Origin of the sequence: Xanthomonas sp. NCPPB 3582 (assembly GCF_041475735.2) — a bacterium.
In the GTDB taxonomy this organism is placed as follows: domain Bacteria; phylum Pseudomonadota; class Gammaproteobacteria; order Xanthomonadales; family Xanthomonadaceae; genus Xanthomonas; species Xanthomonas codiaei.
In genome coordinates, this window is record NZ_CM192968.1 from 4,566,711 (window position 1) to 4,624,381 (window position 57,671).

The following is a 57,671-nucleotide window of genomic DNA, read 5'->3' on the forward strand; positions in this document are numbered from 1 at the left end:
GCGGTGGGCCCAGACTATGCTCGTCCCGATGCTCCCCTGCCCGAGCACTATCTCGGGCAGGCCGCCGTGGCTGAACGCCAGGCCAGCACGCAGGCCGACCTGGACAGCTGGTGGGTCGGCTTCAACGACCCGGACCTGAGCCGCTACGTCACCGCCGCGCTGGCGCAGAACCTGGACCTGGCCCAGGCCAGCGCGCGGGTGACCCAGGCACGCGCCGGGCTGAGCGCCGCCACTGCCGCCTTGCTGCCTTCCGGCAACATCAACGGCAGTGCCACGCGCGCCTATCAGTCGCTGGAGACGCCGCAGGGCCAGGTGCTGAACAGCATCCCCAGCTTCGAGCGCTATGCCAGCATCTACGAAGCAAACCTTGGCGCCAGCTGGGAGCTGGACCTGTTCGGCGGCCTGCGCCGCGGGCGCCAGGCCGCATTGGCCGACTACCAGGCAACCGACGCCGGTGCGGCGGCCACCCGTCTGGCGGTGGCCGCGCAGACCGCCGACATCTACATCAGCATCCGCGGCCTGCAGGCGCGGCTGGACGTGGCGCAGCGTCAGGTCGCCACCCAGCAGGGGCTGGTGTCGATGGTGACGCTGTTGCACGGCAAGGGCCTGGCGGCCGAACTGCAACTGCAGCAGGCCCAGGGCGCGCTGGGCCAGGCGCAGGCCACGGTGCCGGGTCTGGAAGCCGGCCTGGTCGCGGCGATGAACGCGCTGGACGTGATGCTGGGCGCGGTGCCCGGCACCCACCGCGCCGAGCTGGCAGCCAGCAAACCCATCCCGGCGGCGCCGCAGATCGCCGACAGCGGCGCGCCGGCCGACCTGCTGCGCCGCCGTCCCGACTTGATCGTGGCCGAACGCCGGCTGGCCGCGGCCAACGCACGCATCGGCGTGGCGGTGTCCGAGTACTACCCCAAATTGTCGCTGAGCGGGTTGCTCGGCAGTGCCACCGCCATCTCCGGCGCCAATCTGTTCACCGGCGACGCCGCGCAGGCGTCCGGCGTGCTGGGACTGCGCTGGCGGCTCTTCGATTTCGGCCGCATCAACGCGCAGATCGCCCAGGCCAAGGGCCAGGAGGCCGAACAGTTGGCTGCGTACCGCTTGGCTGTCCTGCGCGCTACCGAAGATGTGGAAAACGCCTTCACCGCACTGGTCAAACGCGAGCAGCAAGCCGCAGTGCTGTCGCAGGCCGTGGATGCGCTGGGCAAGGCGCGCGGCGCCTCGGCACTGGCCTATGAAAAAGGCACGGTCAGCCTGATCGAAGTGCTCACTGCCGACGACAGCCTGCTGCGCGCCTCCGACTCGCAGGTGCAGGCACGCACGGATGCAGCGCGCAGTGCGGTGGCTACGTTCAGGGCCCTGGGTGGTGGTTGGCAGACTGGCGGCGGTGAAGGGGTGGCGGTGCAGTAATAGCAGTAGCAGTAGCCGCTAACGTCATGACCTACAACGCCGACGATTGCCAGCGTTCGTGCAGATGATGCTTGCATGCTTCTGTATCTGCTCGCCAGACGCCATGCGTGGCTGCGCCCCGTACCCTCACCCCAACCCCTCTCCCGCAGGAGAGGGGCTACGGCTATGCGCACTCCTCACGCACAGTGAAGAGATATCCCTTATCCCGCCGGGACATTGTCCTCCTTTATGGAGGAGAAGCTGCCCCGCAGGGGCGGATGAGGGTGCGGGCGAAGCCTCGATCGCCTGCGTAATTTGTCGTTCTGTTTGAGCGACGCCACACACTTTGGTACGACATCGCAAGTCCGCACGCGTCAGCGTCTGGCGACCAGCGAACTCAGAGCGGCTAACCGAGCGTAGCGAGCAGTCATCAGGTGCGTATGGAAGGCTCACTGCGAACCGCAGTGTCCGAGTGGCCATGCCGAGCACCGGCATGACCCGCATCACAGCTGCGTAGTCGTGTCGTTAGCCGCCCTTGGCTCGCCGCTTGCTGAGCCCCGCTCAATCAGCGTGGAAACGAATGCCCTGATTGATCTTGCATTGATACGCCAGCATCGGGCCGCGTTGTTGCAGCGCTGGCAGGTCGTACATGTAGGTGGTGAACCGCACACTGCCGTCCGGGCGCAGCTGGTACCGCATGAACTGCTGGATCGGCTTGCCGTCGTTGGCCACGGTGAAGTGCGAGCCGGAGAATGCGGCCGTGCCGTCCTCGGTGATGCGGTAGGCATCGATATGGCGGCCGCCGCGGGTCTGGCTGGCAGGCGTGCCTTGTTCGGGCGTGCAGAGACTGAGATTGGTGGTCAGGCTGACGTCGTAACCGGCGTCGAGTGCGGCAATGACGTCGGCGCGCGAATTGAGCGATTCGCTGGCCATGGCCGGTAGGGCACAGGCACACAGCGCGGAAGCAACGATGGCGGAAGCAAGACGGGGCATGGCGAACTCCAGGCAGACGAGGGAATCGAGCGCCCTGGACATCGGTGAGTCCAGGGCCTACACCATGACCCGGTCCTGCCCAACACCGTGCGCTGCACTACGCATCGCGCTGCATGTTTGCGTTGTTCGGCAACGCGCGTGCACGGGCGCACAGTTCTGACCATGCCTGCATGCGCAGATCCGTTCTGCACTTGCCCGGGATGGCCTGCGCGCAGTGCCACCGCCCCCGTCACGCCGTACGAGACCGGCGAAGACCTGCCGGACGAGACCACGATCATCACGCTGCAGACCTGGATCGACACGAACCGCGAGCAGGCTTGCCCAAGCCCGCCAGCAGCCCGCCGCCCTGCCAGGTGGAACGCCGCCGCGCTTGGCCGTGCACAGCCAAGCGCAGCCCGCCTGCCCCGTGATCGCCGGATGGCAGCGCAGGCACCCGATCAGCAAGCGGACAGCCCCTTGCGGCTCATCTGCGCGAACCAGGCATGAGGGTCAAACACGGGCTGCCTATAACCGGCCGTTGACCTCGCGCGGCACCTGTTCGGGTTCCGGCTGTAACGCCGGAGTGGCGCCCAGCAGCAGTCGGTCGGCCAGTGCGCGCGTGGCCACGCGCAGCTCGGGAACGGCGGTGATTTCCCAATAACGCCCGCGCAACAGCGGCCCCACGCAGTACAGCCCCGGCACGATCTGCCCGGTACCATCGCGCACGCGCAGTTGCGCATCGGTGTCCACGCCCAGCCCGAGCGGGTCGGCACGCAACAGGCCTGCTTCGCGCATGCCGGCGATCAATGGGTCGCTGGTCCGGTCGATATCGGTATCCAGGCCGGTGGCGCGAACAACCGCGTCGAACCGCAGCGTCTGCGCATCGGCCGCGCCGCGCGCGCGGATCACCGCTTCCACGCCATCGGGAACCCAGCGCGCACGCAGCAGCCGCGCGGCCACCACCTGCAGCTGGCCGCCGGCCTGCAAGTGCGCCAGTTGCTCCGCCGCGCCCGGCGCCACCCGATGCCGCGCCACTTCCCAGTACGGCCGCAGATGGCGCAGGAAGCGCGCACGCTGCGACAGTTGCAGGCGTTGCCACAGCGGCTGCAGATGCGGGCGCAGCGCATCCACCACGCGCCGCCAGTCGTCCACCACCGCGCTGAGCTGGCGCACACCGCGCAACAGGCCGCGCAGGTCGGCATCCTTGAGCGCGCGTTGCAGGTGCGGCGGCAACTCGAGCGGCGCGCCGGGCTGGCGCAGATGCGCCTGCGGCGCGAGCCCGCGCCGCGAGATCGCCAGCAGCCGTCCCTTGTGCCCGCGTGCGTGCAGGGTCAGCGCCACATCGACCATGGTCAGGCCCGCGCCGACGATCAGCACATCGTCATCCGGCGACAGCCGCGCCAGCGCATCGCCCTGCCACGGCCAGCCGATATAGCGCGGATGCACGCTCAAGCGCGGGCCGATGCCGGCCAGCGCCTGCGGCTGCAGCCCACCCACCGCCAGCACCACGCGGTCGCTGTGGAAGGCATCGCCATTGGCCAGGAACACGCGGAAGCCCTTGCGCATCCGCTCCACTGCCACTGCCTCCTGCGACAACCGCACGATGGAGGCCTGCGCGCCGCTTACCGCCGCATCCAGTTCGCTGCGCAGATAGTCGCCATAGGCCAGCCGCGGCAGGAATTCCAACCGCCCGCTATCGCCCAGGTGCAAGGACTCGGCGAACGCAGCCGGCGCCTGGGCATCGATGCCCAGATCCTTGGCACGCACGTTGAGCAGGTGCTCCGGCCGCGCGGCACCGTAGGCGATGCCGCTGCCGAAGGTGTCGGCCACGCCGACCAGCGTGATGCGCACCTGTGCGTCGGCCGTCTGCGCCAGTGCACGGACCAGCGCGGTGCCGCAGAAACCGGCCCCGATGACGGTGATATGGGTTTCCATGTGCAACTCCCCACTGAATGACCCGCACGTTGTGCCCGCAGCAGGCCGCCAGTGTGTAAACGTTTGGTTAGCGACGAGCAGCCAGAAAGGCATGAGCTGATCGCCAGCGGTGATGAGGCTTGCCGGACAAGCGGCGCTCGGCGCAGATGGCAGCGAAATGACAGCGGCCGCCACCGCATTCGACATCGCCAATCGGAGATATGGACAGCGGGTAGGCCCGCTGCTGCGCAAGGCTGCCTGCGTCCGTGCTGCCCAACGCGTGCGGGCGATGCGCCTGAAGCGCCAGGGGCCGACGCCGCGGATCTTCGCCAGCCCAGACCAGCGACGCCTATGCAGCGGTGCCGGTCGGCGGCTGCGACGGATTCCGCATCGCTCACCGCATGGAGCGGCATCGCATTTTCGCGATACCGCGTTGGGTGCCGATCTACCCGCACGGTTCAACCGAGGCGAGTCGTGCAGTGCCAGCTGTTCGATAATGCGCAGATGTGTTCTCAGGTCTCTGTCATGTCCGACTCCGCATCGCTTCCGCAACGTGTCCTGATCGCCGGAGGCAGCCGCGGCATTGGCCTGGCGATCGCCGACGCCTTCGTGCGCAATGGCGCGCAGGTGTCGATCTGCGCGCGTAACCCCGACGGCCTGGCACAGGCGGCGCAGACGCTGGCGGCGCGCGGTACGCCGGTGCACACCCTGCCCTGCGACCTGGCCGACGCAGCACAGATCGAGCACTACGTGCAGGCCGCCGCGCAGGCATTGGGCGGCCTGGATGTGGTCGTCAACAATGCCTCCGGCTACGGTCACGGCACCGACGATGCCAGCTGGCAGGCCGGCCTGGAGATCGACCTGATGGCGGCCGTGCGCTGCAACCGCGCGGCCTTGCCGCATCTGCGCCGCAGCGCGGATGCGGTGATCCTCAACATCAGCTCGATCAACGCGCAGCGCCCGACGCCGCGCGCGATTGCCTACTCCACCGCCAAGGCCGCGCTGAATTACTACACCACCACCCTGGCCGCCGAGCTGGCGCGCGAACGCATCCGCGTCAATGCCATCGCACCGGGGTCGATCGAGTTTCCCGACGGGCTATGGGACCAGCGCAGGCGCGAAGAGCCGGAACTGTACGCACGCATCCGCGACAGCATTCCGTTCGGCGGTTTCGGGCAGGTGCAGCACATCGCTGACGCCGCATTGTTCCTGGCCTCGCCGCAGGCGCGCTGGATCACCGGGCAGGTGCTGGCGGTGGATGGCGGGCAGTCGCTGGGGGTGTGAGCAGCTGCCTCACCAGCGAAGGCGCCACTGCACACGCATTCGTAGGAGCGCGCCAGAGCGCGACGAGGCTTTACGAGTGAAGCCTCGTCGCGCTCTGGCGCGCTCCTACCAAGACACCCAGGCTTGCATCTCTCGCCCTGCGAACACGCGCAGGGAGCTGGTCAGCCAACCAGTTCCGCCGCCTCCACGCTGTGCTCGCCGCGCGCCGGTGCCAACGCTGCGCTTACCATCGCCGCGGCAATGCGCTCGGCCGGGTTGATGCGGAACCGGCGCGGCAGGATCGGGCCCAGTGCGCCCAGTACGAGGCTGCCGAGCTGTTCGCCGGTGCGGCGCTCCTCGCGTTTGCCGCCGATCAGGCCCGGGCGTACGAAGGTGAGCGACGGAAAGCCGACCTCGCGCAGATCGCGTTCCAGCTCGCCCTTGACCCGGTTGTAGAAGATGCGCGAGCGCGCGTCGGCGCCGGCCGCCGAGTTCAGTACGAACACCGAGGTGCCCCGCGCGCAGGCGGCGCGCGCCAGCGCCATCGGGTAGTCGTGATCGATGCGATAGAAGGCCTCGCGCGAGCCGGCCTGTTTCATGGTGCTGCCCAGCGCGCAGATGGCCGCTTCCATGCGCGGCGCGGTCCAGCTGGACAGGCGTTCGAAGTCGATCACCTGATTGCGCAGCTTGGGATGGATCTGGGTCAGCGGCCGGCGCGTCACCGCCACCACGCCGGTGCAACGCGCATCGGCCAGCAACTGCTGCAACACCTGCCTGCCGACCAACCCGGTGGCTCCTGCCAGCAATACGTCCATCAGGCCATCCTCGCCATCAGCGCGCCCCTTCGGAGACGATGCGCGCACTGCTGGCAATGCGGTCGCGTTCCACCGCCAGCAGCGTCAACGAATGCGCCGGCGCCTTCCACTCGCTGCCGCCAGCGACCACGCGTCCGCCGTGGCGCGCGGTGTCGACCAGCACGCGCCAGTGTTCGTCGTGCATCGCCGGCAGAATGAACGACACGTTGGTGGATGCGGCATTGATCAGCATCAGCAAGGTGACGTTGGCGGCGATCTCGCGCAAGCCAGTGGTCGGCGAGCGGCCATCCAGGCGCAGCATCAGCGCGCGCGCCTCCGGGTCGTGCCAGGCGGCTTCGTCCATCTCCACGCCATTGGGCGCCAGCCAGGTGAGATCCTTCAGGCCCAGCGCTTCGTCGAACTTGCCGTCGAAAAAGCGCGCGCGATGCAGCAGCGGATAGCGCTGACGGATACGGATCAGCCGCCGCACGAACGCGGCCTGGTCGGCGGCGGCGGCCTTGGTGGCAGCGGTCCAGTCGATCCAGGTCAGCGCGTTGTCCTGGCAATAGGCGTTGTTGTTGCCGTTCTGGCTGTGGCCGAATTCATCGCCGGCCAGCAGCATCGGCGTGCCCTGCGACAGCAGCAAGGTGGCCAGCAGGTTACGCATCTGCTGGCGGCGCAGCTGCTTGATCGCCGGGTCGTTGGTATCGCCTTCCACCCCGTAATTGGCGGAAATATTGTGGTCGCTGCCGTCGCGGCCGTCCTCGCCGTTGGCCATGTTGTGCTTGCCTTCGTAACTCACCAGATCGCGCAGGGTGAAGCCATCGTGCGCGGTGACGAAGTTGACCGAGGCAGTGGGGCGGCGGCCGCTGTGATTGAACAGGTCGGCCGAGCCGGTGAGGCGGGTGGCCAGTTCGGCCAGCTGGCCGGCATCGCCGCGCCAGAAGGCGCGCACGTTGTCGCGAAACTTGTCGTTCCACTCCACCCAGCCGGGCGGGAAATTGCCCACCTGATAGCCGCCGGGTCCGATGTCCCACGGCTCGGCGATCAACTTGGTCTGGCTCAGCACCGGGTCCTGCCGCACCGCATCCAGGAAGCTGCCCGACGGATCGAAGCCGTAGCGCTCGCGCCCGAGAATGCTGGCCAGATCGAAACGGAAGCCATCCACGTGCATTTCCTGCACCCAGTAGCGCAGCGAATCCATCACCATGCGCAGCGCGCCGACGTTGGTCAGGTCGAAGGTGTTGCCGGTGCCGGTGTCGTTGATATAGAACCGGCGGTCGTCGGCCAGGCGGTAATAGCTGGCGTTGTCGATCCCCTTGAACGACAGCGTGGGCCCGAGTTCGTTGCCTTCGGCGGTGTGGTTGTAGACCACGTCCAGCAGCACTTCCAGCCCGGCGTGGTGCAGCCGCGCCACCATCTGCTTGAATTCGGCCACCGTGCGCGTGGACATGTAGCGCCCTTGCGGGGCGAAAAAGCCCAGCGTGTTGTAGCCCCAGTAGTTGCGCAGGCCTTTTTCCAGCAGATATTGATCGTCGACGAAGGCATGCACCGGCAATAACTCCACCGCGGTGACGCCCAGGGAGCTGATGTGGTCGATCAACTCGTCGGTCTTCAGCGCCGAGAACGTACCGCGATTTTCCGGCGGTACCGCCGGGTGCAGCATGCTCAGGCCACGCACGTGCGCCTCGTAGATCACCGTGCGGTTCCACGGCGTCTGCGGCGGGCGGTCCTGGCCCCAGGTGAAGGCCGGGTCGATCACCGCGGACTTGGGCATGAACGCGGCGCTGTCGCGCCGGTCGAAGCTCAGGTCCTTGTCGCGATGGCCGATGATGTAGCCGAACAGATGCGGCGCCCATTTGAGTTCGCCGACGATCTGCTTGGCATACGGGTCCAGCAGCAATTTGTTGTGGTTGAAGCGGTGGCCGGCATCCGGCGCATAGGGGCCATGCACGCGGTAGCCGTACAGCTGGCCGGGGCGCGCGTCGGGCAGGTAGCCGTGCCAGACCTCGTCGGTGTATTCGGGCAGTGCGATGCGTTCCTGCTCGCGGCCGCGCTCGTCGAACAGGCACAGCTCCACCCGCGTGGCGTTGCGCGAGTACAGCGCAAAGTTGACGCCCAGGCCATCCCAGGTGGCGCCTAGCGGGTTGGGACGGCCTTCGCGGATGCGCGAGCGCTGGGTGAACTTGCGAGTGGCCATCGATAACTCCTTGCTGCGGTGAACTCGGATACGGGAATCAGCACTGCGGGTCTATGGGCCTACGCCGGTGGAGGCGCACGCCGATCCTGCGTCAGGCACGTCGAAACGGTGACAGAGGCAGCGTTACTGACGTGCAGTGATCGGCGTGACCGCGTGCTCGGCGGCCTGCTCGGCCGCGCGCTCTTCGGCGGCCACCAGCCGCTCGGCCATCGCCCAATGGCGGTCCGCATGCCCGTCGGGACGGCCTTCGGCCTCCCAGATCTCCTGTGCCAACTGGCGAAGCCGTGCCTGCCGTTCCATGTCATTCATTGCGTGCGTTTCTCTCAGGGGTCTGGGGATGACGGGGTCGACAACACTGCCACCGGCGCACGTGCAAACAGCGTCGACAACGGCACGCGACCGCGCTGGGGCTGCAGCATGCTGCCGTCGAGCACATTGCGGTAGGACGCTTCCGGCAAGGCCAATGCCGCCGGCCCCCAACTGGCCGGCGGCACCAGCAGCGGGAGGTCTCCATCGCCCGACGCACCGGCGCCCAGCCGGGTCACCGCCACCACCAGCGACTGGCCGCGGTAGTGACGACGGAAGGCCAGCACCTGCGCATCGCCGCTGACGGCAACCTGCAAGGCTTGATAGTCGCCCTTCGCAAACAGCGCCGGATGTTCGCGGCGCAGTTGCAGCAGCACCGCAGTCAGGCGGGCCTTGACCGCGCCATCGCGCCAGTTACGCAGCAGCGTGGTCCAGTCGCGCGCCTGGTCCAGCCACTGCTGGCGTTGCGCATAGTCCACCGGGCGGCGGTTGTCCGGATCCACCAACGACAGGTCCCAGCCTTCGGTGCCCTGGTACAGATCGGGCACGCCCGGCACGGTCAGGCGCAAGGTGGTTTGCACCAGCGCATTGCGCGCACCGGCCGCGGCGATGCGGTTGCTGGCGCGCAGCAACGCGCGCCGCAGCGGCAATCCGGCGCGGCTGCACAGCACCTGCTCCACGGTGGCCTGCACCGCCTGTTCGTAGGCGGCCGAGCCATCGGTCCAGCTGGTATGCAGCTTGGCTTCGCGCACCGCCTTGAGCAGCCACTGCGCCACGCGCTCGGCAAAGGCGGCCAGCGGCTCGGCTTGGTCGGCGCCCAGTCCGATCGGCCAGGCCGCCACAAGGGTCTGCCACAGCATCTGCTGATCGCCACCAGCCAGGGCCGGCGCATCCAGCGTTTCGGCCAAGGCATCGAACTGGGTACTTTGCTCGATCCACCAGCGCGGTTGTTCGGACAGCACGGCCAGCCGCATGCGCAGGTCTTCGCCGCGCTTGTGATCGTGCGTGGCAGTGGCCAGCAGCGCGCGCGGATAATGCCTGGCGCGCTCGAGGTTCTGCGCGTGGAACTGCGCCGCCTCATTGGCGAAGTGGGTCGGGTGGCTGCCCACCTCGTTGCGCGACAGCAGCACGCCATGCCGATAGAACGCGGTGTCTTCCACCGCCTTGGCATTGAGCGGCGCGGAGAGCTGTTCGACGCGGCGGCGCAGGATGCGCCGCAAGGCGATCTGCGCGCGATCGGCGCCGGTATCGTCCAGCAGCCAGCGCTCGATGGCGTTCACTGCCGCCACGATCGATTCGGGCATGCCCTCGCGTGCACGCGCGGCGGTGGCGCGCAGGCGCTCGGCTTCGCTGCCGCCGATGCCCTTGGGGCCGGCGTAGGTGCGGTACACCGGGAACCAGCGCAGCAGCACGCACAGCCCGCGTGCCAGCATCTGCGGGCTGAACTCGCGGGTGGGCGGGTCCAATCGCGCCAGCGCCGACAACGCACCCACGGCGCGATTGAATTCGGTCTGCAGCGGGCCACGCAGCATCTCGTCGCGTGCGTTGCGCTCTTCCTGCGCAAAATCGCCGCTGCGGCCGCTGGTCTTCTGCCAGGCGCGTGCCAGCGGCTTGAAGCCGGCCGCGTCGTGCAGCACGCCGCCCACCTGGTCCATGAAGTCGTAGCCGGTGGTGCCATCGCACGGCCAGTCGGCCGGCAGGTGTTCGCCGGGGGCGAGGATCTTTTCCAGGTACAGGCCCAGCGTGCCGGGCTTGAGCCCGCGCGCGCGGCCGGCCGCATCCAGCCGGCTGCGCAGCTTGCGCACGTAGCCGGTGGGGTCGGTGAGCCCGTCCACGTGATCGATGCGCAGGCCATCCAGGTGGCCTTCGGCCACCAGCCGCAGCGGCAGCGCGTGCACGGCGTCGAACACCGCCGGCAGCTCCACCCGCAAGGCCACCAGCGAAGTGATGTCGAAGAAGCGGCGGTAGTTGAGCATGTCGTTGCCCACGCGCCACCAGTTCAGGCGATAAGGCTGGCGTTCGATCAGCTTGTGCAGACGGCCATCGCCACGCTTGGCGCCGTCGTTGTAGTCGCGCAGCCACTGCGCGCGTGCGGCGGGTTCCGGCACGTCCAGGGTCTGCGGGCGAATCGGGTAGCGCTGGTCGTAGTGCGCCAGGGCGGCGCTGCCGTCTTCGTCCACCACCAGGGTGATCAGGCCTTCGGCCAGGGCGCTGGCATACGGGCGATCCAGCACCGCCAGCCACAGCTTGCCGTCGCGCCCCGGGGCGCGCCAGTCGATGTCGAACCAGTCGGCATGCCTGGCACTGCGGCCATGCCGCAGCACATCCCACCACCACGCGTTGTCTGCATGCGTGGCCATGTGGTTGGGCACGATGTCGGCGATCAACCCCATGCCGTGTTCGCGCGCGGCCTTGGACAGCGCAACCAGCGCTTGTTCGCCGCCGAGTTCGGGGTTGACCACCGTTGGGTCGATGTTGTCGTAGCCGTGCGTGGAGCCCGGCACCGCCGTGCCGATCGGCGACAGATACAGATGGCTGATGCCCAGGCCGGCGTAGTACGGCACCTGCGCGCGTGCATCGTGCAGGGTGAAGCCGGCATGCAGCTGCAGGCGGGCGGTGGCGCGAAGCTCGATCATGACTGGGAGTCCGAAACGGCCGCGACGCGACGCGCCTCGGCAACGCCGTGCAGCGCCGTGGTCAGGCGCGCATGCGGCAAGGGATCGGGCAGGCGTCGGCGCCAGTTGGGATGGACCTCGACGGTGCCCGGCAGATTGGGTTGTTCTTCCAGCGCCAGCGCATCTTCCACCGGCACCAGCATCAGCGGAGACACCCCGCTGGCGGTGAAACGCAGCGCGCCCAGCAACCGGTCCTCGCCGTGCAGGCCGGCGTGCTCCACCGCGGCATCCAGGCGCGCCAGGTCCTGCGTGCGCGCCTTGGCGTCCTCGGCCGCCTGGGCGGGCTGGATCAGCTCCAGCTGACGCCGCCAGTCGATATCGCGGCCTTTGCGCCAGCCGGTGAGCGTGGGCAGATCGTGGGTGGTGGTGGTGGCCACCGCATCCGGGCGCCACAGCGCCGGGGCGATGAATGCACCGTGCCTGTCGCGGGTGAACATCAGCACATCGATGCCCATCACCCCGCGCTCGGACAGCTCTTCGCGGATGCCCGGCGGCACCACGCCCAGGTCCTCGCCGATCACGATCGCGCGGTGGCGCCAGGATTCCAGCGCCAGCAGGTTGAGCAGGTCGTGCAGCGGATAGGACAGGTACGCGCCTTCGTTGGAGCCGGCGCCATCGGGCACCACCCACAGCCGCAGCAGGCCCAGGATGTGATCGATGCGGATGCCGCCGCGCTCGCGCAGCACCGCGCGCAGCAGCGCGATGTACGGTGCGAAGCCGCTGCGGCGCAGGGCGGTGGGCGAATACGCACCGATGCCCCAGTGCTGGCCGTCGGCATTGAAGGCGTCCGGCGGCGCGCCCAGCACCAGCCCACGCAACACGGTATCGCCGGCTGCAGCCGCTTCGGCGCCCTTGGGGTCGAAGCCCACTGCCAGGTCGGCGATCAGGCCGATCTTCATGCCGCGCTCGTGCGCTTCGCGCTGTGCGTCGGCCCAACTGCGCGCGGCCAGCCACTGCGTGAACACATGCAGCTGCGGATCGTTGTCGCCGAAATCGCGTGCGGCAAACCGGGCGAATCCCTCCAGCTCCGCGCCACCTGCCGTGCGGAACGCCAGCAGATCCGGATGATCCGGCGACACCCGCGCGTGGAGCTCGCGCAGCAAGCGCCACTTGGCCTGCGCCGAGGCCGGCCAGTCGATCAAGGCATGGCTGTGCAGTGCGTCGAAGTGCTCGCGCAGGCCGGGCACGGCAGCGAGGGCCTCCAGCGCGGTCTCGCCGAGCACGCGCACCGGTGCGGCGTGCAGCGGGTCGGAGAAGCGCCGGTCGCTGGGCGAATACGGGCTGTAGCCACCGGTGACCGGGCGCGAAGCGTGCACCGGGCTCAGCGCCAGCGCATCGGCGCCGGCCAATGCCGCATGCCGCAACCATTCGACCGTGCCGGCGGCATCGCCTATGCCGGCATCGTCGGGGCTGCAGGCCGAATACACCTGCAGCGCCATGCCCCAGGCCCGTGGTGCGGCCTGGCCGCAGGCATCGGCCACGCTGAAACAGCGCTGCGGCGCAACCGCCACCTGCTGCGTGATTCCGCCGATTTCCAGTGTCCAGTAACCATAGCGTTGCGGCGCACGCAGCTGCCCCTGCGCATTGGCCTGCGCCGCTTCGCTGGCGCCGCTGTCGTCGGTCCAGCGGCCACTGGCATTGGCGCCAACGCGCAGCGCCAGGGGCGCGCCCACCTGCGCGGTGAGCAGGGCGGCCGGTTCGGCCGCTTGGGCCTGACAGCGGCGCAGGCTGTCCTCGCGCTGTGCGGCGGTGGCAGCCGGCAACTCCAGCGCGGTGAGTACCGCCTGCAGCGACGGCTCGGATACCTGCCGCGGTTGATCGCTGGCATCCACCCAATCGACCATCACCCCGGCCGCGCTGGCCAGGGCGTGCAGGGAATTGGCGCTCATGCCTGCGCCTCGTGCCAGGCGATGAAGCCATCGACCGGCAACAGCTGCGCGGCGGCATCCACGTTTTCGGCATGCACCACCTGCCCACGCCGCGGTGGCAGCGGCACGGCGGCGGCGCCGACATTGAAGGCGATATGCCACAACCCGCCCGGCAATTCCCAGGTGGCGGTGAGCGCGCCATCGGCCAGCACGCAGGCACGCAGCGCGCGCGCCTGCGCCAGGCCCGGCACCAGCCACTGGCGCCGCACGCCCAGCAGCGCAGTGAACCAGGCCGCCCATTGCGCGCCCTCGCCGTGCGCGGCGTCTTCGATCGGCGAACGCGAGGCAGCGAAGGTGGCCGGGCTGTTCGGATCGGGAATGGTGGCGCGCTGCGCCGGATCGGCGAACGCGGCAAAGTGCGCGAACTCGCGGCGGCGGCCTTCGCGCACCGCCTCGTCCAGCGGCGGGCCGAAATCGGTGAAGAACAGGAACGGCTGGGTAGCGCCCCATGGTTCGCCCATGAAGAACAGCGGGATCATCGGCGTCAACGCGGTCAGCGCCAGTGCCGCACGCAGGCGCTGCGGCGAAACCAGCACGCTCAGCCGCTCGCCGCGCGCGCGGTTGCCGATCTGGTCGTGGTTCTGCGCGAACACCACGAACTTGTGCGGCGGCAAGGCCCCGCTCGGCTCGCCGCGCACGTGCCCGCGCGGGTCCGGCTCGCCCTGGTAGGCGAAGCCTTCGCCCAGCACGCGTGCCAGGTGCGCGGTCGGCTTGTCGGCAAAGGCGGCGTAATAGCCTTCGGTCTCGCCGGTCAGCAGCACATGCAGCGCATTGTGGAAGTCGTCGTCCCACTGCGCCGTATAGCCGCGTTGCAGCTGCGAGGCCTGGTTGGCTTCGTTCTCCAGCACCAGGTGCACGTGGCGACCGGCGGGCAGGCTGGCGTCGATGGTCTCGCGCAAGGTATCCAGGAAGGCGTTCGGGGTGATCGCGTGCACCGCGTCCAGGCGCAACCCATCGAAGCGGTACTCGTGCAGCCACATCAGCGCGTTGTCGAGGAAGTAGCGCTGCACCGGCGGCTTGCGGAAATCGATCGCCGCCCCCCAAGGGGTGGGCTTGTCTTCGTTGAAGAAGGCGCCGGCGTAGCTGTGCAGATAATTGCCGTCCGGGCCGAAGTGGTTGTAGACCACGTCCAGCAGCACCATCAGGCCATGCCCATGCGCGGCGTCGATCAAGGCCTTCAGTTCGTCCGGGGTGCCATAGGCCTGCGCCGGCGCATACGGCAGCACGCCGTCGTAGCCCCAGTTGTGCGCGCCGGGGAAGGCGCTCAGCGGCATCAGTTCGATCGCGGTGATGCCCATCGCCGCCAGCTGCGGCAGTTGCGCCTTCACGCCTGCATAGCCACCGCAGGCACCTACGTGCAGTTCGTAGATCACCGCCTCGTCCCAGGGCCGGCCCTGCCATTGCGGGTGGCTCCAGCGGTAGCCATCGGTGGGCTGCACGGCGCTGGCGCCATGCACGCCGTCCGGCTGCCAGCGCGAGGCCGGATCCGGTACCGGCTCGCCCCCGTCGATGCTGTAGCGATAGCGCGCACCGGCGGCACAGGCCAGCACCGCACTGAAGAAGCCGTCCGCCCCCGCCTGCAGCGCAGCGCGCGCGCCATCGGCGAACACCACCTCCACGCGGCTGGCCTCCGGCGCCCAGAGCGCGAAGCGCACCTGTCCTTCACCCGCTGGCCATGCGCCCCAGGCCGGGGTGGTCGCGTCGCGCTCGTTCATTGTCAGTTCTCCGCTTGCAGGTAGATCGTGGCCAGCGGCGGCAGGGTCAGGCGCAGCCGTTGCGCATGCCCATGCATGCCCATCGGCTCGGTCGCCAGGCGACCGCCGTTGCCGAGGTTGCTGCCACCGTAGTGGGCGCTATCGGTATTGAGGATTTCGCGCCAGGCGCCGGCACGCGGCACGCCCACGCCGTAGTCGTGCAGCGGTTGCGGAGTGAGGTTGCTCACCGCCAGCAGCGGCACGCCGCCGCCGTCGGGATCGTGGCGGATGAAGGCCAGCACGCTGTTGCGCGCATCGTCGGCCACGCTCCAGTCGAACCCCTCGGCACGGTGGGTGCCGCGGTACAGCGCCGGCACGCGGCGCAGCGCGGCATTGAGATCGCCCACCAGCCGTTGCATGCCGCGATGCGGGGCGCCATCGAGCAGGTGCCAGTCCAGCGACTGGTCGTGATTCCAGTCGGCCCACTGGCCGAATTCGGCGCCCATGAACAGCAATTTGTCGCCCGGGTGCGCCCACATCAGCGCCAGGTAGGCGCGCAGGTTGGCAAAGCGCCGCCAGTCATCGCCGGGCATCTGCCCGAGCAGGCCGCCGGTGCCGTGCACCACTTCGTCGTGCGATAGCGGCAGCACGAAGCGCTCGGAGAACGCGTACACCAGGCCAAAGGTGAGCTGGCTGTGGTGCTGGGCGCGCTCGGCCGGATCGCGCTGCATGTAGCTCAGCGTGTCGTGCATCCAGCCCATGTTCCACTTGTGGGTGAAGCCCAGCCCGCCATCGGCCAGCGGTGCGGTCACCCCTGGCCAGGCGGTGGATTCTTCGGCGATGGTCAGCACGCCGGGAAAGCGTGCGGCGATCTCGCCGTTGAGCTGGCGCAGGAAGGCCACCGCTTCCAGGTTCTCGCGGCCGCCGTGCGCATTGGGCACCCACTCGCCCTCCGCGCGGCCGTAGTCGCGATACAGCATCGAGGCCACCGCATCCACGCGCAGGCCATCGAGGTGGTAATGGTCGATCCACTCCAGCGCACTGCCCAACAGGAACGCGGTCACTTCCGGGCGGCCGTAGTTGTAGATCAGCGTATTCCAGTCGCGGTGCATGCCTTCGCGCGGGTCGGCGTGCTCGTACAGGGCCGCGCCATCGAACTGCGCCATGCCGTGTGCGTCATCGGGAAAGTGCGCGCTGACCCAGTCCAAGATCACGCCGATGCCGGCGCGATGGCAGGCATCGACAAAGGCGGCAAAACCATCCGGGCTGCCATGCCGCGCGGTGGGCGCATACAGGCCCAGCGGTTGGTAGCCCCACGATCCACCAAACGGGTGTTCGGTGATCGGCAGCAGTTCGATATGGGTGAAGCCGAGCTGCTGCACATACGGAATCAGCTGCCCGGCCAGGCTGGACCAGTCCAGCGGCTGATCATGCCCGTCACGGCGCCACGAGGCCGCATGCACCTCATAGATGGACATCGGCGCCGGCAAGGCCTGCGCACTGCGCCGACGCATCCACTCGGCATCGGTCCAGGCGAATGCCGCGTCACCGGGCACCACCGAGGCGGTGGCCGGCGGCAGCTCGCTCTGGCGCGCCACCGGGTCGGCCTTGAGCAGCACGCGGCCATCGGCCGCGGTGATGGCGTATTTGTAGCGGGCGCCGGCTTCCACGCGCGGCAGGAACAGCTCCCAGAAGCCACCACTTCGCTGGCGCATCGGGTGCCGCCGCGCCTCCCAGCCATTGAAGTCGCCGACCACGGCCACGCGCTGCGCGTGCGGTGCCCATACCGCAAAGCGCACACCCGGCACCTCGCCGCAGCGCATGTGCTGGGCGCCCAGTGCGCGGCGCAGCGCCTGCCCGTCGCCGGCGGCGATCTGCAGCAGCAGCGATTCGTCCAGGATCGGGCCGAACGCGTAGGGGTCTTCGATCTCCTGCACCACGTCCGGCCACACGATGCGCAGCCGGTACGGGCCGTCGCCGGCCAGTTCGCCTTCGAACAGGCCATCGGTCTCGGTGGCCTGCATGCGCGCCAGCAGCTTGCCGCGCGGATCGATCAAGCCCATCGCCTCGGCGCCTGGTGCCAGCACGCGCACGCGGCGGCGGCCGTCGGCCTGCGGATGCGGGCCCAGCACCGTGAATGCATCGGCGGGCAGCCCCTGGGCCAGTGCCTGCAGGGTCTGCGCAACATCGGACATGCCTTCCGTGGTCACCGCGTCAGTTTCCGTCTCCTGGACCTGCCCGCCCAACCGTTCGCTCATGACACCGTCGCAAGCGCGGGCGCGGTGGCGGCGGTGTGTTCGTAAAGGGAGAGATACTTCTTGCCGGCCACATCCCAGCCGCTGGGGCGCAGCATCGCCGCCCGGCGCATCGCCGCCAGCAGGCTGGGCAGGCGGAAGGTACGGAAGGCGCGTTCCAGGCAGCGGCGCAGCGCCTCCACGCTGGCGTGCTGGAACAGGAAGCCGGTGACGCCATCGTCCACGGTGTCGATCAGCCCGCCAGTGGCGTGGGCGATCGGCAGGCAGCCAAAGCGTTGTGCATACATCTGGCTCAGCCCGCAGGGCTCGAACCGCGACGGCATCAGCAGGAAGTCGGCACCGGCGAACATGCGCCGTGCCAGGCCTTCCTCGAAGCCGATGAAGGCGCCGACCTGGCCGGGATAGCGGCGGGTCAGCTCGGCCACCTGCTGCTCGATCTCCGGCTCGCCACCGCCGATCACCGCGATCTGGCCACCGGCGGCCACGATCTGCGGAGCGACCTCGCAGATCAGGTCCAGGCCCTTCTGGTGCACCAGCCGCGAGACCACCGCAAACAGCGGGCCGTTGCTCTCGCGCAAGCCGAACGCCTTGCGCACCTGCCCGGCGTTGGCCTGACGGCCCTGCCAGTGGTTCACGCTGAAATGCGCATCCAGGTGCGCGTCGGTGCGCGGGTCCCAGCTGGCATCGATGCCGTTGACGATGCCGGTCAGCGCGCCCATGGCGGCGCGACCGGCCAGCAGCCGGTCCAGTCCGCAGCCCTGTGCCGGGCCGGTGATCTGCTTGGCATAGCTGACGCTGACGGTATTGACGTGATCGGCATTGACGATGCCGCCGCGCAGGAACGACATCTGCCCGTAGAACTCCAGCTCGGCCACGCGCTCGGCGGGAATGCCCAGCGCCGCAGCCATCGAATACGGCACCAGGCCCTGGTAGGCCAGGTTGTGGATGGTGAGCAGACACGGGGTGGTGCCGCCGGACCAGCGCACATAGCCGGCCGCCAGCGCACACGGCCAATCGTTGAGATGCAGCAGGCGCGGCTTCCAGCCCAGCCCGGCATGGCCGGCGGCGATCTGCGCGGCGGCATGCGACAAGGTGGCGAAACGGATGGCATTGTCTTCGAACTCCGAACCGCTGGTGCTCACGTACGGCGAGCCATCGCGTTCGAACAGTTCCTTGGACAACAGGATATAGATCGGCAAGCCGTCCGATTGCACGATACGGCCGATGTCGCAGGCCGGCAGCGCGGCATGCGCCAGCACACGGCCCACGATCTCGACCTTGCCGGCGCGCTCGAGCACCGCGCGATACCCGGGGATCAACACGCGCACGTCATAGCGATGACGCAGCGCGCGCGGCAGTGCGGCCGCCACATCGCCCAGACCACCGGCCTTGATGAAGTCGGCCATCTCCGACACCACGAACAACGCACCGCGCGTGTCGGCCAGCGACACCGGCAGACGCTCGTGATGGCGGATGAAACGTCCGCGCGCGTCGCGCGGCCGCCCGCTCTTCTTCAGCGTGGGGATCAACGCGCTGCGCTCGAGGCGTGCGCTGGTAGCGTGGAGCGGCATCATGGCAACCATCTAAACGTCCGTCGTAAAGTGGGTGGAGACGGAAAACGGCGAAGCGACAACCATCGTCTGCCGATCGGGCCAGACGACATGCAACGAATGAGGAGCGGGGCCAACGCGCGTACTCCACGTCGTCCTTGTCGATGAATCTACACCCCGACCAAATAAAATATGCGTGAACATGTGCTGACTTTTCTGCGACAGCCACATTCCATCGCGCACGGTTGCGCATGCCGACAGGCATAAGCGACGCATCGCAGTGCAACGACATCCCCGCATCGGTGCACTGGCACTGCGATGCACCGAATGCGGGAGAACCTGGCCGCGCTCGTCGTCATCTGCGTGACTTGTTCATGCCTGGGTTCACGACGTTCTCGGCACCGCCCTTCGCGAGGGAGCCATGCCGTGCCGCGACGCTACGGTCGGGCCTGCTCAAGCGGCCTGCGCCTGCGCCGATAAGGAGCGTTAGCACGTCGACCTTTTCGAGATCTGGCATGGCAGACCAGCCTGAACTTCCAAGCCGCCCGCGTGGCGGGCTGCGCCGTCTGTTGCCCTGGGGTGGCGCGGACAGCGCGCGCCCGGCGGCCGCCCTGCCGAGCGTGCGCAGTTCCGCGCACGGCGCACAGGCCATGGCTGCCCACCAGCTGGTACCGGCCAAGGCCAAGTCCGGCACGCACGATCCGGCCGCTGCCACGGCCATGCTGATCCGCCTGTTCTCGCATGCCGCACATCCGGAAGCCCTGCTGCTGGCGTTCGCCGACGGCATGGCCAGCCTGCATGGCGAACTCGGCGACATGGGCGTACGCCTGAGTACGGCCTACGCCGCCGGCGACTGGCTGGGCTATGGCCGCACGCTGCGCCAACTGATCGACAAGTACATCCGCACCATCGATATCGGCGACTCGCTGGCAGAAGGCCGTACCGAAGCCGAACAGCTGCGCGACCTGCTGCGCCATGCGCTGGGCAATGCCCTGGCCACCTTGCTGCAACGCAGCCCGGAGCTGGCCGAAGAGGCCCAGACCCTGGCATCGGCCCTGCGCCACTGGCGCCCGGGGCATGAGCTGATCACGCTGGAGCAGCGCCTGCGCGAGCTCAGCCACCAGATCGGCCTGCGCGCCGAAGACGCCAGCGAACAGCAGAACCTGTTGCTCGGCTTGTTCGACCTGCTGCTGGAGAACGTCGGCGAACTGCTGGACGATCGCAGCTGGTTGCAGGGCCAGATCTCGGTGGTGCGGCAGCTGCTGGCCGGCCCGCTGGACGGGGAGTCGATCGAGCAGGCGCGTGGCACCCTGCGCGAGGTGATCTACAAGCAGGGCCTACTCAAGCAGGGCATCGCCGACTCCAAGACCGCCATGCGCGAGATGATGGTGTCCTTCGTCGACCGGCTCGACGGCATGGCCACCAGTACCGGCGAATATCACGACCGCGTTGCCGGCTATTCGCAGGCGATCGGCGACGCTCGCAGCATTCCCGATCTCAATCGCCTGCTGCAGGACGTGCTGCAGGACACCGCCGGGGTGCAGGCGCAGGCACTGGCCGCACGGGACGAACTGCTCTCGGCACGCCGCCAGGTCGAAGAGGCCGAACAGCGCATCGCCTCGCTGGAACAGGAGCTCAATGCGGTGGCTGGACTGGTCCGCGAGGATCAGCTGACCGGCGCGCTCAACCGGCGCGGCTTCGAAGAACTGTTCCAGCGCGAAGCGGTCCGCACCCAGCGCAGCGGCCAGCCGCTGTGCGTGGCGATGCTGGACCTGGACGACTTCCGTCGCCTCAACGAGGCCCATGGCCATGCCGGCGGCGACGCGGCGCTGCGCCATACCGTGGACGTGGCCAAGGCGGTGTTGCGCACCACCGACGCCATCGCCCGCTTCGGTGGCGAGGAATTCGTGCTGTTGTTACCGGACTCGACCATCTTCGAAGCCAGCGCGGCGGTGATCCGTCTGCAGCGTGCACTGGCGCAGCGCTCGCTGTTGCACGAGGACGTGCGGATCTTCATCAGCTTCAGTGCCGGCGTGGCGCTGCGGCATGCCGACGAGACCCAGGACGAACTGATCCGGCGCGCCGACCGCGCCATGTACGACGCCAAGGCCGCGGGCAAGAATCGGGTGATCAGCGCCGATTAACGGTAGTGATGAGTTGCCCCTGAAAATCTTCTTAAAGTCTGTTCGAAGTCTTCCCCCAATGACCCGGTCAGATAGAGCGATCTCTATCTCGCTAGCGCCGATGGCAACGTTCATCAGGTTGGTCAGGCGGTTGGCGCCGTCGTAGTAGTAATCTTAGCTGTTGCCCCCGGTGACGTGCGTGCGCCGATTGTCCTGCGCGTCGTAGGTATAGCGATGCGCGCCGGTGCCGCCAAAGGGGTGGTGGTCTCGCTCCTGGCGGACAGGCCGTCGGGAGTGTAGGTCCAGCGCTGATCGCCGTTCTTGTCGGAGAAGGGCAGTCAGGACAATCGATCTCGCACATCGTAGTTGCTTAGCACCACGCACCCGGGGAGCTAATGCGTCTTCCCGGTTGCAACTGTGCGCGTCCGGTAGCGACGGGCCGCTGGCAGTGCAGAGTCGTCCAGACTTGCCATTCCTCAAAAGTTTGCGAAGGCCGCATTATTACTCAAATACCGTTTCCTTTTGCCACATCAAAACTTTTGATGTTATTTATTATAAAAACAATACCTCCGCCTTGGCTTCGACGATCAACCACCCCCCCGGACACCTTAACCTTTATCTCGACATTGTTTTCCGGAGTCCACTGCTTGTATCCTGACTCGATTAAAGCTTTTCCTTTTTTTGATTTTTGGACCTTTTCTGAAATTTCGACGGGAAGCAATTTTGCCGGATCGGCACAATCATAGAGTGAAGCACCATGCCTATCACTCTTAATGCAAAAATCAAAAAAAATCTGCCTTCCTATACTGCGATCTGGATTTTTTTCACATCGGCCACTTTACTAATTCGCTCCATATTATCGCAGCCAGAAATCATAATGATGGCTATAATTAAATTTACTTTAATATAATTAAAATTCACGGCACACATCTCCCCGACGCACAGGTTGTATTACTGATTGCAACGCCTGATTTTCAATTTCAGAATTATTAGTCCCGCCATTTATCGTCCACAGGCCCCACGGGGAATTGGCACTTAAAGAATTATAGAATGCAGCTTCTGCCCTGTATGCACGACGCTCCCCCTGAAGGAATTCGTGACGACTGCGAGTCATTGCTTTAAATCCATTGCTTTCTCGCATCCGTTGATCATATCCATGGGAACCCTCATGAATTATTGTCGAATCAACCAAGTCTTGATAAGAAAATCCTATAAAGTTCTTTGAAGCAGACTTGAGCCCAGCAAAGTTAACCGAAATGGTCGTTTTTCCATTCGCAGTTAGCGCATTACCCGCACTCCCCAGCGCTCCATTCTGCACTACCACACCGTTATCGACGCCCTCTTTCCCGTAGAACCTGGAGATAGAATCAGATCGCCCATATCTAACATTAGATCCGATCTGCTTATTTCCAGATCTAGAGAGCTTTTCCATAGCCTTGGATACAGCTGAACAAGCTTCTTTACCAGCGCTGCATAGATACCTACCATCAGGATCGATGCTTTTTATTGGGTTGTTTTCCACATACGCATATCGATTGAAATTTTTACCTGATGAGAGGTTGACTGGGACCGGGTCAGAGCTGAGAAACCGCCCGACCACCGGATCATAATACCGCTGCTGCATATAAATCAGCCCGGTGCCGCCATCCATTGCATGGCCGGTGTAACCCACGCCATCCACGGTCTTGCCGATTGCCGCGCCGTAGGGTTCGTACTGGGCGCGCTCGACGACCTGGCCTGCGGCGTTGGTCGTTGCCACCGGGCTGCCCAGCGCATCGGTGTGCTGGTAGGTCACGGTCTCGGCGCCGCCCGCGGCCGGGCGCGTGCGCAGGGCCAAGACGCTGCCGGCCAGATAGACGTAGTCGGTGTTGACGCCTTTCCTGGCGTCTTGCGTGTAGAGCAGCTGGCCCAGCTGGCTGTAAAGCTGATAGTTGCAGGCAGCGCTGCCGCAGGCGATCACCCGCCGGCCGTAGCCGTCGTAGGCGTACCACTCCTTGTTCGCCACCGAACGCAGCCAGTTACCCTGCGAGAATGTGTAGGCCTGGCCGTTCTTGTTGGACAGGTTGCCCTGCACGTCGTAGCTCAGTCCTACCACGCTGGCGCCGGTGGCGACGTTCATCAGGTTGGTCAGGCGGTTGGCGCCGTCGTAGTAGTACTCGTAGCTGGTGTCCCCTGTGACGTGCGTGCGCAGGTTGTCTTGTGCGTCGTAGATATAGCGATGCGCGCCGGCGCCGCCGAAACTGGGCGATGCGGCCACCCGTAACTGGTCGCTCACCTCCCACCCCATTGGCAAACGCTGAATTCAAGACAAGCGTGTTTTGATGCCCATAACTACCGAATGTATGTAACGATCACGAGCCGTGCACTGCCTTTGTACTAGTAAAAGTAATTTCTCAACCTCATTCGCTGCGTGCTCCCCTACAGTAGTCAAATATATAAAAATTGCAGGTTCATAGTATTCCGATTTGCGGCGCATGAGCCCGTAACACTCTTCGATCTCAAACTTATCACCCAAATCAGCCCAAGCAATATACTTTAGCCAAAACTGAAATTCCGGGTCTTCAGAAAAATTCGACGGCGGACTATCCAGAATTTCCGCAAGCCTATCTCCTGCAAATTTTACGAAAGATGCTGGCAATCCAGCCGATGAAGAAAAACCATAATCTGTTGATTGCCAATAAAGAACCAGAAGATTAATAAATGCTGTGATGTTATCCGGGCAGTCATTCAAAATCATCTCGTAACATTCAGCAGCTCTTATAAATTCATCAGAACACTCAAGATTTACCGCATCATCAATTCTCATTTAACTGCTCCAGCTGCATTTATTCCTGCGTTCATAATTTCACCCTCACGAACAGTAACCCATATTTGTTGACCGTTTCGTGCAGTGAATGTGTATGCCGAAACTCCAGCACTAGCTGCCTGTTGGGTAATTATACCTGCCTGCACAGCGTCGCTTCGGAGATAATTTGGATTTGAGGCAACCGCCCTAAAAATTTGAGCGAATCGCATCCGAGATGAGATAGTAGCAGGATTAGCGTGACCCGCCGCAACTCTGAAGATATGGCCTGAACGAGCCCAATTGAATGCGGCGCCAACAGGTACCGGCAAAAATTTAAACCCCGCTGAAAAAGCCCCTCCCTGTGGCGAGTTGAGAAACGGAATACCAACATCATGAGCAATCGCTCCGAAGTCAGTGAGACTACCTGTCCCTGTTAACCAATTTCTCTCACCAATATTTCGATCAAACCAGGTTCTTTCACTAACTTGATTGGGCGCCGACGTAGCGCTACCGTATGAAGTACTTGGAGCCGCTGGCACAGTGGATGAACGTGCTGACGCCGCCTGAATTGTTAGTCCGCCCGTACTTTTGCACATTCCGTCGTTGCTTTCTATGCGCGATCCTGTGCATCGCCCATCAGGATCGAAAAATCGGTAAGGATTATTTGCGGCGTACATATAGCGATTAAACAGTGCGCCGTTACTCATGTCAGCGTCGACCGGATCCACGCTCAGGAATCTTCCAGCGCTTGCATCATAATATCGCTGCTGCATATAAATCAGCCCGGTCCCGCCATCCATCGCATGGCCGGTATAGCCAACGCCATCCACGGTCTTGCCGATTGCTGCGCCGTAGGGCTCGTACTGGGTGCGCTCGACGACCTGGCCTGCGGCGTTGGTCGTTGCCACCGGGCTGCCCAGCGCATCGGTGTGCTGGTAGGTCACGCTCTCGGCGCCGCCCGCGGCAGGGCGCGCGCGCATGGCCACGACGCTGCCGGCCAGGTAGATGTAGTCGGTGTTGATGTCTTTCCGGGCGTCTTGCGTGTAGAGCAGCTGGCCCAGCTAGCTGTACAGCTGATAGTTGCAGGCCGCGCTGCCGCAGGCGATCACCCGTCGGCCGTAGCCGTCGTAGGCGTACCACTCCTTGTTTGCCACCGAACGCAACCGGTTGCCCTGCGAGAACGTGTAGCCTGTCCATTCTTGTTGGGCAGGTTACCCTGCACGTCGTAGCTCAGTCCCACCACGCTGGCGCCGGTGGCGACGTTCATCAGGTTGGTCAGGCGGTTGGCGCAGAAGCATTATTTAGACGCGGAAATAGCTTTTTGATGCCTCTCGATGCGCCGAAATGTCTTGATCTGCTTACCCAGATCGGGATCGTCTCGCAACTCAAGCAGCGTCATCTTTGCCTTGGACGATTTGGACCGAATTAACGCAAGCAGAAGCGGAGCGCGATCCATACCAAGACTCTTGTCGCCGAGCAGCCGAATCACGTCATCCAGCACCGTATCGTCCGCTGCGCCACTCAAGGCAAGCGCTGCCACATATCGGATCTTTGGCGATAAATGAAGGCTGTTTTTTTCAAAAATCTCTACAAGCTGATCCCAGTGCGCGCGTGCGTAGGGGGTCGCCAATCCCCGGAGCATTTCCTCCCTTACACTATCTGAATAATCGTGCGTCAATTGCTCAATCAATACCGGAACTGCTTTTTCATCAAATCTACCGTCTTCACTCAGTTCCCAGATCGCATTTACTTCGACACCCGCCAAATTCAGTGCAGCCACGACAGGAGCAGACTCCTTGGCATGAGCTACAATTGAATTCTCATGAGCAATATCTCGTGCGCGACGCATTTCCAGATATTCATTATCTACATTCAATTCAGCCATCAACTCTGCAGCCGTCTTTCTACCTTTCATGGAATATCCTTCAGAACTATATCGCCAGATTTAACTGCAGACTCAAGCGGAGCAGAAAGATTAGCTCCAGGCCTAACATAAAGATTAAACTGGAGCCCTTGTGATTTTGCAAAATCCACGTAATCACGGAGTTGTCTAGTATAGCTCAAGGATTGTGTGTTTTTTACTTCACTGAGCGTCTTCAGCCCTCTATTCAACCCATCAGCTATCCGGAGCCTTCCGTTTACAAAGAAAAACTCCTTTCCACCTATGTTATAGGAAGCACGAACCGCATCTTCGCCCATTCTACCCAGCCTGACCGCCATCAACCCGCTTCCTGCCAACTTGAATCCAGCCCCTTCGGGCATATCGAGCAAGGGATACATGACGTCATGTGCGATGGCGCCGAAATCTGTAATACTCCCGTCACCAGTCAGCCAGTTCCTATCGGGAAAAGCAGAAACAAAACCAATAGCAAATGAAGAGACTGCGGATGATTCACTGCCTCACCGGCTCGTTTGCTCCCAATGGGAACACCCCGAATAGCCGGCCCCAGGGAACCGCTACCCGCATAAATTTTTGACCCGGTAGTCTTTTCACATCGCCCATCTGGATCGATAAATTTGTAGGGATTGTTTGCTGCATACCAGTACCGGTTAAAATTTCCGCCAGTGGTCGTATCAGCGGTCACCGAGTCCATTGACGGAAACCTCGGAATCGTCGGATCGTAATAGCGCTGATCTTCGATGCCAGCGCCACCTACGAGGTCAGTGCCTACCTGGGCGAGCAGTACGGGTCGCTGGACACCGGAGCCGGCAGCGGCAACCCGCTTCGCCACGGCGACTTCCTGCGCGAGATCGACGCCGCCCTGTCGCGCACTGTCGGCCCCGGCGACCGGCCCACCGCCGCCGAAGTGGTGCTGCAGGTCTATCGCGACGTGGAAGAGGCTGACAAGTTGCACCTGTGCGTCTGGCGTGACAACACCGTGCGCAGGGAACGCGTGAGCGACGCCAACCTGGCCAAGACCCGCCGCCTGCTCGGCGAGAACGCCTACGCTCTGTGCAGACGGCGCAAGCTCAGCACCTGCTGGACCGACGATCCCAGACGCGCCATCGCCGCTGCCTTGCCGACGCTCTAGTCACAAGCCGACTTCAGCCCTGTCTAAGAATCGGTTCCTCGAAGTCGATTCGGCCAGCGTCAGCTTCTACCTGAAGATACGTTTGAACATCTTCCAAGCTGACGCTGAAGGGAATGCTCACCGCCATGAGATTGTGTCCACGTGAATACTCCGTGTAGCACCCCATAGTCACAAGACGTTCACTGACAGCATCAACGCAATCCCGATCAAAGAACACAACCCTCACCAGAGAATTTTTTGACCGGTGCACCAAACTATCGAACCAGCGATTTCCATCTTCTTCACGCACCCGCACAGTATCCCCGATTGTCGCAATGCGGACAAAAAATGGAACGTTGTCGATCACGTATTCATTGGGCTGTGCACTAGGCTCAGCCCACAAAGACTCCACCGCAATAGGAGGATAACCATCCTCATCCTGCTGCAATTGAAAATGGACCCTAACCGGAACAGTCACAGCTTGTCTCCCTTCTGTAAATTGCATTCGCGGCAAAGCACCTGTCCGTTATCAGGCGATCCATTCCCGCCCTTGGACTGCGGGATTACGTGGTCGACATGAGTTTCGTTCTTCGGCGGAGTCACACCAGCACGACTTTGCTGAGCGGGCACTGTTGCCTGACCACAATTCGAGCATTTCGTTTGTCCGCCGCTCTTTGCTGCGTTATCGGCTTTGACTTCGGCTTTACCCGCACGAGTGAACGGCTTACCTGCCCTCTCGCCGCCAGCAGCCCCCTTTACTGCATCACCAACCTTATCGGCAGCTTTAGCCGCGTCTGCTGCGTGGGAGCCCGCTCTAACAGCAGTTCCTAATCCCGTCGCGAATGGCACCACCGCACCGACAACATCGGCCCCCAATGCACCAGCATTCGTCCAACTCGGTTCTGTCGCCAGCGCATAAATGTCGTAGGCAATAAACCCGATATCGGCAATGGTGTCGATGATCCGACCATCGGGGTCCTTGAACTTATAGGGGTTGTTCGCAGCGTAGTTGTAGCGGTTGAAATTCCAACCGTTGTGCGTATCAGCGACAACCGGATCAACCGACAGGAACCGTGGAATCGTTGGATCATAATACCGCTGCTGCATATAAATCAGCCCGGTGCCGCCATCCATCGCATGGCCGGTGTAACCCACGCCATCGACGGTCTTGCCGATCGCCGCGCCATAGGGCTCGTACTGGGTGCGCTCGACGACCTGGCCTGCGGCGTTGGTCGTTGCCACCGGGCTGCCCAGCGCATCGGTGTGCTGGTAGGTCACGCTCTCGGCGCCGCCCGCGGCAGGGCGCGCGCGCATGGCCACGACGCTGCCGGCCAGGTAGATGTAGTCGGTGTTAATGCCTTTCCGGGCGTCTTGCGTGTAGAGCAGCTGGCCCAGCTGGCTGTACAGCTGATAGTTGCAGGCCGCGCTGCCGCAGGCGATCACGCGCCTGCCGTAGCCGTCGTAGGCGTACCACTCCTTGTTCGCCACCGAACGCAGCCGGTTGCCCTGCGAGAACGTGTAGGCCTGCCCATTCTTGTTGGACAGGTTACCCTGCACGTCGTAGCTCAATCCCACCACGCTGGCGCCGGTGGCGACGTTCATCAGGTTGGTCAGGCGGTTGGCGCCGTCGTAGTAATACTCGTAGCTGGTATCCCCGGTGACGTGCGTGCGCAGGTTGTCCTGCGCATCGTAGGTATAGCGATGCGCGCCGGTGCCGCCGAAACTGGGCGATGCGGCCACCCGCAACCGGTCGCGCGCGTCGTACTCCATGGTGCGGCTATACCCATCGCCACGGGTCTGATCCAGGATGGCGCTGACGTTGCCGTTGGGATCGTACTGATATTGATACTGCTGCGCGCCCGCATCCGACACCATCGCCGGCAGCTGCCGCGCGTTCATGGACATGCTGTGGACGACCCCGTTGCCGTAGGTGAAGCGTGCTATCGCGCCATTGGGGTGATAGCCGACTCCAGTGGCATAGGCGCCGACCCGGGTCGGCTGGCCAAGTGCATTCGGGGCGTAGTCCACCGATAACCCACTTGGATACACCTGGCTGGCCAAGGCGCCATTGGCGTCGTAGCCGTAGCCCACGCTCCAGCTCGTCCAGCCTCCGGTTCCTTCGCCGATCAGCAGCCTGCGACGGTTGTACTGGTAGGTGTTGACCACCGTCTTGCCGCCACCGTCAGTGGTGGTAGTCTCGATCCTGGCGGGCAGGCCATCGGGCGTGTAGGTCCAGCGCTGATCGCCGTTCTTGTCGGGAAAGGACAGCCAGGACAAGCGGTTGCGCGCATCGTAAGTGCGCAGCACCACGCGCCCGGAAGCCAAGGCCTCTTCGCGGTTGCAGGCCTGCGTATCCGGCAGCGACAGCCCGCTGGCCGTCCAGCCGATGTTGCCGGCAGCGTCGTAGTCGACCACCGTGGCGCCTGTCTCGGGTTCGATGGTCTTGCACAGCCGCTGATACTCGTCATACACATAACGACGTGCGATCGACACCGGCGGCGGAACACGGAACGCGCCGGAGTTGGCGATCAGGTTGTTTGCCGCACCGACTGGCGAGATCCCGTGGATGTAGATCAATTGGTTCGCGTAGCGTTGGCGTGCTGCCGCATCTAGCGGAATCGAAAAACGGTACGCGCCGCCTTGTGCGCGACATGCGCTGGCGACTCCGGCTTCACTAGCTTGGTTAGCAGACACAGCTGCAAAGAAAGTACCACTGCCCGCCGGGCCGCCGAGGTAGGCATGCACATCGATTGATGCGTTGCGTCCGGTCGAGCACGCCCAGCCCATGATGGTATAGGTACTGCCTTGACCTGCCCCCACCCCGTCGATATTGCCGGTGATGACAGATTGCTCGACGTTGACCGTCAATGGCGCGGAGGTGGTCTGCTTGCCATTGTTGTCGGTCGCACGGGCGGTGATGCTGTGGTTTCCCACAGGTGCACCTGTCCATGCGATCGCATAAGGCGCAGCGCCGCTGCTGCCGATTGCAGCGCCATTGGCGAAGTACTCGACCTGGGTGACGTTGCCGTCGCTATCGGAGGCATTGGCGGAAAGACCGACCGTGGCCGGCGCAAAAAAGGGAGTGCCAGTCGCAGCGTTCAACGCGACGCTCGGCGGCTTCTCGCCCGCAGCCACCACCGTGACTGCCGTGGTGGGGCTTGTTTGGGCACCGCCAAGATTACTGGTGGCACGCGCGGAGAACTGGTGTGTCCCGGCCTGCACTCCGTTCACAACAAACGAAATTGCTTCCTGGTTATTCACACGCGCGATGACAGCGCCATTTTGGTAAAGCGTGATACTCGAAACGCTGACGCCGTCGTCGATGGTACCAGCGGAGGCGCTGACCACAATACTGGCCGGCGCGGTTAGCGTCATGCCTGCTGCTGGAGCGTCAAGTTGAACCCAGACATAGGGGTTTGCTTTTTGCGCATACACGGCCGAGGACAGCAGCATCCAGCCGCATACGATAAGGAGAAAACGCAACATTCGGCTCGCCTTCAAAGTTTGGCCAATGCGTGCCGCTACGCCTATCCAGGCCTAGCGCCATTCTGATTCATTCGATTGCGGCCTGACTAACGGCCAGGCCCGGAGCGGACCAGCTCCAGCGGTTTGCCGAAGACATCGCGGGCGATCGTCGTCGAAACGCCTTCCGGTTCGTCGATTCCTATAGGCGCTGCATAGCTGGGCTGATCGAAGACCTGGAAGCGCTCGGTTGTCGCATTGCCGCGCGGATTGGTGGTTCTGCGCTGAAACCCCGCCAGGTACGCGGTGGTACTTGCCAGCACACCGCCCTCGGCGTCGTACTCCACACGGATCGCCCGCCCCAATGCGTCGTACTGGGTTCGCGTTCCGGGGACGGACTGGTTGTACGCAGAGATGCCCCGTTGCGGATAGGACTGGAACGCCATACGCCCCGCTCGGTCATAACGCTTGATGACCTGCACCGCTGTTCCAACCGGATCCGCCTGATCCACTGTTTCTTCCAGCACGGGACGCCAAAGCGCATCGAGATAGCTGGTGACCCGCTTGTTTCCCTGGGTGGTGATGACCCGCCAATGTCCGGCGGGAAGGCCAACCTCTGCGTTGGCAACGATGCGAAAATCAGAGACGGCAGGATTCCAGGCGATGCTATCGCCAGCGGGATAGCCCAGACGCGCTAGCCGCCCCATCGCGTCATAGCTATACGAGGCCGAATAGCCATTTTCATCGGTTGTGGCGTTGATCCAGCCCATGTCATCAACCACTGCCGACTCGGCAGCACCGTCCGCGTAGCGAATGGATTCGGGAATACCGCGTTTCCACGATGGGATCGCCGTGGTGTTGCCTGCACCGTCGGTCACGCTCGCGACCATGCCATTGGCATGGTAGGCAAGCGTCTGCTGTAGCTTGCCGAAGGCATAATGTCGCAGCGGGAGCGCGGTAGCGGCATCATAGTCTGTATTGCTGACGACTCTTCCGGTGGTGTTGTTGAGCTGACGCAGCGCTTGCCCCATCACCCAAAGCGCCGGCTGGTCATAATAGGTCACCGTGTCTTGGCGACTGAAACCCAGGCTGCTCCATCTGGTCGTTGTCAGCGGGCGAGCCATCGCATCGAACGCATCCACCCTGCGATTGAAAACGACGCCATCCAGGGAAACGCTCGTTGCACTCTCAGGGCGCAGGTACTCGGAGGAGAAACCATCGCCACGGTCCTGCTGCGTGCTGCCGATTTTGGCAGCGAATGGCTGGCCTTCGAACGGCCAGAGATAGTTGGTGGTCTCGACCTGCTGAATGGCAGCGGGACCCGCGCCGCGCTCCACCTTGAGAAGCTTTCCTTCGTTGTAGCGGTAGCTGTTGCCGAAGGTATAGCGGACCCAGATGCCTTCGGGCTCGGTGACCTCGGTCACCTGGGTGCCCGAACAGCTCTCCGACTTGCACACCACCGCCGCACAGTCGCCACTGGTACAGGTGGGACCAGTGCCCGGGGCAAACGAGGCGACACCGCCATATGCATAGTTCCATTCCGCCGGATCGATGCCAGGGCCGGACAGGCGCTTTTGTGTGAGCGCGAAACTGTCATAGGTCATCGCGTAGCGCGCAACGTCGTCGTTGGGATTGTTGTTCGGGGTGGTGTAGTTGTTGCAGACACGGGGAACGTTCGAACGCCCCCGACCGATCACAGAGACCGTGAACTCGCCCACCGCGCCGGAGGGATGAGTGATCGCCCCCCTTGCATCTGGAGGACTGACGATGAAACCAGGGTAACCGCACGTACGGACAATATCTTCTGGGGACACCGCTTGCTCGTAGACGATTGCCGCCGCTCCCAAGGCAGCCAGGTCAAACGACCAGCGACTGCCATCGGGCAGATCAATTGCAGTCAGATAGCCAACTTGGGCTGAAGGATAGGTGTAGCTGTAAATCCATGTCTGCGTCCCGCTGGTGACGCGAGAGATATGTCCACGCTGGTTGTAGGTCAGCGCAACGGATCGGCCATCGCTACTGGAAATGGAATTGAGCCGCGCGGGTGCATTTGCGGCATTGCTATAGCTGTAAGTGACCCAATTCCCGAAACGGTCTTCGACACGGGTCGCGTAGAGAACGGCTTGGCGCCGACCCAGATCGCTGGTGCCACCGCTCGTGGGACGCTGGAGCGTAGGCTCCATGTACTGCGCCTGCCAGTCGAACCAGTACCTCACACCGTCCGGACTGATCGCCAAAAACCCTTCGCCGGATGCATTCTTCTGCTTGGGAATGCAGGAAAAATAGGTGAAATCGGGAGTGACCCAGGTGTAAGGCCCCCCGCTCGCCGGCTTGGGCAAATTGGTGTTGTTGGCGACAAGCATGTCTTGTCGCCCGCGCCCAGGGATGATGAGTTGATTGCCATGCCAATACTCACTCGCCTGGAACACCGCCCCTTTTGCCGATGAAGCAGTGGGAGGCTGGCCGTTACCGTTGTGAGTGCACGCACTTGCCCAACCGGTTGTACTAGCAAATACGCCGGACAGGCGCGGTACCTCGAGGTCCCAATCGGCGAAGGAGAGATCTGTGAGAATATACCCCTGACGGTTGGTAACCGTCAGGCTACGGCCTATGCTTACATCCAGTGCATTGCCTGGCACATTCACATCGACATTCGAAAAACTCAATGTGCCGCTGTAGAGATCAACCTGATCGCCAAACAGCATTGGGCCCAACGCAGTCAGCGCTTGTCGGTTATGTATCAGTTTGTCGTACTCTTCCCAAGGCGCTCTGGCGGTGGATTGAGCACTTACCCAGCCACAGAAAAATAGTCCCAAAACCAGCGCAATCCCTGCCCGGCTAATGCACATTGCATGTCTCTTAAGGCGCCCTTGACTTTCTGATCATCCGAGCATGAAGTGATGCTTGTCAAGGAAAAACGCAAGTTTCGACCCAATGGCCTGCCCTCTTAAACCTGGAGGCGGAATGCTTCATGTCGTGCGTTGGCCCTCAGTGCGCCGCCTTCCTCCCGCGCAGCTTCTGGAAGCCGGTCACCACTGCCAGCACCACCGCGCCGGCCACCACGCCCACCAGCATGTTGCCAAGCGTCTCCACCAGCCAGTCCATGCCGCCGGCGCCCTTGGCCAGATCCATCACCACGTGATGCAGCGCGGGGATGTTGTGCACCAGGATGCCGCCGCCGACCAGGAACATCGCCAGCGTGCCGGCCACCGACAGGAACTTCATCAACCACGGCGCGGCCACCAGGATGCCGCGGCCCAGCGCGGCAAGCGACGCGCCTTTGCGGGTCAGGTACAGCCCCAGGTCGTCCAGCTTCACGATCGCCGCCACCAGGCCGTAGACGCCGACGGTCATCGCCAGCGCGATCGCCACCAGCACCGCCACCTGCTGGCCGAACGACACCTCCGCCACCACGCCCAGCGACAGCACGATGATCTCCGCCGACAGGATGAAGTCGGTGCGGATCGCGCCCTTGACCTTGTCCTTCTCCAGTGCCACCACGTCCACGCTCTCGTCGGCCAGTGCGCGGGTGCGTTCGGCGTGCCGCTGCGCGTCCTCGTCTTCGCTGTGCAGGAATTTGTGCGCCAGCTTCTCCACGCCCTCGAAGCACAGGTAGGCGCCACCGATCATCATCAACGGCATCACCAGCGGAATGGTGTAGCCACGCCCGCGCAGCCAGGCCTCCAGTGCGCTGATCGCCAGCGCCGCCGGCACCAGGATCACCTTGTTGACCAGCGAGCCCTTGGCCACCGCCCACACCACCGGCAACTCGCGGTCGGCGCTGACGCCGGTCACCTGCTGCGCGTTGAGCGCAAGATCGTCGCCGAGCACGCCGGCGGTCTTCTTGGCCGCGACCTTGGTCAGGATGGAAACGTCGTCCAGCAAGGTGGCGATGTCGTCGAGCAGGGTGAACAGGCTGGCACCGGCCATGCGCAAGGTCCTTCGTGGGTGGCCGGGGATTCTCGCCGATCCGGCGCCCGCGCGGGGTGATGGCAGGCCACTGCGCGTTGATTACCCGCCGATGCGCGAGCGCTGCCGGCACTGCCTCGCAGCCATGGCCAGCGCGTGCTGCCGGGCTCGCAAGCGATGGCGCGATGGCTCCGGATTCACCACCCGACGACCTGTCGCTGGCCACACTCGCCGCTTGCACGACGCCCGGAGAAGGCCTTGAGTCCCAACGATCCACAACGCAGCACGGCCCCGGCCGCACACCCGGCCGACCACGCCGTGGTGGGCGGCATGAGCCGGCGCACGCAGATCCTGCGCCTGCTGTTGCGGTATCGCGGATCGGGCGTGTTTGCCGGCATGAACCTGGATCCGGCGGCCATCAACGAGTACGAGGTGCCTGCCGAGGGCACGCCGGACCAGTTCGTCTCCGACCTGGAGGCGCTGGGCCCCACCTTCGTCAAGCTGGGCCAGATGCTGTCCACCCGCCCGGACATCGTGCCGCCGGAGTTCGCCACCGCGCTGGAGCGTATGCAGGAGAACACCAGCTCGGTGCCGGTGGAGCGCATCCGCCAGATCATCGAAGACGAGCTCGGTGTCTCGGTCAACAAGGCGTTCTCGCATTTCGATCCGGTGCCGCTGGGCTGCGCATCGCTGGCGCAGGTGCACCGTGCCGCCCTGCGCGATGGCACCCCGGTGGCGATCAAGGTGCAAAAGCCCGAGGTGGCCGCACAGGTGCGTTCGGACCTGGACGTGCTCAAGAGCTTCGCCACCGCCGCCGATCGGCTGACCGGCATCGGTCGCCGGGTGCGCTTTGCCGACTGGCTGGGCGAATTCGGCAAGACCCTGCGTGCCGAACTCAATTACCAGGACGAAGCCGAAACCCTGGTGCGCTTCGGCAAGCATCTCAAGCCCTTCCCGCTGCTATGGGTGCCGCAGCCGATCTGGGATCTGAGTAGCCGGCGCGTGCTGACCATGCAGCTGGCCGAGGGCGTGCGCGTGGACAAGATCTCCGGTCTGCGGCGCACCGAGCAGCCGATGGACGATCTGGCCGCCGAACTGGTCAAGGGCTACCTGGATCAGATGTTCGTGCACGGCGAAATCCATGCCGACCCGCATCCGGGCAACCTGCGCGTGCTGTCGGACGGGCGCCTGGCCATCTTCGACCTGGGCATGGTGGCGCACGTGCCGCCGCGCCTGCGCGAGCGTTTGCTCAAGCTGTTGTTCGCCGCGGTCGATGGCCGTGGCGAAGAGGTGGCCGAAGAGACCATCGCGCTCAGCACGCGGCTGGAGGATTACGACGAAGACCGCTACCAGCGCGAAACCGGGCAGATGATTGCGCGCTACGCCGCGCACGATGCCACCTCCGAAGGCCGCGTGGTGCTGGATCTGGTGCGCATCGCCACCTCCACCGGGCTGCGCACGCCACCGGAGCTGAGCCTGCTCGGCAAGACGCTGCTGAATCTGGAAGGTGTGTGCCGCGCGCTGTCGCCACAACTGGACACGCGCCGTATCGTCGAACGCCATCTGCAGCATGTGATGCGCGCGCGCCTGAAAAAATCCATGTCCGCCGCCAACCTGGCCAGCGAGGCGATGGAGCTGCAGCACCTGGTACGCGAAGGGCCGCGGCGCATGTCCGAGATCCTGTCGCTGGCGGCGGAAAACCGCCTGCAGATGCGCGTCACCGGGCTGGAAGAATCGCATCTGATGGAGAGCCTGCAGAAGATCGCCAACCGTGTCGCGGCCGGCATCGTGACTGCGGCATTGATCATGGCGTCGGCGCAGATGATGCGCATCGACACCGGCTTCAAGCTGTGGGGCTACCCCGCCATCGCGATGGTGCTGTTCCTGCTGGGCGTGGTGCTGGGCCTGGGCATCGTGGTCAGCGCGCTGCTGTTCGACCGCCGCGTACGTGCACGCGAGGAACGCGGCCACCGCTAGCGCTGCGCTCGATCATGCCGCGAGAATTTTGCTGCACGACATACGCATGGCTGCATGACAGTCCTTACTCATGCTGTATGGCCTTGTTGTGCTGCATAGCCTACGTCACTCGTGCTGCACAGTCTGCGTTATCTGCAAGGATGTAGTGCACTGCCGCCATTAAGAGCGGCTAACAAAACGTAGCGAGCGGTCGTCAGGTGGGTGCGGACGGCGCGGAGGAACCGCAGTGTACGAGTGGTACATGAGGATTCCGAGCACCGACCGCGCCCGCCTGGCGGCCGCGCAGTAGTTTTGCTAGCTGCTCTAAACACGTGCTACGTAGGTGTCCCACAGGTCTCGCAGCCACCTGCAGCAAGCCCCTCTCCCCGCGGGAGAGGGGTTGGGGTGAGGGTACGGAGCAACACCACGCACCAACACGTCGCCCAAGCACCAGGCGTCTTCGCACCACCGCCGGCCATACGACAAGCAGCAAGGCACAAGCAGGCTCTGACGATGATGCTGACCACGCCCATTGCCTGCAGCTTCGCGCTTGCACGCTGTGTGCGTGCTTTCGGACCGCCAGCCAAACAATGACCAGATGCACACGGCGAGCGCACTTGCTAGGTGCGCGCATCAGCCAACGCACCCGGTGGCCCGTCTCCAATCCCAACAAACATTTCAGTCAGCTTCGGCGCGGCATAGTCGGTCATCCGGGTGTCACATTGCGGTGATGCACAGGACATGGCGAGCCAGGCGTCCGCTACGCGCTCCCACCATTCCCCCATGGACGCTGCGCATGCATTGGATGTTGTTGGTTTCGTTGCTGCTGTTGTTGTGGCTGTTGGTCGCTTCCCCGCGCCTGGCATGGCTCAAGGCCGGCCTGTTGTCGCTGTTCCTGCTGCTGCTCAGTAGCTGGGGCCTGATCGACCGCCTCAGTGGCGACGGCATCAATGCGGCCACGCTCTATCACCTGCGCGCCGACATGGAGGGCGCCGGGGTCAGTGATTTCTCAGGCTACATCGCCGTGTTCGTCGGCATGCTGCTGCTCTCGCTCAGCCCGCTGCTGCTGGTGAAGGTGCGCCGCTTCCAGCGCCCGCGCGGTGGCGGCGCGGTGTTCGCGGGCTTCGTGGCGATGCTGCTCGTCGGCCTGGCGGTCAGCCCGCTGTATCGCGACGGCAAGCGGCTGTACTACCAGCTGCGCCCAGTCGACTATGCCACCGTCGTGCCCGAATACCAGGTGCCGCAGCAACCGCTGCACAAGCGCCGGAACATCGTGTGGATCTACGCCGAGAGCCTGGAGCGCACCTACTTCGACGAGGCGGTGTTTTCTGGATTGATGCCCAACCTGCGCGCGCTTGCCACCGAGGCGGTGGACGTGCGCAACCTCGCCTCCACCGAAGGCAGCGGCTGGACCATCGCCGGCATGGTGGCCTCGATGTGCGGCGTACCGCTCACCACTGCGCCGGGCGATGAAAACAGCATGGACCGCATGGGCCTGTTCCTGCCCGAAGCGCGCTGCCTGGGCGACTATCTCAAGGATCAGGGCTACCGCAATCACTATGTCGGCGGTGCCGACGCCAGCTTCGCCGGCAAGGGCCGTTTTCTGTCCAGCCACGGCTTCGACGTGGTGCACGACCTGCACCATTTCCACGACAAGGGCATCGCCCCCAAGCATTTCTCTGCCTGGGGCGTGCACGACGACGTGCTGCTGGAGGATGCCTGGGACAGTTTCCAGACGCTGTCGCGCGCCGGCCAGCCGTTCATGCTGACCACGCTCACCATGGATACCCATCACCCGGCCGGCCATCTGCCGCTGGCCTGCAAGGGCCAGGCATACGACAGCCCGCTGGGCGATATCGGCCTGTTGCAGGCGATCAAGTGCAGCGACCGGCTGATCGGCGAACTGGTCATGCGCATCCGCAACAGCCGCTACGGCAACAACACGGTGATCGTGATCGCCTCCGATCACCTGGCCATGCCGAACGACCTCAGCGAGGTACTCGCCAGCCAGAAGCGCGAAAACCTGCTGCTGTTCCTCGGCAACGGCATCGCGCCCCAGCAGGTGGTCACCCGCGCAGGCAGCACGCTCGATTCCGGCGCCACCTTGCTGCAGCTGCTGGAACCGGGCATACGCACCTTGGGATTCGGCCGCTCGCTGCTGGCCAACGATGCACCGCCCAGCGCCAGCGTGGCGGCCAGCCGTGACAGCGGCAAGGATTACCCGCGCTATCTGGCCTACGCACGCACGTTGTGGACCGGGCAGAGCACGCGCCTGCTGCGCGTCAACGGCAATGGCGATGTGGTGGTGGGCGTGCAGCAGGTCCGCCCGCCGGTATTGCTGGAATACGACGAAGACACCAATCTGAAGACGGTCTACCTGGAAAACACCTCGCGCCAGTTCGACCGCACCCGCAGCAAGGGCGCACTGGCCTACGTGGACCGCTGTACCGCGTTCGAGGATGGGTCGGCCGACGGCGACTGGTGCGCGCTGGTGGTGGACCGCGACCAGCACATGAAGCTGTATCGCGACCCGGACCTCAACCGCGGCGTGGCAGTGGATGCGCCGCTGGATGTCGTCCCGCAGGGCCCGCGCCCGCGCGTACGCCAGCCGATCATGCTCACCCAGGCCGCACGCAAGACCGAGGCCGGCCGCTACATGCTGGAGGTCTATGCCAAACGTCGGCCCAGCCGCGCCTTCTGGGTCGAAGCAGTGTCCTCCGAGCGCAAGGTGGTGCTGGCGCAGCAGTGGGTGGTCCCCGATACCGCCGGGCGCATCCGCATGCCGGTGGGCCTGGAGCATGCCGTGGACGATCTGGAGATCCGCGCCTGGCTCGACTACACCGAAGACGTCAGCGTGGACGACCTGGCATTGGTCAAGCAGGGCGAGGGGACCGATCGCTCCTGACCCGGGCCATCGCCTCCGGCGCACCCACCGGGTGGTGGCAACGCCCGATTGCCTGCCGACGCTAGCGCGCCGCTGCGGTGACACAGCTTGTGCCCGCGACGTCTCCGGCCGCTGTCATGCCGGGGACGGCCCGTGGTTGGGCGCGGACGTCGGCCGGCCTGGCCCGACGTCGCGCCCGCTGCCTGCTCAAGCGTCGCCGCTGGCGACGTCCAGAAGGTCTTGCATGCCCATGATGCCGAACACCCGCGCCGTCTGCGCCTGGACCACGGCATTGACGGCTTCGGCACCGTAGTCGGCAAAATCCACCGTCGTGCGCAACGGCCTGCTCCCCTTGGGCAATGCCAGGACCCGGGCGATCTCGTCGGCCACCGCCTGCACCGGCGCCTGCTGTCCGGCGCGATACAAGCGACGCAACCCGGGTTCGTAGTTGTCGAACTCCGCCTGCACCGCAGCGTAGCCCTGCGCGGCATCGGTATCGGCCGGGCGTACCGCGGTCTGGAAATGCGAGGTGCCATCCATGAAGGTACCGGGCATGACGATGACGGTGTCGATGCCCAGCGGACGCACTTCGTAGGCGGTGGTTTCGGCCACTGCATCGAATGCGTACTTCCCGGCCACGTACGGCATCATGAACGGCGCCACGATGCGCGTGATGGTGCTGCCCACGTACAGCAGCAGGCCGTCGCCCTGCTTGCGCATCTGCGGCAATGCGGCGCGATTGAGCCGATGCGCGCCCACCGCATTGGTGTTGAAGCTCTCGCTCAGTTGTTCGGCAGTGAATCCTTCGGCCATCCCGATGTACAGGTGCGCGGCATTGTGGATCACCACATCCAGCCGCCCCTGCTCGGCCACGATCCGGTCCACTGCGTGCTGGCACGAAGCCTGGTGATGGATATCCATGTCGACGACATGCACGCGCGTGCCATGGGCCTGCGCATGGCGTTCCAACGCCTCCCTGCGCGCCTTGCTGCGTCCATCCGGGTCGCGTACCCCGGCGTAGACGACATCGCCGCGGGCGATCAGGGTCTGCGCAGTGAGCAGGCCCATGCCGGAGCCGGCTCCGGAAATCAGTACGGTCTTCATCGCTCTCTCTCCCATGAAGTGTGGTCTGGTCGCAAGCGGGGCGCACGCGGCAGCATGCCGGCGCGGGCGCTTGCAGGGGGGACTGCAGGCGGGGAATGTCGCCGGCGCGGGCCAGCGGCAGGGGCTCCATCGCCTGGTTGGCATGCCGAACGCGCGCAGCGCGTTGCATGCGGCGCGCCGCTAGCTCGCGGACGCGGCCTTGCCTTGCCGGTGGAAGATGCGTCCACCGTGATGCAGTTCATTCGAACCGACGAAGATTCCCTCGGCGAAGGAACCGCGCGCGTCCAGGAAGCGGATCCGGTCGCGTTCCACCACGTAGCGGCCCTGGCCAGACTCGCCACGGCCGCCGGCCTGGGCGTGATATCCGGTCGGCAATAACTCCCGCCGCATGCTGCCGTCGGCGGTGACCCAGGTCCCCAGATAAGGATGCGCCTGCCGCCGCTGCCCGCCGCGTGCGTCGGTCGCATCGTCGCCTGCACGCAGTGACGGATCCAGCGACGCTGCAGCAGTGCAGAACACTGCCGCTCCTGCACCCAGGGCCACTGCCACTGCCAACGTCATCCGCGCATCGCTCATGTCCCTGCTCCGCCGGCAACCTGCGCGGGGCCACCTTGCAGCGCCTCGCCATAACGTGGCAGATCCAGGAATGCATTGACCTGCACCGCCTTGCCTTCGTGCATGCGCATGATCCAAGCGTAGCGGTTGCGGTACTCGCCGCCGGCGCGCACGCGGCCAGCGCCTTCCCATTGCACGATGACATGTGCGCCATCGGCCCAGACCTGCCACTGCAGCGGACGCAATGGTGTGGACAGGCGGCTGGCCAGCGGCTGCACCGCACGCGCCATCAGCGCCTCACGGCCATGCAGCGTACCCGCATGCGGTCCGGACCCCTCGATGGTCCACACCACCTCCGGCGCGAGCACGCGATCGAAGAAGCCGCGCCCGCCGCTGGCCCATTGCCGGAATGCGCCATCGACGATACAGCGGTTGCGCTCGGTCGGTGTGGTTGCCTCGGCACAATCGGTGCCCGCGGCCATGCCCGCGGGCGCGGCGGCCACCACCTGCGCCAGCAGCGCGGCGGCGACCCACAGCAGTGCGTAACCAGAGACGTGCATGCGGTTCTCCTCCAATCAGCGGCGCGGTTCCAGGGTCGAGGTTCCATAGATGAGCTGCTGCGCCATCGGGCGGCCGATGAAGCGCTCCGGAAAGATCGGCGCCACCGCACTGGCCTGCTGTAGCCGCTCCAGCTGCGCCTCGCTCAGCGCCAGCGACAGCGCACCGAAATTGTCCTCGGCCTGTTCCAGCGTGCGTGCGCCCATCAACGGCGCCACCACTGCCGGATTGCGCAGGGTCCAGGCCAGCGCCACCTGCGAGCGCGAGGCACCCAGTTCGTCGGCCACCGCGCCCACCGCATCGGCGATGTCCAGCGCCCGCGCGTTGAGGTGTCCGGTCGAGGCGATCACGCCCTTGCGGCTGGCTGCGACCTCTGCCCCGTTCTCGTCGGACAGGTCGTCGCGGCTGTATTTCCCGGTCAGGATGCCGCCACCCAGCGGTGACCACGGCAGCACGCCCAGCCCCAGTTCGCGCGCCATCGGAATCAATTCGTGTTCGACGCTGCGCTCGACCAGGCTGTATTCGATCTGCAATGCCACCAACGGCGACCAGCCACGCAGGTCGGCCAGGGTCTGCAGCTGCGCCACCCGCCAGGCCGGTGTATTGCAGATGCCCAGATAGAGAAGCTTGCCCGCGCGCACCAAGTCGTCCAGCGCCCGCATCACTTCATCCGGCGCGGTGGTGAAATCCCAGGCGTGCAGATAGAACAGGTCGATGCGATCGGTCGCCAGCTGGCGCAGGCTGGTCTCCACCGAGCGCACCAGATTCAGGCGATGATTGCCACCGGAGTTGATGTTGCCGGCATCGCGCGCCATCGAGTACTTGGTCGCCAGCACGATGCGTTCGCGCTTGTCCTTGATGAGCTCGCCAACGATGCGTTCGGAAGCGCCGTTGGTGTAGTTCACCGAGGTGTCCAGGAAATTTCCGCCACGCTCCACATAGGCGTCGAAAATACGCTTGGCTTCGCCTGCATCTGCGCCCCAGCCCCAGTCCTGCCCGAAGGTCATGGTGCCCAGCGCCAGCGGCGACACGCGCAGGCCCGAGCGGCCAAGCAGGCGGTAGCGATCCAGCGACGTGGTGTAAGGCATGCGTTTGCTCCTTGGGAAAATGAAGGGAACTCAATCGGTGCTGTGTGCAACGGCGATCAGCGTGCCTGCCGCCGGCAGTCGGGCGGTAGCCGTATCGTCTGCCATCCTTGCCTGATCGACCGGCCCTGCAGAGCTCGCATCGCGAGGTCCCGACGGCTGGCCCGCGTTCGGACGGCAGCCAGCGTGCCGTTGCACCGGCTAGGATGGAAGTATCGAAATTCCACCAGCGGCTGGATCAATTTTTATGAGCGAGGACATCGCCTGGGAAGATCAGCGGATCTTTCTTGCCGTGCTGGACGAGGGCAGCCTGTCGGCCGCCGCGCGGCTGCTGGGCGTGACCCAACCCACGGTGCGCACCCGCCTGGCCGCACTCGAACGCATGCTGGGCACCACGCTGTTCACCCGGTCGATCACCGGTCTGACCCCCACCGAACAGGCACGCGCCTTGGCCGAGTCCGCCCGCAGCATGGCGCGCGCGTCGGCGCAGTTCGTGCGCCTTGCCTACAGCCCACCGGGCGAGATCGCCGGCAGCGTCCGCATCGGCGTTTCCGAGTTCGTCGGAATCGAGGTGCTGCCTGCCATGCTGGCCAGCCTGCGCGCAGCGCACCCGCGCATCGTGGCGGAGGTCTCGCTCAGCAACAACGCGGCCGACCTGCTGGAACAGGAGGTCGATCTCGCCGTGCGGATGCATCCGCCAACGCAAAGCGCCCTGGTCGCACGCAAGGTCGGCGCCATTGCGCTGGGCCTGTTTGCCCATCGCGACTACCTCGCACGCCATGGCGTCCCCGGCTCGGCGGACGCCCTGCTGCAGCACGCGCTGATCGGCCCGGACCGATGCCGCGCCGACCTGGCGTTCGCCACGGTGCTGCATCCGGAGCTGGGGCGCGCGCAGCTGAGCGTCCGCACCGACAGCCACCCGGCACAACTGGCGCTGGCGCGCGCCGGGCTGGGCATCGTGGTGGCGCAGTGCCCGGTGGCACGCGCGCACCCGGATCTGGTGCAGGTGCTGCCCGGGCTCGTCCTGCCCGCGCTGGAGACATGGATCGTGACGCACGAGGACCTGCGCAACGTGCCGCGCGTGCGCGCGGTATTCGATCATCTGGCAGGCGCCTTTCAGGCCTACCTGCAGTCATGACGCCGCGCTTACGATTCGCCACGGTGGCACCAGCCCGCACGCGCGCGTGCGGCAACCACTGCACCACCGGCCACCAGGCGCTGTCGGTCCGCTAGGTCGGCGAGGTCGGCGCGCTGTCCTGTCCGTCGCGCGCTTCGGCCACACCGGCGCGGCTGAAGCGGATTTCCTGCGGCGACTGCAGTGCGATGCCGGCACTGGTCATGCGCTGCAAGAGCGCGAAGAACAGCTCGCTGCGCACGCCATAGGCATCGCGTGGACTGCTGACGTAGGCGAACGAGTTGAAGTTGATGTGGCCGCCGGCCAGCGAATCGATGAACACCGAGGGCGCCGGCTCGGCCAGCACCTTGGCGTGTTCGGCAAACAGGGTCAGCAGCATGTCGCGCACCTTGGCCGCATCGGCTTCCAGCGGCACGGAGAACTGCAGCTGCACCCGACCCATCGGGTTGGAGAGCGTCATGTTGCGCACGCTCTTGGTGATCAGCTCCGAGTTGGGCACGATCAGGGTGGAACGATCGCCCACCTGGATCTCGGTCGCGCGCACGCTGATCCTGCGCACATCGCCCTCCTGGTCGCCGATGCGCACCCAGTCGCCGATCTTGACCGGCCGCTCGGCCAGCAGGATCAGGCCGGAGACGAAGTTCTGCGTGATCGCCTGCAAACCGAATCCGATACCCACCGACAACGCGCTCAACACCAGCGCCAACCGCTTCAGGTCCAGGCCCAGCGCAGTCAGCCCCCACACCACCACCACCAGCCAGCCGAGATAGCGCGCCACCGTGCTGATCGAATTGCGCGCGCCCGCATCCAGCTCGGTCTTGGGCAGATAGGTGTTGAGCAGCCACTGCTGCACCACGTGCACCACGCCCAGCCCCAGGAAGAACACCAGCAGCGCGCGCGTCACCGCGGCCGGCGTGATGGTGAGCTCGTTGCCGATCTTGATGCCGTGCGAAACGTTTTCGACCCAACCGGTCACCGCCGACAGATTGGCGCCGAAAGGCGTCACCAGGGCCGCGATTCCCAGCAGGATCAACAGCACGCGCAGCACCGCCGACAGCAACAGGCCCAGTTGCACCAGACGCCCGCTACCCACGCCGGAGGCATGCGACAGCGCGCGACTGAAGCGACCCTCGGGCTTGAAGACCCAGGTCAGCAGATCGTCGGCGAACACCACCAGCAGCCCGAGCAGGCTGCAGATCAGGGTGATCCAGATGATCTGGCGCGCGATGAACAACGACAGGTTGAGATAGCCGAACAGGGCCGCCAGCAGCGACACGATCACCGCCACATGCCCCAGCAGGCGAATCAGCACGATGAACCCGCCGCCACGCGACACCACCGGCGGCGGCTCGCTGCTATCGGGGTCGGCGGCCCCGGCGCTGGCGGCGCGTGCGCGCAACGACAGGCTCAGGCCAGCCAGTGCCGACAGGATCAGGCCCGCATACAACAGGGCGGCGACCGCGTCGGTCGCAGTGGTCGCCGCGGCACTGGTGCGTGCCACCTCGTTGAACTTCATCGCCATGCCGCTGAACCAGATCACCGCAGCGGTGGCCAGGCAATGCACGCGCAGGCGATCGACCGTGGCGTCGTCCAGCGGGAACAGGCGCCAACTGGGCTGATGCTTCATCAGCAGGCTGGCGCTGAGCGAACCGACAAAAGCGGCGACGAAACTGATGATGACCAGCGTATCGAGCAACTCGTCCAGATCAGGTGGCAGCGCGGCGATCGCGCGCACGCTTTCGGCCAGTGCCCAGGCTGCCGTGCCCAGGCTGAGCGTGCCCACCAGCAGAAACCACAAGGCCAGTCCGGAACGTCGCAACCGCCCGCCCGGCGCGCGCGAGGCGGCGTAGCGCCGGCCGAGATGGCGCAGAAAGATGCGCAGCGGAAATGCCAGCAGCAGCGCGATCATCGCGCCGGTCACCAGTCCGCCGACGCCTTGGGCGGCGATACCGGCGTTGAGCACCTGGGCGGCCTCGTCGTTCACGGCCTGCAACCGCGCGCGGTCGTCCGGCCATTGCCGGGCGATCTGGCTCCATAGCGCCGGCGACAACGGCGAGGCGACGCGTGTGGACAGCTGCACACTGAACAACTGTGCGCGCCTGTGTTCCAGGCGGTCAGCCAGTTCACCGGCTTCGGAGGCCAGCAGATTGGCGCGCTTGAGCTCCGCGTCCAGCTTGTTCTTTTCGTTCGCCAGCGCTTTACGCTGCTTTTTCAGGTCGCTCGGGTCAGTGGCCTGCTCCACCCCCAAGCCATCCAGACGCACGCTCAGCTGCTTGAGCGGCGCATCCAGCTGACGTGCCAGGTCCTGTGTCTGCCGTTGTGCCGCGGTGACCTGGTCGGTCAGCTTGCGCAGCAGGTCGGTGTCGGCTTTCTCCAGCCCGGCCTCGCCCTGGTCCAGCACCTTCTGCGCGTCATCCAGCTGGGTCTGCGCGGTCTCCAGCAACGTGACCTCGTCCTGGGCCAGCACGCCACCGGCGCAGACCAGCCAAAGGCCACAGCACAGCAACACACGCAGCAACGAACCCGAGCGGACAAGCGGAGCGAAGCGGAATTCGGACACAGGCAGGCATCTGGCAGGCGCGCGGCCGCGCGGTGCCGGCATCTTAAGCCACCCTCCCGGCCGGGCCGAGGCCTGCGGCGGCGGCGATTCATGCAGACGCAAGCGGCGCGATCACACTGCGTACGTCCTGCGCCACACTGCCGCCTGCCGCCACATGTTCGCAAGGCAATCTTCAAGGCGGGCATGGCAACACGACCAGCCGCAATGCGCGATCCAGGTCGCCCCTCGCCCCGCCAGGCGGCGGGCGCAGCCGCTGCCTGACGTCCCAGACACCCTTGTACACTGCAACCTCGAGCGCGCTGTCGACGCTCGCCTGACGATCGCTCGCTACATCCAGTGAGCCACGTTCGATTGCCACCGCGCAGCCAACCCGCGCATGAACATGCGACGCCTTGTCACCTTGCGGCAACACCGGGCTATCGCAGAATCGAGCTACCGCTGCGGCAGACGCAGTGGATGACCGCGAAGGAGACACTCTATGCAGATTCAGATCCAGACCGACAAGCACGTGCCGCACGACCCGTCCGTCGTGCAGCATGTCGAGAAGACCTGCACCGCCCAACTGGCGCATTTTGCCAACGACATCACCCGCGTCGACGTGCATCTGCGCGACGAGAACGGCCAACGCGGCGGCGCAGCGGATCGAACCTGCAGTATCGAAGCACACGTCGCCGGCCTGCCGCCGATCGCCGCGACCAACAGCGCCGAAACCACGGCCTCGGCCGTGACCGGAGCAGCACGCAAGCTCCGCACCGCCATCGAACACGCACGCGGCAAGCAGCACGCACGGGCCACGGCGCCGGCACCCGACAACCTCTGATGCGCCGCACCGGCAGGGCACGACAGAGTGCCCTGCGGTGCACATGCACTTGCGCCGCCAACTCGCCCGCATACTCACCGCACCAGCGCAGCAAGCACTCCCATCGACGCGGCCGGCATCCAGGGCCGTTGCTCAAGACAACCGCATCCCGGTTCGCGGGTTGATCCTGCAGTGGCGTCCTCTAGTCACGGCAGTGCCGACACCTGCTGCCAGCACCGCGCGCCCAGGCAGGGCAAGGGCCGGCCATCCAGGCGGACGCAGGATCGGATCTTGAATCGCCCTAAGGTTGCTGCTGGCGCCATGACGCATCGCGGGCCGACGATCATGATCGGCGGCGATTTCAAGCCATTCGTGCCGGTCGACGTCCGGACCAAACATCCGGGACGTCCAGCCTGAGTCTCATGCGTGGTGCCATGCGCATGCCGATGCCATGCGAGCCCATCGCCTGCGGGGTCCATCGCTCCCGGACAGGCCGGTGCGCGAGCGTCTTAAGGGCTGGGGCCATCAAGCATCCTCGTGGGAGCGCCGGCCCAGCCGCATGCGCGTCCCTGCGTCATGCCATCGCACAGGACACTGGTTGCACGTTGCTGCGGGATCCTGGCTGCACCAGACGTCCTGCATCCACTGCCCGCCGATCAGACGCGTGAGGTTGAAGCACGTCAGTGTCACCTCGTCGATGGAACCTGCCCACCACGCGGACGCAAGGGTTAGCCCGCCGGGAGCGGTGCGCATGGAAACAGCCAGCCGTGGTGTTCCCTGTGCAGTGGCGCGACAACTGTTATAGAATAACAATCAGGGGTTACAACATAACATTGCCGCACAGCGTCCAGCTGCGGCCACTCGCCTTGCACAGACACCACCTTCCCGTATGAAAAATCGTTCCGTCATCAGGTCGCCCGGGTTGCTGGCGGCAGGCATCATCGCCCTGGCTTGCACGGCGGCACCGCTGCAGGCGCAGCAGCGCGACAGCGTCGATACGAGCGATCTCGGCCAAGACACGGATGCGGCGTCTACGGATACGGCGTCCAGCGAGCAGGCAACCACGCTCGCACCGGTGCTGGTGACAGGCAGCCATATCCGCCAAGGCGCGGCAGGCGGCGCGTCACCAGTCATCGTGTTCGAAAAGCAGGCCATCGAGCGTGTCGGCGTTGCAACACTGCAGCAGTTCTTCGAGAAGCTTCCGCAGAACTTCGGCGGCGGCGCCAACGGCGCCAATGTCGCCAACCTGGGGCTGGACCGCGACACCGGGAGCAACTTCGGCCAAGGCACCTCGATCAATCTGCGCGGTCTGGGGACCGGTACCACCTTGACGCTGATCAATGGTCACCGGGTGGCGTCGTCCAACCGCTATCAGTATGTGGACGTGTCGTTGATACCGCTCAGCGCGGTGGAGCGCGTGGAAATCCTCACCGATGGTGCGTCCGCCATCTATGGTGCCGATGCGGTCGGTGGCGTGGTCAACATCATCTTGCGCAGCGACTTCACCGGATACGAAACCGCAGTGCGTGCCGGCACGACCACATCCGGGGGCATGCAGGAATACCAGGCGTCGCAGGCCGGTGGCTGGGCCTGGGATGGTGGCCATTTGCTGGCTACCTACGAATTCCTGAAGCAGGACAACCTGTCGGCAACTGATCGCGATTTTTCCAAGGACGTGACCGTCACGCCCTACGATCTGTATCCCGGGTCCAGGCGGCATAGCGTGTATATCGATGCGGGCCAGCAACTGAGCCAGGCGCTGTCGCTTGCGGTGACAGGCTCCTTCGCCAAGCGCGACATGGACACCACCATTTCCGGAACCGCCGATGAAACCCACCTGTTTCCCCGGACACGGCAGTTCGACCTGTTCGCCGGATTGACGCTGGACCTGCCACGCCAGTGGCAGGCCCGCCTGCAGGGCGGATGGGGCAGGAATACGGTGCGCTACGAGCGCACGACCATTGCGGGCACCTCCGCCATCACGGCGCGCCCGACGGACATGCGCTCTGACACACGCTATCTGGAACTGATCGCCGACGGCGAACTGATCTCCCTGCCCGCCGGTGCCGCGCACGCGGCCGTGGGTGCCAGCGTGCGACGCGATGGCTACGATTTCTACGATTACCGCGGCCTGGAGAAACCCTTCGACGTGCATCGCACGATCCGGTCGGCGTTCGCGGAGTTGAACGTGCCGCTGCTGAGCGACCTGCCTGGCGTCCGCGCGCTGTCACTGACGGCCGCAGCGCGCTACGACGACTACAGCGACGTCGGTTCCACCCTCAATCCCAAGTTCGGACTGCTGTGGGAGGTGGCCGATGGGCTGTCATTGCGGGGCACCTACGGACGCTCCTACCGCGCCCCGGTGTATCAGGACATGCAACCCAACAACACCGCCGTGGTCGCCCGTATTCCCAATCCCGCTGCCACCAGTGGACGTACCGTGCTGCTGATGCTCGCCAACGGTAACCCCGATCTGGGCCCGGAACGCGCCAGGACCTGGACCGGTGGCGTGTCGTTTGCGCCCCGCGCCGTCCCCGGGCTGAAGATCGATGCCAACTACTACCGCATCACTTACCAGGACCGCATCGATAGCGGGTTTGCGGGCAGCTTTCCTTCGCTGTTCCTGGGGCCTACGGCGGCCTACGCCGATATTCTGACCTTTGCGCCGACGCAGGAGCAGATCCGCAACGCCAGCCAGATCGGCCTGGACGGGCTTGGCTTGTTCCTCTCGCAGGTCGGCCCGTTCGCGCTTGCCCCGGGAACCGACCAGACCAGTACCGAGGTCATACTCGACAACCGCTTCCGCAACAACGCCTCCACTGCACAACGCGGAGTCGATCTGGATGCGTCCTATGCCTTCGATGCCGGCCAGACCAGCATGGCGATCAACCTGGCCGGGCAGTACATCATCGACTCCACGCGCCGGGTGACCAGCACCGCGCCGGAAGTGGAGGCGTTCAACGCCGTCTACCTGCCGATCGATCTGAAGCTGCGCGGCGGGCTGACCGCGACGCGGCGCCAGGCATCGGGCGGGGTATTCGTCAACTACGCCGACGACTATCGTGACCCGGCCAACCTGCGCGATCGGCATGTGGCCTCCTGGACCACGGTGGATGTGAACCTTGCCTACCGGTTTGGCGCCGCGTCCGGCATGCAGGACCAGACCCGTGTGGCCCTGAACGTGCAAAACCTTCTTGATCGCGATCCGCCCTTCGTCGTCAACGGCATCAATACCGGTTATGACCCGACCAATGCCACTGCCTTGGGGCGCTTTGTGTCCCTGACGCTGACCCATCAGTGGTAATGCACGCAGGAGATGCGCATGGCCGCCCGCGCTGCCGATGACACCATGAGGGTGTCCGCGCTGTCGCAGACACGCGGTGTCCTCGCAGCCCAGCTCACCGTGATGTGGCGCGAGCGACGCGTGGCGTGGCTGGCGCTCGTGGCGGTGATCCTGGCCTGCACCTCGGCGGGTACCAGCGCTGTCCACCTGGCGGCGCAGGCGCGCGAGCGGCAGGCCGTGGCCGCAGAAGAAGCCCGCTTGTGGAACCACCAGGGCACGATCGATCCGCATGCGGCCGCGCACGTCGGCCGGGCGATCCCCGCGCCGGTCCGGCCGCTGGCAAGCTTCGATCCAGGGGTGTCGAAGGTGGTTGGCACCTCGGTGTTCATCGAAGGCCATGCACAGAACCCGGCGCGTCACCGGCCGATCGAGCAAGGCGCCGCGCTGAGCCGCTTCGATGGATTTTCCGCCGCATGGGCGTTGCAGGTGATCGCACCGCTGCTGCTCATCCTGGCCGGCTTTTCCAGCATGTCCGGCGATGTGGCCCGCGAACGCCTGCGCCAAGAGCTGGCGGCCGGCGGCGCAACCACCGCCCTGGTCGGCGGCCGGCTGCTCGCCCTGGCTGCCGTCGGCGGCCTGCTCGCGCTTCCCCTGCTCGGCGCTAGCCTGCCTGCCATCCTCCTGCAGGAGGCCGGCGCTGCCACAGTGAGCGCCGTGCTGGCCATGGCGGTCGGCTACCTGCTCTACCTGCTGGCGTTCTGCGCGTTGACCACTGCAATCTCGGGGTTGTGCCGGTCGGCACGCACGTCGCTGATGATCTTGCTGTGCTTCTGGGTCGTGGCCACCCTGCTCGCACCCCGGATGGCGCCCGCGGTGGCCGAGAGCCTGGTGCCCACCCCGTCCGCGCCGGCATTCCGGGCGGCGGTCAGCGAAGAAGCCGAACGTGGGGTCGATGGCCACGACCCGGCCGACGTGCGCCTGGAAGCCCTCAAGGCCGAGTTGCTGGAACGCTACGCCGTCGACAGCGTTGACAAGCTGCCGGTGAACTTCAGGGGCGTCGCGCTGGAATTTGCCGAGAACAATTCCACCCGGACCTATGCGCGGCATTTCGAACGTCTCTACACCGCGTATCGGCAGCAGGAGCAGGTGCAGCGCGCGCTCGCCGCCCTGTCGCCGACGCTCGCGTTGCAGCCGTGGTCACGCGCATTCGCCGAAACCGACTTCGCCGCCCATCTGACCTATCTACGCGGCGTGGAAGACTATCGCTACCGGCTGATTCAGGCGCTGAACCATGAGGTCAAGGCCCACAAGCCCGCACCAGGCGCGCGCCACCATGTGGCCGATATCGCCAGCCTCACGCGTGCGGTCGCCTATACGCCGAAGGCGCAGACGCTGCCCGGCATCGCCGTGGCGCAGTTGCCCAATCTGCTCATCCTGCTCGGCTGGACGCTGTTGGGCCTGTGCCTGACGCTGCTGGCCGCTGCACGCCTGGGAGCGCAGCCATGAGCAGCCTCGCCGTGGCCGGCTACGAGATGCGCCGGCTGCTGCGCGACCGTGCGCTGTTGGGCCTGCTGGTGCTGCTCGGCGCGCTTGCAAGCTATGCCGCCTGGAACGGCCGCGCGTGGGTGGACCAACGCATGGCGGCCATCGGGCTGCTCGCCGCCGAAGAGCACCAGATGCTCGCGCGTGCACGCAGCTTCGTCGGCACCGCGCCCTCGGTGCTGCCCCGTGTGCAGCCGGTGCTGCCACCGCGACCGATGGCCGCGGTGTCGGTCGGCCAGGCCGATGCCTATCCGTTCACCGCCGATGTGGTCGCGCTGGGAGATGCCACCACCTTGTTCAAGCGCGTCTGGGCCGATATCGGCAGCCCCACCGCCCGGGCGGCCGGACCGTTCGACCTGGCCTTCGTCATCGTCTTCCTGCTGCCGCTGGTCGTACTGGCCACCAGCTACGACCTGTGGTCGCGGGAGCGCGAACGCGGTATCGACGCCATGGTGCTGTCGCAGCCGGTGGCGCTGGGCAGGCTGCTGGCGGTCAAGGCGCTGACGCGCGGGATGATCGTGCTGCTGCCTGCCACGACGATCGTGCTGGCCGCCGCGGCGTGGGCGGGTGCGCGCGATCCGCTCGGGCTGGCCTGCCTGGCCCTGATCGTGTTGAGCTACGGGGCGTTCTGGCTGGCGGTCTCGGTGCTGATCGGCCTGCGCGCGCGGCGATCCACCCAAGCGGCGATTGCCGCAGGGGCGATCTGGCTGCTGCTGGTGGTCATGGCGCCATCGCTGACCTTGGCCGGGATCGATCTGCTGGCCCCCGCGCCGTCGGACCTGCGCTTTTCCACCGAGATCAAGGCGCGACTGACAACCCTGGCCGAACGCCAGCGCCTGCACCGCGCGGCCCATCCCACCCCGGTACGCTCGCCGGCCCCGACCCTGCCCGACCAGTTGCGCGACAGCTATGCCGACCTGCTTGCGACCGACCGCGCGTTGGCGCCGTTGCTTGCCGAGCACCGGCGCGCACAGGACGCACATCGCCAGCTGATGGATCGCGCACGGCTGCTGTTGCCGTCGGTGGCCGCCCAGGATGCGCTGGACCGCCTTGCCGGCGCCGATGCCGATCGCGCGCTCGCCTTCCAGGAACAAGTCACCGTGTTCTGGCAGCAACGTCGGCGTCTGCACCAGGCCTATCTGGATCGCGATGCTCCGCAGACACTGGCCGAATACGACACGTTGCCGCGTTTTGCCTTCCATGATCCCCCCGGCCCGCTGCGCCGCGGGCTGCTCGCCGACCTTGCAGCGCTGTGCGGTGCCATCGGGCTGCTGCTTGTCGCCGCCTGGGCCATGCGCGGCCAATCTACCACGCCGTAAGGAGCACCCTATGCTCTGCGCAAAACGTCTGACCAAGCACCACGGCACCCAGCGCGCACTGGACGATGTGAGTTTCAGTGTGGCGCCCGGCGAAATCTACTGCCTGCTCGGCGCCAACGGCGCCGGCAAGTCGACCACCATCAAGTTGTTCCTCGGCTTCATGACCCCGACCTCGGGTGTGGCCGAAGTGGATGGTCTCAATGCCCAGGATGCGCCCCATGCAGTCCGCCGCCGTCTGCTTTACATTCCTGAAACCGTGGCGCTGTATGAAGAGCTGACCGGCTACGAGAACCTGGATTATTTCGCGCGTCTGGCGCAGGTGGCCGATCGCACGCCGGCGCGCCTGCGCGATGCCCTTGCCGCGGCGGGGCTGACACCGGGCGTGTTCGACCGCCGGGTCGGCCATTATTCGAAGGGAATGCGGCAGAAAGTCGGCATCGCCCTGGCCATCGTCAAACAGGCCAAGGCCTTGCTGCTCGACGAGCCGACTTCCGGCCTGGATCCGGAAGCATCGGCCGAGTTCCACGAGCTGCTGGTGCGCCAACGCGACCGTGGGGCGGCGATCCTGATGGCCACCCACGACCTGTTCCGTGCGCGCGAGGTGGCCACCACCATCGGCCTGATGCAGGCCGGCCAGCTACGCCGCACGGTAGACGCGGCAACCATCACCGCCAACGACCTGGAAGACCTCTATCTGCAGGAAATGAGCCGGCACCGTTAGACCGCGATGGCGGCGCCAGTGCCGGTACTCGCCGACCAGCGCCGCAGCCAGGCTTCGATGTTGAGCTGCGGGCCGAAGATCCCCAGCGCCTGCAGGGAATGGTCCGGGCTCACGCGGCCGATGCCGGCGTCGGCAAGGCGGCTATCGATCAGTCCGCGCCGGGCCAGATGTCCATCGACCAGCAAGCCACGGATGAAGTCGCGGTGGTGCTGGATGACGGCCACCGAGTGATCGTCCAGATAGGACTTGATCTTGCGCGACAGCAAGGCCGTCGGCAGCAGGCCCTCGAAGGCGCGGCGCGCCACCGTGCGATCTTCTGCATCGGCCATGAGCAGGTGCAACGGGATGCGCGCAAACAGCTCCACCATCGGCTGCGCGCTGATCGGCGACACGCCCTGCCACGGCCCCGCGCCTTCGAACGGGTCCAGCACGCTCAGCGGAAACACCATGCGGCCGATGTGCGCCATCTTGTACGGAGAGATGCGGTGCCCCTGGGCGATGGCATGACGCATCCACGCGGGTTGCCCAATGCCATGCGCGCCGGCATCGGCCAGCACCCATTCGCAGGGATTTCCCCAGTTCTCGTTGATGCGCGCCGGCTTCTTCAACACGCCATGGCGCAGCGCGTCCTTGATCACGCCGTAGAACGAATCACCCGACTGCGCGGTCTCGAAGGCCACACGCAGGAAGGTGCGATCGATACCCTGCCGCCAGGCGTAGTCGATCGCGGGCGCATTGCCCTTGAAGCGCAGGAAGACCCCGTCCCCGCCGACGCCGGTGAACTGCACCGGCTCCCTGCCCGGATCCTTGCCAAGGCCGGCACGGCGGTGCAGAAGATATCCCGAACAGTGCGCCGGGCGCGCCGTCACCGGAAACGCCATGATGTCTTCCAGCGCGCAGTGCGGTGCCCGCTGATACTCGATGAACTCGCAGCTGCGGCCGGCAGACGCGCTCGCCCCTGCCACCGCCATGCGCGCGAATGCCCTCTCATCAGCGCCAATCCCGGAATCGTAATGGTGGACGCACTGCACCTGTGGGCGCGAGGGAGCGTGCAACAACCCGGCCAGCAGGATCGACGAATCCAGGCCGCCGGACAGCTGCAGCTGCACATGCCCATGCTGGCTAGCCAGGGCGCCGATGCAGCCCAGCAGCGTCGAACGCGTGAGCTCCACGGCTTGGTCCAGGTTGGTGATCGGATCCTCCACCGCCTGCCTGACCACGTCCCAATGGCACTGTCGCGCGATCGGTCTGCCCGCGCGGAGCGTGAGGCCTTCGCCGCCTTCCAGCGACTGGACCTGCGCAAAGCCGGTCTGGCTGGTGTCGCGGAAGGGAAACAGCAGGGCACTGGTCACATAGGACCAGTGCAGCGAAAATTCCCTCAACTGCAGTTTCAGGCAGTCTTCCATGCAGGAAAAGATCAGCGTCACGCTGCCGACCTCAGTGACGAAGCACGGAAGTTCCGCAGTGGGATCGCGCACGGCGAACCAGCTACGTGCCGATGCGTCATGACCGAAGGCCACGTAGCGTCCCCAGTAGCGTTGCACAAGACTGGCGCCGCCGCTCGCGCATACCGCATCGGCCGCATCGTCGTCGAAGCGGGCAGGTTCGGGCACGTTGCCGTTTGCAAACGCCTTGGGAAAGAGCTTGCCAAGAATTACCAGCGAACCGACCCGGGTGCACTCAAAAAATCCCGGATCATCGCTCTGCCAATAGATCGCCGCGCCCTGTTCGCGCAGCGCGCAGCGCACCCCTGCAAGCTCGGTCTCGATGCGAGCGATCGCCCGCGCTGCCTGGTCTTTGGATCCAGGCGACTCCTCGTTCCAGAACACGGCGACATAGCGATACATGGGCAGGCGCGTCACAGCACCAGGATGGGAACCATCCGGCGCAGGTTGAAGGGAATGTCGGTCAGCACGTAATCACCGTATTGCAGCCAGCAGTGGGCGGCGAACGGAGACGTACGCACAGCAAAGACCCAGGACGGAAAAAATCCATAACGCGAGAGAAACTCGCTGAGCGCAAGGCAATACAGGAAGCACTCGTCGGTCTTCTTGAACGCAAACGGGCGCAACCAATCGAATACCCGCACCAGCCAAGCCAACCGATCCAGTTGTGATTCCTGCAGGGATTGATCTGTCGCCCGCTTCTGGACCCTGGCCACGATTGTCTTGAGGGAAACGCATTTTTTTGCGCAGGCAGCAACCGCCACCGCCCACGCAAACCTGCGGACATCGCGTGGCGTGATGGTGGGGCATCCACGCGGCTCACCCTCGCGTAACCAGCGGCGCGGCAATGCGATCGTCACGCTGGTCGCGGGCCGCCCCAGTCTTGAATCCCGGGTGAGGAGACCGCGTGCAACCAGGGTGTCCAGGATCGGCGTCCGCTTCTGACTGCCGGGCGGCACGGGCCACCCCAGAATCTGGCTGCCCAACGTGGCTGACTGCTCCCTGCCGATGGCCAAATACTTACCAGTGGCCACGTCCAACAGCACGACGACTCCACCGGCAACACACACATGCGCATCCATGGACAACAAATACGGCTGTGACGATGCCAGATCGCGCATGCAAGCTCCCATTGGTGACAACAAGGCGGTGCGTGCACTGCACGCACCGCCGACCTTCAGTGCCGCCGGTTACGGCGAGGTGGTCGGGAAGATCCCGTCCCACAACGTCCCGTGGCTGTGCGCCTTGGTCTCGGACACCACTGCACCCAGCTCGATGAGATCACTGCTGCCATCCTCTTGCTGGATGGAATGGCCCGCCAGTTCCAGGTCGATCGACTCGTTCATGCGTGTTTCCTCTGGTCAGTAAGTGGACGCATCCAGAACCCAATGGATGCGTTCGAAACAACCGCGGTATGCAGTCCGCACCGGCAATTGCATGCGCGCCAGACCGATGTTACAAGGTAACAATTGAGAATGTGTCGATTTATTTTCAGACGCGGAAAGATACGCGTGACATTAATCACATAATCGATCACGCCAGCCTCGTCGGGCGAACCCATCCGCAAGTTTCTCAGGGGAGTTTTCATGGAGGTCGAAGAACGGGACGACGCGTGTGACCCGACGCTTCTCGTGCACGGGTGGTATCCCGTCTCGCGGCTGATCCGTTTTATTCGCGAGCGCTGTCCGCCTGGACACGTGGACGAAGCAGTCCAACTTCAGCAATGGCGCAGCGCGCATGCAGTAACCATGGAGTTGGCCAGCCAGGAAGCCGGTCACGCCGAGGCGGTCGGCATCCAGGCGCTTGCGGACGAGCTGCAGCCGCTCGCAGCCGCAGCGCTACGCCAACCATCGATGCATCGGATCACCAGCCAGGTGCCACGTACCTGGTGCATGGTGGAGGTCGACCGGATGATCGTGTTCCAGGAGTCGCTCAACCTGCGCCATCTCGCTGCGCTGAAGCAGCGCTTTGCTGCGGTGCCAAGCATGCACGAGGTCATGGCCCTGGCAACGGGCCAGGGCGCAGGTGCGCATCCGCCGGTACGGTACGCACAGGCCGATGGCGACCATGCCTTCGCCTCGGCCTCCAACGACCTGCGCTTCCTGGATGTGGCGGTGATGGACCCATCGGCGATCCAAGCCTATGAGCCGTTCGGCGCCGCCAGCCACGCCATCGTCATCTATCTGGGTTTCAGCGATAACGTCATCAGCGCAACCCGGGTCGGCAAGCGCATCATCCTCACCAATGGTTCCCACCGCGCCTACCTCCTGCGGTCCCTGGGCATTCGTTTCATTCCCTGCCTGGTGACGGATGCCAGCGATGGCGACATCGCCGACATCCTGCTGCCTGCAGCGGTGAAGCAGGACCGTGACCTTTACCTGCGCGCTCCCCGGCCGCCCCTGTTCAAGGATTACAACGATGCGCGCCTGACCCAGACGGTGTCGGTCATGAGGAAGAACTACGTGCTGCGGGCCAAGCTGGATCTCAAGCGGACCACCGTG

Annotated in this window: 43 protein-coding genes and 2 other RNA genes (2 of these 45 cut by a window edge); 14 read left to right on the plus strand and 31 right to left on the minus strand. The window is 65.2% G+C overall.

Annotated features, from left to right (window positions below; translation table 11 throughout):
• On the plus strand, positions 1 to 1,404 hold the 3' portion of the coding sequence (locus ACCQ05_RS19380; protein ID WP_372392155.1) for an efflux transporter outer membrane subunit. Its footprint begins 57 nt before the window's first position; the window shows 1,404 of its 1,461 coding nt (coding positions 58-1,461); its start codon lies off the left edge, out of view; the stop codon is at positions 1,402 to 1,404.
• 383 nt (positions 1,405 to 1,787) lie between these two features.
• Here the strand turns inward: ACCQ05_RS19380 and ACCQ05_RS19385 are convergent.
• The 3 genes from ACCQ05_RS19385 to ACCQ05_RS19395 all read right to left on the minus strand — a co-directional run bounded on the left by ACCQ05_RS19385 (position 1,788) and on the right by ACCQ05_RS19395 (position 4,290).
• Positions 1,788 to 1,863, minus strand: a non-coding RNA gene (locus tag ACCQ05_RS19385) — sX9 sRNA.
• An 81-nt stretch (positions 1,864 to 1,944) separates the two neighbouring features.
• Positions 1,945 to 2,376, minus strand: coding sequence for a VirK family protein (locus ACCQ05_RS19390; protein WP_372392156.1), 432 nt, complete (start codon positions 2,374 to 2,376; stop codon positions 1,945 to 1,947).
• 504 nt (positions 2,377 to 2,880) lie between these two features.
• Complete coding sequence (locus tag ACCQ05_RS19395) at positions 2,881 to 4,290, minus strand: FAD/NAD(P)-binding protein (RefSeq protein WP_372392158.1); 1,410 nt, start codon at positions 4,288 to 4,290, stop codon at positions 2,881 to 2,883.
• A 504-nt stretch (positions 4,291 to 4,794) separates the two neighbouring features.
• Between ACCQ05_RS19395 and ACCQ05_RS19400 the strand changes: the two genes are divergently transcribed.
• The gene (locus ACCQ05_RS19400) at positions 4,795 to 5,553 is read left to right on the plus strand and encodes an SDR family NAD(P)-dependent oxidoreductase (RefSeq protein ID WP_372392160.1); all 759 of its coding nucleotides are present in this window, start codon (positions 4,795 to 4,797) and stop codon (positions 5,551 to 5,553) included.
• Between the two features lie 161 nt (positions 5,554 to 5,714).
• Here the strand turns inward: ACCQ05_RS19400 and ACCQ05_RS19405 are convergent, their stop codons facing one another.
• The 8 genes from ACCQ05_RS19405 to glgA form a co-directional block, all read right to left on the minus strand.
• Positions 5,715 to 6,347 carry an NAD(P)H-binding protein gene (locus tag ACCQ05_RS19405; protein ID WP_372392161.1) on the minus strand — a complete coding sequence of 211 codons (633 nt, stop codon included), beginning with the start codon at positions 6,345 to 6,347 and terminating at the stop codon, positions 5,715 to 5,717.
• A gap of 16 nt (positions 6,348 to 6,363) precedes the next feature.
• Positions 6,364 to 8,526 carry a glycogen debranching protein GlgX gene (gene glgX, locus ACCQ05_RS19410; protein WP_372392162.1) on the minus strand — a complete coding sequence of 721 codons (2,163 nt, stop codon included), beginning with the start codon at positions 8,524 to 8,526 and terminating at the stop codon, positions 6,364 to 6,366.
• 123 nt (positions 8,527 to 8,649) lie between these two features.
• Positions 8,650 to 8,835 carry a DUF2934 domain-containing protein gene (locus tag ACCQ05_RS19415; RefSeq protein WP_104543593.1) on the minus strand — a complete coding sequence of 62 codons (186 nt, stop codon included), beginning with the start codon at positions 8,833 to 8,835 and terminating at the stop codon, positions 8,650 to 8,652.
• Between the two features lie 14 nt (positions 8,836 to 8,849).
• Complete coding sequence (gene treY / locus ACCQ05_RS19420) at positions 8,850 to 11,468, minus strand: malto-oligosyltrehalose synthase (protein WP_372392163.1); 2,619 nt, start codon at positions 11,466 to 11,468, stop codon at positions 8,850 to 8,852.
• Positions 11,465 to 13,396 carry a 4-alpha-glucanotransferase gene (locus ACCQ05_RS19425; protein ID WP_372392164.1) on the minus strand — a complete coding sequence of 644 codons (1,932 nt, stop codon included), beginning with the start codon at positions 13,394 to 13,396 and terminating at the stop codon, positions 11,465 to 11,467. Before ACCQ05_RS19425 ends, treY begins: the two co-directional genes overlap by 4 nt.
• On the minus strand, positions 13,393 to 15,150 hold the full coding sequence (treZ, locus tag ACCQ05_RS19430; protein WP_372392165.1) for a malto-oligosyltrehalose trehalohydrolase: 1,758 nt from the start codon (positions 15,148 to 15,150) through the stop codon (positions 13,393 to 13,395). The genes ACCQ05_RS19425 and treZ overlap by 4 nt, the downstream gene beginning before the upstream one ends.
• 2 nt (positions 15,151 to 15,152) lie before the next feature.
• Positions 15,153 to 17,387 carry a 1,4-alpha-glucan branching enzyme gene (locus ACCQ05_RS19435; protein WP_372392167.1) on the minus strand — a complete coding sequence of 745 codons (2,235 nt, stop codon included), beginning with the start codon at positions 17,385 to 17,387 and terminating at the stop codon, positions 15,153 to 15,155.
• Positions 17,384 to 18,967 carry a glycogen synthase GlgA gene (glgA, locus tag ACCQ05_RS19440; protein ID WP_372392168.1) on the minus strand — a complete coding sequence of 528 codons (1,584 nt, stop codon included), beginning with the start codon at positions 18,965 to 18,967 and terminating at the stop codon, positions 17,384 to 17,386. The genes ACCQ05_RS19435 and glgA overlap by 4 nt, the downstream gene beginning before the upstream one ends.
• Positions 18,968 to 19,449: 482 nt before the next feature.
• On the opposite strand from glgA, the gene ACCQ05_RS19445 reads away from it, so the two are divergent.
• On the plus strand, positions 19,450 to 21,078 hold the full coding sequence (locus tag ACCQ05_RS19445) for a GGDEF domain-containing protein (RefSeq protein WP_104543603.1): 1,629 nt from the start codon (positions 19,450 to 19,452) through the stop codon (positions 21,076 to 21,078).
• 484 nt (positions 21,079 to 21,562) lie between these two features.
• Here ACCQ05_RS19445 and ACCQ05_RS19450 read toward each other — a convergent pair whose 3' ends face one another.
• The 7 genes from ACCQ05_RS19450 to ACCQ05_RS19480 form a co-directional block, all read right to left on the minus strand.
• Positions 21,563 to 21,778 (minus strand): hypothetical protein, encoded by a 216-nt coding sequence (locus tag ACCQ05_RS19450; protein ID WP_228961817.1) that lies wholly within the window; start codon positions 21,776 to 21,778, stop codon positions 21,563 to 21,565.
• 189 nt (positions 21,779 to 21,967) lie between these two features.
• Positions 21,968 to 23,332, minus strand: coding sequence for an RHS repeat domain-containing protein (locus ACCQ05_RS19455; RefSeq protein ID WP_372392169.1), 1,365 nt, complete (start codon positions 23,330 to 23,332; stop codon positions 21,968 to 21,970).
• Between the two features lie 27 nt (positions 23,333 to 23,359).
• Positions 23,360 to 23,863 (minus strand): hypothetical protein, encoded by a 504-nt coding sequence (locus tag ACCQ05_RS19460; protein WP_228961819.1) that lies wholly within the window; start codon positions 23,861 to 23,863, stop codon positions 23,360 to 23,362.
• Positions 23,860 to 24,786: an RHS repeat-associated core domain-containing protein gene (locus tag ACCQ05_RS19465; RefSeq protein ID WP_324250800.1), complete on the minus strand. Its 927-nt coding sequence runs from the start codon at positions 24,784 to 24,786 to the stop codon at positions 23,860 to 23,862. The genes ACCQ05_RS19460 and ACCQ05_RS19465 overlap by 4 nt, the downstream gene beginning before the upstream one ends.
• A 353-nt stretch (positions 24,787 to 25,139) precedes the next feature.
• Entirely contained in the window at positions 25,140 to 25,757 is a 618-nt protein-coding gene (locus ACCQ05_RS19470) for a HEAT repeat domain-containing protein (protein WP_228961820.1), read from the minus strand.
• The gene (locus ACCQ05_RS19475; protein WP_228961821.1) at positions 25,754 to 26,122 is read right to left on the minus strand and encodes a putative toxin; all 369 of its coding nucleotides are present in this window, start codon (positions 26,120 to 26,122) and stop codon (positions 25,754 to 25,756) included. The genes ACCQ05_RS19470 and ACCQ05_RS19475 overlap by 4 nt, the downstream gene beginning before the upstream one ends.
• Before the next feature lie 47 nt (positions 26,123 to 26,169).
• Positions 26,170 to 26,436: an RHS repeat-associated core domain-containing protein gene (locus ACCQ05_RS19480; protein ID WP_267475652.1), complete on the minus strand. Its 267-nt coding sequence runs from the start codon at positions 26,434 to 26,436 to the stop codon at positions 26,170 to 26,172.
• A gap of 99 nt (positions 26,437 to 26,535) precedes the next feature.
• Between ACCQ05_RS19480 and ACCQ05_RS19485 the strand changes: the two genes are divergently transcribed.
• A complete protein-coding gene (locus tag ACCQ05_RS19485) occupies positions 26,536 to 26,874 on the plus strand; it encodes a DUF6037 family protein (protein WP_506191557.1) in 339 nt (112 codons plus the stop codon).
• A 13-nt stretch (positions 26,875 to 26,887) separates the two neighbouring features.
• On the opposite strand, the gene ACCQ05_RS19490 is transcribed toward ACCQ05_RS19485, so the two are convergent.
• The 4 genes from ACCQ05_RS19490 to ACCQ05_RS19505 form a co-directional block, all read right to left on the minus strand.
• Positions 26,888 to 27,331 carry a DUF4265 domain-containing protein gene (locus tag ACCQ05_RS19490; RefSeq protein ID WP_228961823.1) on the minus strand — a complete coding sequence of 148 codons (444 nt, stop codon included), beginning with the start codon at positions 27,329 to 27,331 and terminating at the stop codon, positions 26,888 to 26,890.
• Entirely contained in the window at positions 27,328 to 30,339 is a 3,012-nt protein-coding gene (locus ACCQ05_RS19495; protein WP_228961824.1) for an RHS repeat-associated core domain-containing protein, read from the minus strand. The genes ACCQ05_RS19490 and ACCQ05_RS19495 overlap by 4 nt, the downstream gene beginning before the upstream one ends.
• A gap of 86 nt (positions 30,340 to 30,425) precedes the next feature.
• On the minus strand, positions 30,426 to 33,164 hold the full coding sequence (locus tag ACCQ05_RS19500) for an RHS repeat protein (protein WP_372392170.1): 2,739 nt from the start codon (positions 33,162 to 33,164) through the stop codon (positions 30,426 to 30,428).
• A gap of 139 nt (positions 33,165 to 33,303) precedes the next feature.
• Entirely contained in the window at positions 33,304 to 34,245 is a 942-nt protein-coding gene (locus ACCQ05_RS19505) for a DUF808 domain-containing protein (protein WP_228961826.1), read from the minus strand.
• A 309-nt stretch (positions 34,246 to 34,554) separates the two neighbouring features.
• On the opposite strand from ACCQ05_RS19505, the gene ACCQ05_RS19510 reads away from it, so the two are divergent.
• Positions 34,555 to 36,201, plus strand: a complete 1,647-nt coding sequence (locus ACCQ05_RS19510) for an ABC1 kinase family protein (protein ID WP_244183736.1) — start codon at positions 34,555 to 34,557, stop codon at positions 36,199 to 36,201.
• Between the two features lie 167 nt (positions 36,202 to 36,368).
• Here ACCQ05_RS19510 and ACCQ05_RS19515 read toward each other — a convergent pair.
• Positions 36,369 to 36,444, minus strand: a non-coding RNA gene (locus tag ACCQ05_RS19515) — sX9 sRNA.
• A 532-nt stretch (positions 36,445 to 36,976) separates the two neighbouring features.
• Between ACCQ05_RS19515 and ACCQ05_RS19520 the strand changes: the two genes are divergently transcribed.
• A complete protein-coding gene (locus ACCQ05_RS19520; protein ID WP_372392171.1) occupies positions 36,977 to 39,085 on the plus strand; it encodes a phosphoglycerol transferase I in 2,109 nt (702 codons plus the stop codon).
• Between the two features lie 186 nt (positions 39,086 to 39,271).
• Here the strand turns inward: ACCQ05_RS19520 and ACCQ05_RS19525 are convergent, their stop codons facing one another.
• From ACCQ05_RS19525 to ACCQ05_RS19540, 4 genes are all read right to left on the minus strand, one after another.
• Positions 39,272 to 40,168 carry an SDR family oxidoreductase gene (locus ACCQ05_RS19525; protein WP_372392172.1) on the minus strand — a complete coding sequence of 299 codons (897 nt, stop codon included), beginning with the start codon at positions 40,166 to 40,168 and terminating at the stop codon, positions 39,272 to 39,274.
• 180 nt (positions 40,169 to 40,348) lie between these two features.
• Entirely contained in the window at positions 40,349 to 40,744 is a 396-nt protein-coding gene (locus tag ACCQ05_RS19530) for an Atu4866 domain-containing protein (RefSeq protein ID WP_228961829.1), read from the minus strand.
• Positions 40,741 to 41,283: a nuclear transport factor 2 family protein gene (locus ACCQ05_RS19535; RefSeq protein ID WP_372392173.1), complete on the minus strand. Its 543-nt coding sequence runs from the start codon at positions 41,281 to 41,283 to the stop codon at positions 40,741 to 40,743. The genes ACCQ05_RS19530 and ACCQ05_RS19535 overlap by 4 nt, the downstream gene beginning before the upstream one ends.
• Positions 41,284 to 41,298: 15 nt before the next feature.
• Entirely contained in the window at positions 41,299 to 42,369 is a 1,071-nt protein-coding gene (locus tag ACCQ05_RS19540) for an aldo/keto reductase (protein WP_104543613.1), read from the minus strand.
• Between the two features lie 244 nt (positions 42,370 to 42,613).
• On the opposite strand from ACCQ05_RS19540, the gene ACCQ05_RS19545 reads away from it, so the two are divergent.
• Complete coding sequence (locus ACCQ05_RS19545) at positions 42,614 to 43,504, plus strand: LysR family transcriptional regulator (protein ID WP_372392174.1); 891 nt, start codon at positions 42,614 to 42,616, stop codon at positions 43,502 to 43,504.
• Between the two features lie 91 nt (positions 43,505 to 43,595).
• On the opposite strand, the gene ACCQ05_RS19550 is transcribed toward ACCQ05_RS19545, so the two are convergent.
• Positions 43,596 to 46,103: a DUF3772 domain-containing protein gene (locus ACCQ05_RS19550; protein ID WP_372392175.1), complete on the minus strand. Its 2,508-nt coding sequence runs from the start codon at positions 46,101 to 46,103 to the stop codon at positions 43,596 to 43,598.
• Between the two features lie 436 nt (positions 46,104 to 46,539).
• Between ACCQ05_RS19550 and ACCQ05_RS19555 the strand changes: the two genes are divergently transcribed.
• The 6 genes from ACCQ05_RS19555 to ACCQ05_RS19580 all read left to right on the plus strand — a co-directional run bounded on the left by ACCQ05_RS19555 (position 46,540) and on the right by ACCQ05_RS19580 (position 53,725).
• Entirely contained in the window at positions 46,540 to 46,881 is a 342-nt protein-coding gene (locus tag ACCQ05_RS19555) for an HPF/RaiA family ribosome-associated protein (protein WP_104543619.1), read from the plus strand.
• 270 nt (positions 46,882 to 47,151) lie between these two features.
• Positions 47,152 to 47,277 carry a hypothetical protein gene (locus tag ACCQ05_RS19560; RefSeq protein WP_372392176.1) on the plus strand — a complete coding sequence of 42 codons (126 nt, stop codon included), beginning with the start codon at positions 47,152 to 47,154 and terminating at the stop codon, positions 47,275 to 47,277.
• Between the two features lie 472 nt (positions 47,278 to 47,749).
• On the plus strand, positions 47,750 to 50,164 hold the full coding sequence (locus tag ACCQ05_RS19565) for a TonB-dependent receptor plug domain-containing protein (protein WP_372392177.1): 2,415 nt from the start codon (positions 47,750 to 47,752) through the stop codon (positions 50,162 to 50,164).
• An 18-nt stretch (positions 50,165 to 50,182) separates the two neighbouring features.
• Positions 50,183 to 51,649 (plus strand): DUF3526 domain-containing protein, encoded by a 1,467-nt coding sequence (locus tag ACCQ05_RS19570; protein WP_228961833.1) that lies wholly within the window; start codon positions 50,183 to 50,185, stop codon positions 51,647 to 51,649.
• The gene (locus ACCQ05_RS19575; protein ID WP_228961834.1) at positions 51,646 to 53,004 is read left to right on the plus strand and encodes an ABC transporter permease subunit; all 1,359 of its coding nucleotides are present in this window, start codon (positions 51,646 to 51,648) and stop codon (positions 53,002 to 53,004) included. Before ACCQ05_RS19570 ends, ACCQ05_RS19575 begins: the two co-directional genes overlap by 4 nt.
• A gap of 10 nt (positions 53,005 to 53,014) precedes the next feature.
• Positions 53,015 to 53,725 carry an ABC transporter ATP-binding protein gene (locus ACCQ05_RS19580; protein WP_228961835.1) on the plus strand — a complete coding sequence of 237 codons (711 nt, stop codon included), beginning with the start codon at positions 53,015 to 53,017 and terminating at the stop codon, positions 53,723 to 53,725.
• On the opposite strand, the gene ACCQ05_RS19585 is transcribed toward ACCQ05_RS19580, so the two are convergent.
• From ACCQ05_RS19585 to ACCQ05_RS19595, 3 genes are all read right to left on the minus strand, one after another.
• Entirely contained in the window at positions 53,722 to 55,572 is a 1,851-nt protein-coding gene (locus ACCQ05_RS19585) for an asparagine synthase-related protein (protein WP_372392178.1), read from the minus strand. The genes ACCQ05_RS19580 and ACCQ05_RS19585 overlap by 4 nt on opposite strands.
• 11 nt (positions 55,573 to 55,583) lie before the next feature.
• On the minus strand, positions 55,584 to 56,291 hold the full coding sequence (locus tag ACCQ05_RS19590; RefSeq protein ID WP_228961837.1) for a lasso peptide biosynthesis B2 protein: 708 nt from the start codon (positions 56,289 to 56,291) through the stop codon (positions 55,584 to 55,586).
• A gap of 69 nt (positions 56,292 to 56,360) precedes the next feature.
• Positions 56,361 to 56,516 carry a hypothetical protein gene (locus ACCQ05_RS19595; RefSeq protein WP_228961838.1) on the minus strand — a complete coding sequence of 52 codons (156 nt, stop codon included), beginning with the start codon at positions 56,514 to 56,516 and terminating at the stop codon, positions 56,361 to 56,363.
• 240 nt (positions 56,517 to 56,756) lie between these two features.
• Here ACCQ05_RS19595 and ACCQ05_RS19600 point away from each other — a divergent pair, with 240 nt between their 5' ends.
• Positions 56,757 to 57,671, plus strand: partial view of a hypothetical protein gene (locus ACCQ05_RS19600; protein ID WP_228961839.1) — the 5' portion only. It continues 12 nt past the right edge of the window; the window shows 915 of its 927 coding nt (coding positions 1-915); its start codon is at positions 56,757 to 56,759; its stop codon lies beyond the right edge, outside the window.

What these genes read in the sequence shown, in the direction of transcription:
- treY (WP_372392163.1), bottom strand. Translation starts at nt 11,468, where the DNA reads ATGATCGAGCTTCGCGCCACCGCCCGCCTGCAGCTGCATGCCGGCTTC.
- ACCQ05_RS19540 (WP_104543613.1), bottom strand. Translation starts at nt 42,369, where the DNA reads ATGCCTTACACCACGTCGCTGGATCGCTACCGCCTGCTTGGCCGCTCG.
- ACCQ05_RS19510 (WP_244183736.1), top strand. Translation starts at nt 34,555, where the DNA reads ATGAGCCGGCGCACGCAGATCCTGCGCCTGCTGTTGCGGTATCGCGGA.
- ACCQ05_RS19480 (WP_267475652.1), bottom strand. Translation starts at nt 26,436, where the DNA reads ATGGACTCGGTGACCGCTGATACGACCACTGGCGGAAATTTTAACCGG.
- ACCQ05_RS19425 (WP_372392164.1), bottom strand. Translation starts at nt 13,396, where the DNA reads ATGAGCGCCAATTCCCTGCACGCCCTGGCCAGCGCGGCCGGGGTGATG.
- ACCQ05_RS19400 (WP_372392160.1), top strand. Translation starts at nt 4,795, where the DNA reads ATGTCCGACTCCGCATCGCTTCCGCAACGTGTCCTGATCGCCGGAGGC.
- ACCQ05_RS19530 (WP_228961829.1), bottom strand. Translation starts at nt 40,744, where the DNA reads ATGAGCGATGCGCGGATGACGTTGGCAGTGGCAGTGGCCCTGGGTGCA.
- ACCQ05_RS19555 (WP_104543619.1), top strand. Translation starts at nt 46,540, where the DNA reads ATGCAGATTCAGATCCAGACCGACAAGCACGTGCCGCACGACCCGTCC.
- ACCQ05_RS19500 (WP_372392170.1), bottom strand. Translation starts at nt 33,164, where the DNA reads ATGTGCATTAGCCGGGCAGGGATTGCGCTGGTTTTGGGACTATTTTTC.
- ACCQ05_RS19460 (WP_228961819.1), bottom strand. Translation starts at nt 23,863, where the DNA reads ATGAGAATTGATGATGCGGTAAATCTTGAGTGTTCTGATGAATTTATA.
- glgX (WP_372392162.1), bottom strand. Translation starts at nt 8,526, where the DNA reads ATGGCCACTCGCAAGTTCACCCAGCGCTCGCGCATCCGCGAAGGCCGT.
- ACCQ05_RS19445 (WP_104543603.1), top strand. Translation starts at nt 19,450, where the DNA reads ATGGCAGACCAGCCTGAACTTCCAAGCCGCCCGCGTGGCGGGCTGCGC.
- ACCQ05_RS19470 (WP_228961820.1), bottom strand. Translation starts at nt 25,757, where the DNA reads ATGAAAGGTAGAAAGACGGCTGCAGAGTTGATGGCTGAATTGAATGTA.
- ACCQ05_RS19595 (WP_228961838.1), bottom strand. Translation starts at nt 56,516, where the DNA reads ATGAACGAGTCGATCGACCTGGAACTGGCGGGCCATTCCATCCAGCAA.
- ACCQ05_RS19505 (WP_228961826.1), bottom strand. Translation starts at nt 34,245, where the DNA reads ATGGCCGGTGCCAGCCTGTTCACCCTGCTCGACGACATCGCCACCTTG.
- ACCQ05_RS19550 (WP_372392175.1), bottom strand. Translation starts at nt 46,103, where the DNA reads ATGCCGGCACCGCGCGGCCGCGCGCCTGCCAGATGCCTGCCTGTGTCC.
- ACCQ05_RS19525 (WP_372392172.1), bottom strand. Translation starts at nt 40,168, where the DNA reads ATGAAGACCGTACTGATTTCCGGAGCCGGCTCCGGCATGGGCCTGCTC.
- ACCQ05_RS19415 (WP_104543593.1), bottom strand. Translation starts at nt 8,835, where the DNA reads ATGAATGACATGGAACGGCAGGCACGGCTTCGCCAGTTGGCACAGGAG.
- ACCQ05_RS19565 (WP_372392177.1), top strand. Translation starts at nt 47,750, where the DNA reads ATGAAAAATCGTTCCGTCATCAGGTCGCCCGGGTTGCTGGCGGCAGGC.
- ACCQ05_RS19535 (WP_372392173.1), bottom strand. Translation starts at nt 41,283, where the DNA reads ATGCACGTCTCTGGTTACGCACTGCTGTGGGTCGCCGCCGCGCTGCTG.
- ACCQ05_RS19590 (WP_228961837.1), bottom strand. Translation starts at nt 56,291, where the DNA reads ATGCGCGATCTGGCATCGTCACAGCCGTATTTGTTGTCCATGGATGCG.
- ACCQ05_RS19580 (WP_228961835.1), top strand. Translation starts at nt 53,015, where the DNA reads ATGCTCTGCGCAAAACGTCTGACCAAGCACCACGGCACCCAGCGCGCA.
- ACCQ05_RS19435 (WP_372392167.1), bottom strand. Translation starts at nt 17,387, where the DNA reads ATGAGCGAACGGTTGGGCGGGCAGGTCCAGGAGACGGAAACTGACGCG.
- ACCQ05_RS19520 (WP_372392171.1), top strand. Translation starts at nt 36,977, where the DNA reads ATGCATTGGATGTTGTTGGTTTCGTTGCTGCTGTTGTTGTGGCTGTTG.
- glgA (WP_372392168.1), bottom strand. Translation starts at nt 18,967, where the DNA reads ATGGTTGCCATGATGCCGCTCCACGCTACCAGCGCACGCCTCGAGCGC.
- treZ (WP_372392165.1), bottom strand. Translation starts at nt 15,150, where the DNA reads ATGAACGAGCGCGACGCGACCACCCCGGCCTGGGGCGCATGGCCAGCG.
- ACCQ05_RS19395 (WP_372392158.1), bottom strand. Translation starts at nt 4,290, where the DNA reads ATGGAAACCCATATCACCGTCATCGGGGCCGGTTTCTGCGGCACCGCG.
- ACCQ05_RS19575 (WP_228961834.1), top strand. Translation starts at nt 51,646, where the DNA reads ATGAGCAGCCTCGCCGTGGCCGGCTACGAGATGCGCCGGCTGCTGCGC.
- ACCQ05_RS19585 (WP_372392178.1), bottom strand. Translation starts at nt 55,572, where the DNA reads ATGTATCGCTATGTCGCCGTGTTCTGGAACGAGGAGTCGCCTGGATCC.
- ACCQ05_RS19495 (WP_228961824.1), bottom strand. Translation starts at nt 30,339, where the DNA reads ATGTTGCGTTTTCTCCTTATCGTATGCGGCTGGATGCTGCTGTCCTCG.
- ACCQ05_RS19405 (WP_372392161.1), bottom strand. Translation starts at nt 6,347, where the DNA reads ATGGACGTATTGCTGGCAGGAGCCACCGGGTTGGTCGGCAGGCAGGTG.
- ACCQ05_RS19570 (WP_228961833.1), top strand. Translation starts at nt 50,183, where the DNA reads ATGGCCGCCCGCGCTGCCGATGACACCATGAGGGTGTCCGCGCTGTCG.
- ACCQ05_RS19475 (WP_228961821.1), bottom strand. Translation starts at nt 26,122, where the DNA reads ATGTATCCCTTGCTCGATATGCCCGAAGGGGCTGGATTCAAGTTGGCA.
- ACCQ05_RS19390 (WP_372392156.1), bottom strand. Translation starts at nt 2,376, where the DNA reads ATGCCCCGTCTTGCTTCCGCCATCGTTGCTTCCGCGCTGTGTGCCTGT.
- ACCQ05_RS19545 (WP_372392174.1), top strand. Translation starts at nt 42,614, where the DNA reads ATGAGCGAGGACATCGCCTGGGAAGATCAGCGGATCTTTCTTGCCGTG.